General features: G+C 69.8%; 53 protein-coding genes and 2 pseudogenes (1 of these 55 only partly in view). 26 read left to right on the top strand and 29 right to left on the bottom strand.

The window, feature by feature from the left end:
- Together ACFYYR_RS26240 and ACFYYR_RS26235 are read right to left on the bottom strand one after the other, a co-directional pair.
- On the bottom strand, positions 1-829 hold the 5' portion of the coding sequence (locus ACFYYR_RS26240; protein ID WP_388858342.1) for an MFS transporter. 602 nt of this gene lie to the left of the window's left edge; 829 of the gene's 1431 nt are visible here — the first part of the coding sequence; its start codon is at positions 827-829; its stop codon lies off the left edge, out of view.
- Positions 830-1088: 259 nt separating this feature from the next.
- Positions 1089-2123: a GlxA family transcriptional regulator gene (locus ACFYYR_RS26235; RefSeq protein ID WP_388858339.1), complete on the bottom strand. Its 1035-nt coding sequence runs from the start codon at positions 2121-2123 to the stop codon at positions 1089-1091.
- A 169-nt stretch (positions 2124-2292) separates the two neighbouring features.
- Here ACFYYR_RS26235 and ACFYYR_RS26230 point away from each other — a divergent pair, with 169 nt between their 5' ends.
- The 3 genes from ACFYYR_RS26230 to ACFYYR_RS26220 all read left to right on the top strand — a co-directional run bounded on the left by ACFYYR_RS26230 (position 2293) and on the right by ACFYYR_RS26220 (position 6163).
- Positions 2293-3639, top strand: coding sequence for an MFS transporter (locus ACFYYR_RS26230; RefSeq protein WP_388858733.1), 1347 nt, complete (start codon positions 2293-2295; stop codon positions 3637-3639).
- 217 nt (positions 3640-3856) lie between these two features.
- Positions 3857-4459 carry a LysE family translocator gene (locus ACFYYR_RS26225; RefSeq protein ID WP_388858336.1) on the top strand — a complete coding sequence of 201 codons (603 nt, stop codon included), beginning with the start codon at positions 3857-3859 and terminating at the stop codon, positions 4457-4459.
- Between the two features lie 144 nt (positions 4460-4603).
- Positions 4604-6163, top strand: a complete 1560-nt coding sequence (locus ACFYYR_RS26220; RefSeq protein WP_388858730.1) for a PLP-dependent aminotransferase family protein — start codon at positions 4604-4606, stop codon at positions 6161-6163.
- A gap of 88 nt (positions 6164-6251) precedes the next feature.
- On the opposite strand, the gene ACFYYR_RS26215 is transcribed toward ACFYYR_RS26220, so the two are convergent.
- The gene (locus tag ACFYYR_RS26215; protein ID WP_388858333.1) at positions 6252-8969 is read right to left on the bottom strand and encodes a molybdopterin-dependent oxidoreductase; all 2718 of its coding nucleotides are present in this window, start codon (positions 8967-8969) and stop codon (positions 6252-6254) included.
- Positions 8966-9793 (bottom strand): FAD binding domain-containing protein, encoded by an 828-nt coding sequence (locus tag ACFYYR_RS26210; RefSeq protein WP_388858330.1) that lies wholly within the window; start codon positions 9791-9793, stop codon positions 8966-8968. Before ACFYYR_RS26210 ends, ACFYYR_RS26215 begins: the two co-directional genes overlap by 4 nt.
- Positions 9794-10323: 530 nt before the next feature.
- On the opposite strand from ACFYYR_RS26210, the gene ACFYYR_RS26205 reads away from it, so the two are divergent.
- From ACFYYR_RS26205 to ACFYYR_RS26195, 3 genes are all read left to right on the top strand, one after another.
- Positions 10324-11559: a glycosyltransferase gene (locus tag ACFYYR_RS26205; RefSeq protein ID WP_388858327.1), complete on the top strand. Its 1236-nt coding sequence runs from the start codon at positions 10324-10326 to the stop codon at positions 11557-11559.
- A gap of 334 nt (positions 11560-11893) precedes the next feature.
- Positions 11894-12385 carry a luciferase family protein gene (locus ACFYYR_RS26200; protein WP_388858324.1) on the top strand — a complete coding sequence of 164 codons (492 nt, stop codon included), beginning with the start codon at positions 11894-11896 and terminating at the stop codon, positions 12383-12385.
- Between the two features lie 135 nt (positions 12386-12520).
- Positions 12521-13027: a DUF6640 family protein gene (locus tag ACFYYR_RS26195; RefSeq protein WP_388858321.1), complete on the top strand. Its 507-nt coding sequence runs from the start codon at positions 12521-12523 to the stop codon at positions 13025-13027.
- A 134-nt stretch (positions 13028-13161) separates the two neighbouring features.
- On the opposite strand, the gene ACFYYR_RS26190 is transcribed toward ACFYYR_RS26195, so the two are convergent.
- The 5 genes from ACFYYR_RS26190 to ACFYYR_RS26170 form a co-directional block, all read right to left on the bottom strand.
- A complete protein-coding gene (locus tag ACFYYR_RS26190) occupies positions 13162-13578 on the bottom strand; it encodes a winged helix-turn-helix transcriptional regulator (protein ID WP_388858318.1) in 417 nt (138 codons plus the stop codon).
- Between the two features lie 381 nt (positions 13579-13959).
- Entirely contained in the window at positions 13960-15162 is a 1203-nt protein-coding gene (locus tag ACFYYR_RS26185; protein WP_388858315.1) for a cytochrome P450, read from the bottom strand.
- 46 nt (positions 15163-15208) lie between these two features.
- A complete protein-coding gene (locus tag ACFYYR_RS26180; protein WP_388858312.1) occupies positions 15209-16459 on the bottom strand; it encodes an MAB_1171c family putative transporter in 1251 nt (416 codons plus the stop codon).
- 10 nt (positions 16460-16469) lie between these two features.
- Positions 16470-17000 (bottom strand): toxin, encoded by a 531-nt coding sequence (locus tag ACFYYR_RS26175; RefSeq protein ID WP_388858309.1) that lies wholly within the window; start codon positions 16998-17000, stop codon positions 16470-16472.
- Positions 17001-17106: 106 nt separating this feature from the next.
- On the bottom strand, positions 17107-17628 hold the full coding sequence (locus ACFYYR_RS26170) for an XRE family transcriptional regulator (protein ID WP_388858306.1): 522 nt from the start codon (positions 17626-17628) through the stop codon (positions 17107-17109).
- A gap of 814 nt (positions 17629-18442) precedes the next feature.
- Between ACFYYR_RS26170 and ACFYYR_RS26165 the strand changes: the two genes are divergently transcribed.
- Both ACFYYR_RS26165 and ACFYYR_RS26160 read left to right on the top strand, forming a co-directional pair.
- Complete coding sequence (locus tag ACFYYR_RS26165; RefSeq protein ID WP_388858303.1) at positions 18443-19081, top strand: GGDEF domain-containing protein; 639 nt, start codon at positions 18443-18445, stop codon at positions 19079-19081.
- Positions 19082-19280: 199 nt separating this feature from the next.
- On the top strand, positions 19281-19955 hold the full coding sequence (locus ACFYYR_RS26160; RefSeq protein WP_388858300.1) for a hypothetical protein: 675 nt from the start codon (positions 19281-19283) through the stop codon (positions 19953-19955).
- A 272-nt stretch (positions 19956-20227) separates the two neighbouring features.
- On the opposite strand, the gene ACFYYR_RS26155 is transcribed toward ACFYYR_RS26160, so the two are convergent.
- The 3 genes from ACFYYR_RS26155 to katG all read right to left on the bottom strand — a co-directional run bounded on the left by ACFYYR_RS26155 (position 20228) and on the right by katG (position 23942).
- Complete coding sequence (locus tag ACFYYR_RS26155; RefSeq protein WP_388858297.1) at positions 20228-20572, bottom strand: hypothetical protein; 345 nt, start codon at positions 20570-20572, stop codon at positions 20228-20230.
- 128 nt (positions 20573-20700) lie between these two features.
- On the bottom strand, positions 20701-21540 hold the full coding sequence (locus tag ACFYYR_RS26150; RefSeq protein ID WP_388858294.1) for a hypothetical protein: 840 nt from the start codon (positions 21538-21540) through the stop codon (positions 20701-20703).
- 170 nt (positions 21541-21710) lie between these two features.
- The gene (gene katG / locus ACFYYR_RS26145; RefSeq protein WP_388858291.1) at positions 21711-23942 is read right to left on the bottom strand and encodes a catalase/peroxidase HPI; all 2232 of its coding nucleotides are present in this window, start codon (positions 23940-23942) and stop codon (positions 21711-21713) included.
- A gap of 604 nt (positions 23943-24546) precedes the next feature.
- On the opposite strand from katG, the gene ACFYYR_RS26140 reads away from it, so the two are divergent.
- Positions 24547-24957 carry a Fur family transcriptional regulator gene (locus tag ACFYYR_RS26140; RefSeq protein ID WP_388858288.1) on the top strand — a complete coding sequence of 137 codons (411 nt, stop codon included), beginning with the start codon at positions 24547-24549 and terminating at the stop codon, positions 24955-24957.
- Positions 24958-25002: 45 nt separating this feature from the next.
- The gene (locus ACFYYR_RS26135; RefSeq protein ID WP_388858727.1) at positions 25003-25551 is read left to right on the top strand and encodes a nuclear transport factor 2 family protein; all 549 of its coding nucleotides are present in this window, start codon (positions 25003-25005) and stop codon (positions 25549-25551) included.
- Between the two features lie 194 nt (positions 25552-25745).
- On the opposite strand, the gene ACFYYR_RS26130 is transcribed toward ACFYYR_RS26135, so the two are convergent.
- The 3 genes from ACFYYR_RS26130 to ACFYYR_RS26120 all read right to left on the bottom strand — a co-directional run bounded on the left by ACFYYR_RS26130 (position 25746) and on the right by ACFYYR_RS26120 (position 29584).
- Complete coding sequence (locus tag ACFYYR_RS26130; RefSeq protein ID WP_388858285.1) at positions 25746-26537, bottom strand: class I SAM-dependent methyltransferase; 792 nt, start codon at positions 26535-26537, stop codon at positions 25746-25748.
- Positions 26538-26865: 328 nt separating this feature from the next.
- The gene (locus ACFYYR_RS26125; RefSeq protein ID WP_388858282.1) at positions 26866-28413 is read right to left on the bottom strand and encodes an AMP-binding protein; all 1548 of its coding nucleotides are present in this window, start codon (positions 28411-28413) and stop codon (positions 26866-26868) included.
- A 736-nt stretch (positions 28414-29149) separates the two neighbouring features.
- Entirely contained in the window at positions 29150-29584 is a 435-nt protein-coding gene (locus ACFYYR_RS26120; RefSeq protein ID WP_388858279.1) for a MarR family winged helix-turn-helix transcriptional regulator, read from the bottom strand.
- 115 nt (positions 29585-29699) lie between these two features.
- Between ACFYYR_RS26120 and ACFYYR_RS26115 the strand changes: the two genes are divergently transcribed.
- Positions 29700-30827: an NADH:flavin oxidoreductase gene (locus ACFYYR_RS26115; RefSeq protein ID WP_388858276.1), complete on the top strand. Its 1128-nt coding sequence runs from the start codon at positions 29700-29702 to the stop codon at positions 30825-30827.
- Between the two features lie 319 nt (positions 30828-31146).
- On the opposite strand, the gene ACFYYR_RS26110 is transcribed toward ACFYYR_RS26115, so the two are convergent.
- The 3 genes from ACFYYR_RS26110 to ACFYYR_RS26100 form a co-directional block, all read right to left on the bottom strand.
- On the bottom strand, positions 31147-31599 hold the full coding sequence (locus ACFYYR_RS26110) for a VOC family protein (RefSeq protein ID WP_388858273.1): 453 nt from the start codon (positions 31597-31599) through the stop codon (positions 31147-31149).
- Between the two features lie 418 nt (positions 31600-32017).
- Positions 32018-32380: a hypothetical protein gene (locus ACFYYR_RS26105; RefSeq protein WP_388858271.1), complete on the bottom strand. Its 363-nt coding sequence runs from the start codon at positions 32378-32380 to the stop codon at positions 32018-32020.
- 367 nt (positions 32381-32747) lie between these two features.
- Positions 32748-33173: a TetR/AcrR family transcriptional regulator C-terminal domain-containing protein gene (locus ACFYYR_RS26100; protein ID WP_388858268.1), complete on the bottom strand. Its 426-nt coding sequence runs from the start codon at positions 33171-33173 to the stop codon at positions 32748-32750.
- 27 nt (positions 33174-33200) lie between these two features.
- On the opposite strand from ACFYYR_RS26100, the gene ACFYYR_RS26095 reads away from it, so the two are divergent.
- On the top strand, positions 33201-33794 hold the full coding sequence (locus ACFYYR_RS26095) for an NAD(P)-dependent alcohol dehydrogenase (RefSeq protein ID WP_388858265.1): 594 nt from the start codon (positions 33201-33203) through the stop codon (positions 33792-33794).
- Positions 33683-33931 carry a zinc-binding dehydrogenase gene (locus tag ACFYYR_RS26090; RefSeq protein ID WP_388858724.1) on the top strand — a complete coding sequence of 83 codons (249 nt, stop codon included), beginning with the start codon at positions 33683-33685 and terminating at the stop codon, positions 33929-33931. The genes ACFYYR_RS26095 and ACFYYR_RS26090 overlap by 112 nt, the downstream gene beginning before the upstream one ends.
- A gap of 117 nt (positions 33932-34048) precedes the next feature.
- Here ACFYYR_RS26090 and ACFYYR_RS26085 read toward each other — a convergent pair whose 3' ends face one another.
- Positions 34049-34873 carry an SDR family oxidoreductase gene (locus ACFYYR_RS26085; RefSeq protein WP_388858262.1) on the bottom strand — a complete coding sequence of 275 codons (825 nt, stop codon included), beginning with the start codon at positions 34871-34873 and terminating at the stop codon, positions 34049-34051.
- An 80-nt stretch (positions 34874-34953) separates the two neighbouring features.
- Here ACFYYR_RS26085 and ACFYYR_RS26080 point away from each other — a divergent pair, with 80 nt between their 5' ends.
- Complete coding sequence (locus ACFYYR_RS26080) at positions 34954-35925, top strand: helix-turn-helix transcriptional regulator (protein ID WP_388858259.1); 972 nt, start codon at positions 34954-34956, stop codon at positions 35923-35925.
- A gap of 130 nt (positions 35926-36055) precedes the next feature.
- Here ACFYYR_RS26080 and ACFYYR_RS26075 read toward each other — a convergent pair whose 3' ends face one another.
- The gene (locus ACFYYR_RS26075; RefSeq protein ID WP_388858256.1) at positions 36056-36487 is read right to left on the bottom strand and encodes a MarR family winged helix-turn-helix transcriptional regulator; all 432 of its coding nucleotides are present in this window, start codon (positions 36485-36487) and stop codon (positions 36056-36058) included.
- A 106-nt stretch (positions 36488-36593) separates the two neighbouring features.
- Here ACFYYR_RS26075 and ACFYYR_RS26070 point away from each other — a divergent pair, with 106 nt between their 5' ends.
- Entirely contained in the window at positions 36594-37112 is a 519-nt protein-coding gene (locus ACFYYR_RS26070; RefSeq protein WP_388858253.1) for a phenolic acid decarboxylase, read from the top strand.
- Positions 37113-37529: 417 nt separating this feature from the next.
- On the opposite strand, the gene ACFYYR_RS26065 is transcribed toward ACFYYR_RS26070, so the two are convergent.
- Positions 37530-38168 (bottom strand): LysE family translocator, encoded by a 639-nt coding sequence (locus ACFYYR_RS26065; RefSeq protein ID WP_388858250.1) that lies wholly within the window; start codon positions 38166-38168, stop codon positions 37530-37532.
- Between the two features lie 225 nt (positions 38169-38393).
- Here ACFYYR_RS26065 and ACFYYR_RS26060 point away from each other — a divergent pair, with 225 nt between their 5' ends.
- Positions 38394-38918, top strand: coding sequence for a CGNR zinc finger domain-containing protein (locus ACFYYR_RS26060; protein WP_388858247.1), 525 nt, complete (start codon positions 38394-38396; stop codon positions 38916-38918).
- Between the two features lie 288 nt (positions 38919-39206).
- Here the strand turns inward: ACFYYR_RS26060 and ACFYYR_RS26055 are convergent, their stop codons facing one another.
- The gene (locus ACFYYR_RS26055) at positions 39207-40244 is read right to left on the bottom strand and encodes a LysR family transcriptional regulator (protein WP_388858244.1); all 1038 of its coding nucleotides are present in this window, start codon (positions 40242-40244) and stop codon (positions 39207-39209) included.
- A 174-nt stretch (positions 40245-40418) separates the two neighbouring features.
- Here ACFYYR_RS26055 and ACFYYR_RS26050 point away from each other — a divergent pair, with 174 nt between their 5' ends.
- Positions 40419-40967, top strand: coding sequence for a DapH/DapD/GlmU-related protein (locus tag ACFYYR_RS26050; RefSeq protein ID WP_388858241.1), 549 nt, complete (start codon positions 40419-40421; stop codon positions 40965-40967).
- 273 nt (positions 40968-41240) lie between these two features.
- Here ACFYYR_RS26050 and ACFYYR_RS26045 read toward each other — a convergent pair whose 3' ends face one another.
- Both ACFYYR_RS26045 and ACFYYR_RS26040 read right to left on the bottom strand, forming a co-directional pair.
- Complete coding sequence (locus ACFYYR_RS26045) at positions 41241-42188, bottom strand: hypothetical protein (RefSeq protein ID WP_388858238.1); 948 nt, start codon at positions 42186-42188, stop codon at positions 41241-41243.
- A 539-nt stretch (positions 42189-42727) separates the two neighbouring features.
- The gene (locus tag ACFYYR_RS26040; protein ID WP_388858235.1) at positions 42728-43372 is read right to left on the bottom strand and encodes a LysE family translocator; all 645 of its coding nucleotides are present in this window, start codon (positions 43370-43372) and stop codon (positions 42728-42730) included.
- A gap of 210 nt (positions 43373-43582) precedes the next feature.
- Here ACFYYR_RS26040 and ACFYYR_RS26035 point away from each other — a divergent pair, with 210 nt between their 5' ends.
- The 3 genes and pseudogenes from ACFYYR_RS26035 to ACFYYR_RS26025 all read left to right on the top strand — a co-directional run.
- Positions 43583-44116, top strand: a complete 534-nt coding sequence (locus tag ACFYYR_RS26035) for a kinase (protein WP_388858721.1) — start codon at positions 43583-43585, stop codon at positions 44114-44116.
- An 808-nt stretch (positions 44117-44924) separates the two neighbouring features.
- Entirely contained in the window at positions 44925-45392 is a 468-nt protein-coding gene (locus tag ACFYYR_RS26030; protein WP_388858232.1) for a hypothetical protein, read from the top strand.
- A gap of 328 nt (positions 45393-45720) precedes the next feature.
- Positions 45721-45960, top strand: a pseudogene (locus ACFYYR_RS26025) (ATP-binding protein); the annotation flags it as partial.
- Between the two features lie 16 nt (positions 45961-45976).
- Here ACFYYR_RS26025 and ACFYYR_RS26020 read toward each other — a convergent pair.
- Complete coding sequence (locus tag ACFYYR_RS26020; RefSeq protein WP_388858229.1) at positions 45977-46450, bottom strand: hypothetical protein; 474 nt, start codon at positions 46448-46450, stop codon at positions 45977-45979.
- Positions 46451-46555: 105 nt separating this feature from the next.
- A complete protein-coding gene (locus tag ACFYYR_RS26015; protein ID WP_388858226.1) occupies positions 46556-46678 on the bottom strand; it encodes a hypothetical protein in 123 nt (40 codons plus the stop codon).
- 31 nt (positions 46679-46709) lie between these two features.
- Between ACFYYR_RS26015 and ACFYYR_RS26010 the strand changes: the two genes are divergently transcribed.
- The 4 genes from ACFYYR_RS26010 (at position 46710) to ACFYYR_RS25995 (ending at position 50225) form a co-directional block, all read left to right on the top strand.
- Positions 46710-46889: a hypothetical protein gene (locus ACFYYR_RS26010; protein WP_388858223.1), complete on the top strand. Its 180-nt coding sequence runs from the start codon at positions 46710-46712 to the stop codon at positions 46887-46889.
- Between the two features lie 1057 nt (positions 46890-47946).
- Positions 47947-49209 (top strand): group II intron reverse transcriptase/maturase, encoded by a 1263-nt coding sequence (ltrA, locus tag ACFYYR_RS26005; RefSeq protein WP_388858219.1) that lies wholly within the window; start codon positions 47947-47949, stop codon positions 49207-49209.
- Positions 49210-49633: 424 nt separating this feature from the next.
- Entirely contained in the window at positions 49634-49777 is a 144-nt protein-coding gene (locus tag ACFYYR_RS26000; RefSeq protein WP_388858216.1) for a hypothetical protein, read from the top strand.
- A gap of 292 nt (positions 49778-50069) precedes the next feature.
- Entirely contained in the window at positions 50070-50225 is a 156-nt protein-coding gene (locus ACFYYR_RS25995; RefSeq protein WP_388858213.1) for a hypothetical protein, read from the top strand.
- A gap of 429 nt (positions 50226-50654) precedes the next feature.
- Here ACFYYR_RS25995 and ACFYYR_RS25990 read toward each other — a convergent pair whose 3' ends face one another.
- Positions 50655-52310 carry a Helicase associated domain protein gene (locus ACFYYR_RS25990; protein ID WP_388858210.1) on the bottom strand — a complete coding sequence of 552 codons (1656 nt, stop codon included), beginning with the start codon at positions 52308-52310 and terminating at the stop codon, positions 50655-50657.
- Positions 52311-52575: 265 nt separating this feature from the next.
- Here ACFYYR_RS25990 and ACFYYR_RS25985 point away from each other — a divergent pair, with 265 nt between their 5' ends.
- Positions 52576-52962, top strand: a complete 387-nt coding sequence (locus ACFYYR_RS25985) for a hypothetical protein (protein ID WP_388858207.1) — start codon at positions 52576-52578, stop codon at positions 52960-52962.
- Positions 52963-53033: 71 nt separating this feature from the next.
- On the opposite strand, the gene ACFYYR_RS25980 is transcribed toward ACFYYR_RS25985, so the two are convergent.
- Positions 53034-53372, bottom strand: coding sequence for a methyltransferase domain-containing protein (locus ACFYYR_RS25980; protein WP_388858204.1), 339 nt, complete (start codon positions 53370-53372; stop codon positions 53034-53036).
- A gap of 146 nt (positions 53373-53518) precedes the next feature.
- Here ACFYYR_RS25980 and ACFYYR_RS25975 point away from each other — a divergent pair, with 146 nt between their 5' ends.
- Complete coding sequence (locus ACFYYR_RS25975; RefSeq protein WP_388858718.1) at positions 53519-54337, top strand: endonuclease/exonuclease/phosphatase family protein; 819 nt, start codon at positions 53519-53521, stop codon at positions 54335-54337.
- A gap of 546 nt (positions 54338-54883) precedes the next feature.
- On the opposite strand, the pseudogene ACFYYR_RS25970 reads toward ACFYYR_RS25975, so the two are convergent.
- Positions 54884-55354, bottom strand: a pseudogene (locus ACFYYR_RS25970) (protein kinase); the annotation flags it as partial.
- Between the last annotated feature and the right edge of the window lie 437 nt (positions 55355-55791).

The following is a 55791-nucleotide window of genomic DNA, read 5'->3' as shown; positions in this document are numbered from 1 at the left end:
TCAGCAGGGGCCGGTGCGTGAGGACGAGCAGGTCCACGACGGGGTGCGGGACCCGCCGTTCGATCAGGGTGAACACCGTCATCAGAACGGCCGCGGCGACGAACGTGCCGATCGCCGTCGGCGAGGACCAGCCCCATGCGGGCCCCTGGGTGATGCCCAGCAGCAGGGTTGCCGAGCCGGCCGCCAGGACCAGCGTTCCGGGCAGGTCCAGGCGTCCTGCGTCCTGTCCGGATCCGGCAGGCACCCACAGTGCGGCGAGCACGAGGGCGGCGGCCACCAGCAGTGCCCCGATGACGAAGAGCCAGCGCCAGGACGCATGATCGGTCACCAGGCCTCCGACGAGCAGGCCGGCGCCGGCGGTGCCTCCGACCAGGCCGGAGGTCACGGCCAGGGCGGCGGGCACCCGGTCCGGCGGCAGTGCTTCCCGGATGATCGCGAACGACAGGGGGAGCAGCGCCAGGCTGATGCCCTGCACGGCCCGACAGGCGATGAGCACCCCGGCATTCGGCGCGACGGCAGCGCCGAGGGTGCCCAGCAGATAGATCACCAGGCTTCCCAGCAGCACACGCCGCGTGCCGTGCCGGTCGGCCAGTCTGCCCACCAGGGGCGTCACAACAGCGCTGGCCAGCAGCGGCGCCGAGAGCACCGCCCAGGAGGCGCCGGCCGCACTGGTGCCCAGCGCGTGCCGCAGGACGTGCGTCGTGGGCACCAGCATCGTCTGCATCAGCCCGTAGGACAGGACGACGACCGTCAGGGCCGTCATGATCCTGCGCTGCCCGGCGCGTTCGGTCCGGAGTCCGGTCGCGGCGGTGAGTTCGGTCGTGGTCACGGCTGCGCACCTCGTAAACGGACGTGCCGGTCGGACCACGGGCGTGGCGACTCTCGCTGATATGGCAAGAGCATGACAATCACCTTTCCGGGGAGTCGGATGCTTTCGCTGCTGACGGCGCGCCATGTGGTGCACCGTCAAGGTCAGGTAAGCCTAACCTTATTGGGGTGTGGCGGGCGAACCGGCCGGGCCGACCGGCCGGCACGCGCACCGCCGGCCGTCGAGTCCTGCGGCCGCCCCCGGGACCGGAAGCGCGGAGTCACCGCCCGGGGCGGGAACCGGTGTGACCGGGCCCGCCGGAGGTGGCCCGGAAGGTGCGCCGGTACGCGGTGGGGGAGACGCCGAGGGCTGCCTGGAGGTGCTGTCGCAGCGACGCGGCCGTACCGAATCCGCAGTCGCGGGCAATACGGTCGACCGTCAGGTCCGTGTCCTCCAGCAGACTCCGTGCCCGCTCCACCCGCTGCTGCACCAGCCACTGGCCCGGACTGAGCCCGACCTCCTCCCGGAAGCGGCGGGTGAAGGTGCGCAGACTCATGGACTCCCGCTCGGCCAGGTCGCGCAGCGGAATCGGACGCTCCAGTCGCTCCAGGGCCCACGCCCGGGCCGCGGCGGTGGTCGCCATCTGTGGCTCCGCCACCGGGCGCCGGACGAACTGGGCCTGGCCGCCCTCCCGGTGGGGCGGCACCACACTGCGCCGCGCGACATCATGGGCCACGGACACGCCGTGATCACGCCGGACGATGTGCAGGCACAGGTCGATGCCGGACGCGACACCCGCGGAGGTGAGCACGTCCCCGTCGTCGACGAAGAGGACGTCCGGGTCGACGTCGACCTTCGGGAAGAGGCGCTGGAAGTGACCGGTACTGCTCCAGTGCGTGGTGGCCGGCCGCCCGTCGAGGAAGCCGGCGGCGGCCAGCACATAGGAGCCCGTGCAGATGGACACCATGCGCGTGCCGGGCCGTACCCGGGCGAAGGCGGCGGCCAGCGGCTCGGGCAGCCTGCCTTCCTCGAAGACCGGACCCTGCTCGTAGGAGGCCGGAACCACCACCGAGTCGGCCTCGGCCAGCGCCTCCGGCCCGTGCTCGACATGAATCGCGAAGTCGGCATCCGTGCGGACGGGGCCCGGTTCCGGGGAGCAGGTCACCACGTCGTAGAGGGCCCGGCCCTCAGGGGTGCGGGCCTTGCCGAAGATCCGGTAGGGGATGCCGAGTTCGAAGGGGATCACCCCACTGATCGCCAGAACCACGACCCGGTGGGGGCGCGGAGTGCCGTCCGTGTGCTCCGATTCCGGCATCGTGTCCCCTCTTCTCGCCGTGGCCCGATCCTAGCGAACCATGACCTCCGGGCCACTCGCTGCACCTCCCCGTCGGCCGGATGCTGGATCCGTGACACAGACACCCCCACCCCCCACGGCCGATGAACAGCCCCCGCCCGCCGTTGCGACCGAAACGCCCCGGGCCCCCGTGGCCGACGAACAGCAGTGGCATGCCCCCGCCGACCGCCGTTCGCGCATGCACCGTGCCTGGTGGGTCGCCGCTGTGGCGTTCGTCGCGCTGATCGGCGCGGCGGCCTTCAGAGCGGCTCCGAGCGTGCTGATCGATCCGCTGCACGCGGAGTTCGGCTGGCCGCGGAGCACGATTTCGGCGGCGGTCTCGGTCAACCTCGTCCTCTACGGGCTGACGGCTCCGTTCGCCGCGGCCCTCATGGAGCGGTTCGGCATGCGCAGGGTGGTCGCCTCCGCCCTGCTCCTCGTGGCGGCGGGCAGCGGACTGACGGTCGCCATGGACGAGAGCTGGCAGCTCGTCCTGTGCTGGGGCGTCCTGGTCGGACTCGGCACCGGCTCCATGGCGCTGGCGTTCGTCGCCACGGTGGTCAACCGCTGGTTCGTGGCCCGCCGCGGCCTCGTCACCGGGGTGCTCACCGCCGGTGGTGCCGCCGGGCAACTCGTCTTCCTGCCGCTCGTCGCCTGGCTCACCGAGCAGTACGGCTGGCGAACGGCGACCCTGGCCGTCACCTCCGCCGCGCTGTCCGTCGTCCCCCTGGTCGTCTGGCTGTTGCGGGACCACCCCCGGGACGTCGGCACCACCCGCTACGGTGCCGGGCCCGAGGAGCGCGCCGGCCACGCGTCGCCGTCGTCCCCGCCGCCCCCGGAGAGCGGCGGCGCGGCGGGACGCGCCCTGGGCGCGCTGCGCTCGGCCGCCCGGACCCCTGCCTTCTGGCTGCTGGCCGGTACCTTCGCCATCTGCGGGGCCAGCACCAACGGTCTGATCGGGACCCACTTCGTGCCCGCCGCACACGAGCACGGCATGCCCGTGACCACGGCCGCCGGCCTGCTCGCCGTGGTCGGTGTCTTCGACCTCGCCGGCACGATCGCCTCCGGCTGGTTCACCGACCGCTACGACGCCCGGCGGCTGCTCGCCGTGTACTACGGCCTGCGCGGCGTCTCCCTGATGTTCCTGCCCCTGCTGCTGGCCGACACGGTGCGCCCGCCGATGCTGTTCTTCATCGTCTTCTACGGCCTGGACTGGGTGGCCACGGTCCCGCCCACCGTGGCCCTGTGCCGCGAGCACTTCGGCGACGACGGAGCGATCGTCTTCGGCTGGGTGCTGGCCGCCCATCAGCTGGGCGCCGGGCTGGTGGCCTTCCTGACGGGCCTGGTACGCGATGTGACGGGCTCCTACGACACGGCCTGGTACACCGCGGGCGCACTGTGCGGTGCCGCCTGCCTGATGGCGGTGGTCATCCGTCGGCGGCCGGACGGTGCAGACCCGTCGCCGAAGGGAACAACGCTGCGATCCGCTTCGGGCTGAGGCCTCGGCCCGGGACGCGATCCGCCGCGGATCGGGCGACCCCCGGCGGGCCCCCCGCCCCCATGTCCCCGTTCGGTCCGCCCACTGCCTCGCGCCCGCCCCGTTCGCGGTCGCGGTCGCGAGGCCAATGGACCAACCGGCCCGGTGCGTTGTGGCCCTGTCCACCGGACCGAGGGAGAGACAGGGTGAAGGGACGTCGAACCGTGCGGAGGCACCGTTGAGTACTGCGTTCCTGCTGACCACCCTGGTTGTGGTGGTCACCCCCGGCACCGGTGTGATGTACACCCTCGCCACCGGGCTGGCCCACGGCCGCCGAGCGAGCGTCCTGGCGGCCCTCGGCTGCACCCTGGGCATCGTGCCGCATCTGACGGCGACCGTCACCGGGCTCGCTGCGCTGCTGCACACCAGCGTCGTCGCCTTCGAGACGGTGAAGTACCTCGGTGTCGGCTACCTCCTGTTCATGGCGTGGGCGATGCTGCGCGACAAGGAGGCACCGTCGGCCGTCGGAGAGCAGCCGAGGCCGGCAGTGCGCGTGATCGCCTCCGGCGTCCTGAGCAATCTGCTCAATCCGAAGCTCACGATGTTCTTCGTCGCGTTCCTGCCCCAGTTCGTGTCCGTCGGTGCCCCGGGCGCCCTCGGCGTCATGCTCCGGCTCAGCGCGGTCTTCATGGCGCTGACCTTCGTCGTCTTCGCCGCGTACGGATGCTGCGCCGCTGCCGTGCGCGACCGGGTGCTGGCCCGGCCGGGCGTGATGACCGGCATCCGAAGGGTGTTCGCCGTCTGCTTCGTCGGCCTGAGCGCGCGGCTGGCGCTGGCCTGAGCGGGTACTCCCGGCACGCGGACGCCACCCGGTTCCGGCCACCCGGGACACACCGCCGGTGCGGGCCGGGCCACCGGCGGTGTGGCGCAGCCGACACGGTTCGCGGGGCCCTGTACGGAGTTGAGGACGCAGGTGCATGTCACGATGGCCCCGGTGAACGAGGGCGTACCGAAAGCGGGCGGCAGGGCCGCCGCACCCACAACAACGGCAGTCACGTCGGCAGCCGGCCCGTCGCCGGCCTGCGGCTCCGACTTCCTCCAACTCGACGTCGCCGAGGCGCCCGCGGGCGGCAAGGCGGACTGGCTGACCCGGCGGCTGCGGCAGGCCATAGCGGACGGCCGGCTGACGGTGGGCAGCAGGCTGCCGGCCACCCGGGTGCTCGCGGCCGAACTGCGTGTCTCCCGCGGGGTGGTCACCGAGGCGTACCGGCGGCTGACCGAGGACGGCCAGGTCGAGGGACGCCGGCGCAGTGGGACCGTGGTGGTCGCGGCCCCCGCCGGCCCCGCCGCCGCTGCCGGGAGCGTGCCGTCCGAGAGCCCGGTCACACGCCAACGGGCGGCGCCGGGCGCGCTGTTCGCCGGTGAACCCGGTACGGATGTCTTCGACGCGCTGCGGACCGCGCCCGCCCGCGTCGACTTCACCCCCGGACAGCCCGACCTCGCGGCGTTCCCCCGCGCGGCGTGGCTGCGTGCCGAACGGTCCGTGCTCGCCGAGCTGTCCCACGAACACCTCGGCTACGGCGATCCCCAAGGCGCCATGCCGCTGCGCCGCGCCGTCGCTCGTTGGCTCGCGCACAGCCGCGGCATCCGGGTGCAGCCGGCGGAGGTGCTGATCGTCGCCGGCACCGCTCAGGCGCTCACCCTGCTGCCTCCCGTGCTGCGGGCGGACGGCATCGACAGCGTTGCCGTGGAGGACCCCGGCTCGCTCGGCACGCGCTGGCATCTGCACAACGGAGCCCTGGCCACCCCACCGGTCCCGGTGGACGAGGCCGGCGTGCGCGTGGACGCACTGCGGGCCACCGGTGCCCGGGCGGCACTGCTCACCCCGGCCCACCAGTTCCCCACCGGCGTGGTGACGCGTGGTGAGCGCCGTCGTGAGCTGCTGCGCTGGACGGAGGACGGGGGACTGATCCTGGAGGACGACTACGACGCGGAGCACCGCTACGACCGGCCGCCGACGCCCGCACTGCGCGCGCTGGCCGCCGACCGGATCTGCTACCTGGGCAGTGTGTCCAAGCTGCTCGCCCCCGCCCTGCGGATCGGCTGGATGGTGCCGCCGTCCCACTACCGGGAAGCGCTGATCGACGCGAAACGCTTCACCGACCTGGGCAATGCCGTGCTGCCCCAACTGGTCCTCGCCCGGCTGATGGAATCCGGTGAACTGGAGCGGCACCTCCGGGTGGTGCGCGGACGCCACCGACGGCGCCGCGACGCGATGCTGGGCGCCGTCGCCGGGCACCTGCCGGGTGCGGTCGTGCACGGGGCGGCTGCCGGGCTGCACCTGACGGTCACGTATGCCGCGGACGTACCCGACACGGAGCTCGCCGCAGCCGCGCTCGACCGGGGCGTGAAGTGCCAGCCGCTGTCCTGGCATCGCCTGCGGCCCGGCCGCCCCGGTCTCGTCCTCGGCTATGCGGCCACCCCGCCCGGTGTCATCGCCGACGGGCTGAGGACGATCGGTGAGGCACTCCGCGAGCTGGCCTGACCGCGGATCCCGCGAAGCGGGGCAGGGGCGCCCCGAGGGCGTCCGGTGGGGAGGGGTGCCCCGAGGGCGTCCGGTTTCGGGCCCGCGCTCAGGCCGTCGACACCGGCCGGCTCTCGTCGAGCCGGCTGTGGATCCGCTCCGGAGACAGCGGAAGCGTGCGGTAGCGGATGCCCGTGGCGTCGTGGAGCGCGTTCGCCAGCGCGGGGGCCACCGGGTTGATGCAGCATTCCGCCATCCCCTTCGACCGCAGGGGCCCGACGGAGTCCGAGGAGTCGACCAGGAGCAGTTCGGTGCGGGGAACATCGGCGAAGGTGGGGATGCGGTAGTTGCGGAGGTTGGGATTGACCATCACGCCGTCCGCGTCGACCTGGTAGTTCTCGGTCAGGGCGAAGCCGAGTCCCTGGGCGACACCGCCCTCCACCTGCCCCCGGACCTGAGCGGGGTTGATGACGGCGCCCGCGTCGGCCGCCTGGACGCTGTGGAGGATGCGGATCTCACCCGTCACTGGATGGACGGCGATCCGGAAACCGTGCGCATTGAAGGTGACGCTCCGGGGCGAGCCGTAGGCCTTGCGGGCGGCGGTGAACCGGATTCCGCGGGCCCGGGCCAGCGCCACGAGCTCGGCCAACGACATGCGCTGGTCGCCGCAGACGACACCATCGTCGTCCATCGAGCACATCACCACATGGACACCCGTGTGCGCGGCGGCGAATTCCAGGATGCGGTCGCGTACGGCATTGGCCGCCCGCAGTACCGCGTTGCCCGATACGAACAGCCCCGCGCTCGCGAAGGCACCCGTGTCGAATCCCGTGCGGTCGGTGTCGGACTGCACCAGGCGTATGCGCGACGGCGTCGTGCCCAGCTGATGTGCGGCGATCTGGACATGCGCGGTCGACGTCCCCTCGCCGAATTCGACGGTTCCGACGGCCACTTCGTAGATGAGGTCGTCGCCCAGCGTGACCCAGGCCTCGGAGAGGTGGTCGGTCGGGGGTGCGGTCTCGTGCAAGGAACTCGCCACGCCGGTCCCCACCAGCCACCCCGGTCCGGGTGGCGGCTCGTCCGCCGAACGCGTCAGGGCGCCCTCCACCAGATCGATGCACTGCGCGAGCCCGTTCTCGGTGAACGTCACGTCGTCGGGGCCGTCGTGCAGGGCGACGAGCGGATCGCCCGGTCGCACGAGATTGCGGCGTCGCAGCGCGAGCGGATCGAGATGCAGGGCGAGCGCCAGTTCGTTCATGGCCGATTCCACGGCGAACGCCGGCTGCGTCATCCCGTACCCGCGCAGCGCCCCGCTCGGAACGGTGTTCGTATAGACGGAGAACGCGTCGTACTTCTTGTTGGGGCAGCGGTAGATCATGACGGCGGGGCCGCCCGCATACAGGGTTTCGCCGCCATGATTGCCGTAGGCGCCGGTGTTCGACACATTGCGGACCTGGAACGCCGTGAGCGTCCCGTCCGCCTTCGCGCCCAGCCTGACCGTCAAAGTCATCGGATGCCGCGGTGAAGCGGTGGTGAACTCCTCCTCGCGGGTGAACTCGAAACAGACCGGCCGCCCGGTGTCCAGGGCGGCGAGCGCGACCAGGTCCTCCGAGATGACTTCCTGCTTGCCGCCGAAGCCGCCACCGACACGCTTGCAGAAGACCCGCAGTTGGTCCGGGCGCAGGGCGAAGAGACGGGCCAGCTTGCCCTTCGCGATCGACGGGGACTGCGAACTGGTGCGGACGTTCAGCCGGCCGTTCTCCATCCAGGCGATCGAGCCGTGGGTTTCGAGATGCGCGTGCTGCACGCGCGGTGAGGTGTAGGTCCCTTCGTGGATCACGTCGGCTTCGGCGAACCCGGCGTCCACATCGCCGATGTGCCCATGGATCTCGAGCAGGACGTTGTGGGCGGGGTCGCGGACGAAGGGGTCGTCCGAGCCGTGCAGTTGCGGGGCCCCCTCGGCCATGGCCGCGTCGGGGGTGAACACGGCCGGCAGTTCCTCGTACTCCACGACGACCTTGCGGCAGCCCTCCTCGGCGGCCCCGACCGAGTCGGCCACCACCGCGACGACGCGCTGGCCGACGAAGCGGACCGTGTCGTCGAGGACGCGGGTGTCGTCCGGATCGACGAGATGGTCGGTGTGGATGGCCGTGGTGTAGCGCTTCCGAGGCACGTCCTCCCAGGTGTAGACCCGGTGCACGCCCGGGACCGCCAGAGCGGCCCTCTTGTCGATCGAGACGATCCGGGCGTGCGCATGCGGTGAGTGCAGCACCTTGAGGTGCAGCATGCCGTCGAGGTGGGTGTCCATCGTGAATTCGGCACGCCCGGTCACCACGTCATGGGCCGCCGGCGCGCTCACACTCGTCCCGACGGCCCTGCCCGGCGCCGCCGTCTCCACACCGGCGGTGCCCCGCACGGCGTCCTCGATCGCCCGATAGCCGGTGCAACGGCAGAGGTTGCCCTTCAAAGCGCGGGGCAGGTCCTCATTCTGCGCCTCGGTGAACGTCGCCGACGTCATGATCATCCCTGCGGTGCAGAAGCCGCACTGGAACCCCGGGGCGTCCCGGAACCGTCGCTGTACGGGATGCAGGTCGCCCGGTGACCCGATGCCTTCGATCGTCGTCACCTCACGGCCGTCCGCGCGGAACGCGGGGGTGATGCAGCTGTGCACCGGATCCCCGTCCAGCCAGACCGTGCACGCGCCGCAGTCTCCCGCGTCGCATCCCTTCTTGACGCCGTAGTGGCCGAGCGAGCGGAGGAAGGTGCGCAGACACTGGCCGGGGTCCGGCTCCTCGGCGAAGCGCCTGCCGTTCACGGTATAGGTCACGCCATCCCCCCATCGCTGAGTTCCTGACGTATCTCTTCGGCGAAGTGCTCTGTCAGACGGCGCCGGTGGCCGGGGGTCCCGTTGGGATCGGCGAACCAGACGTCGGCGGGAACGGCGTCGATGCTCTCCCGCAGTGTCCGGGCATCGGGCATGCTGCCGAACGCCATGCGCACGGGCCGTGTGGTGCCGGCGGTGACGGTGAGCAACAGGTCGTCCGTCCCCGGCGTTTGCGTTCCGATGAGGAACACCGTGGAACGGCCGAGGCGGGTCAGCGTGAACCGGCGGTGCGCGGTGCGCTTCCGCAGCGCGTGCGCCGGAATGTCGATGCGCCGCAGGATTTCCCCGGGAGCGAGCACGTTCCGATGGTTGCCGGTCACGAAGCCGAGGGCATCGACGGTGCGCACGGACCCGTCGGGAGCCCACACCTCGTACGTCGCTTCGAGTGCGACCGTGAGCGTGATCATCGGGCCGGCGGGCAGGGACATGCAGATATTGCCGCCGACGGTCGCCGAGTTCCAGACCTTGAAGGAGGACAGGAACGCCTCGCAACTCCTGGCGAATAGGGGCCCCGCGACCCAGTCGTCCCGCGGCACCCAGGCATACAGATCCCGGACGGTGCACGTCGCGCCGATGCCGAGACCCCCGTCGCCCGGGACGAGGGGCTCCCAGCGCAACGCGGACAGGTCGATCAGACGGCGCAGCTCCGGCTGCTCCTCGGAGAACAGCCACGTTCCCCCGGCGAGCCAGGCATCGCCCTCACACCAGTCCGCCCCCGGCTGCTCCGACGGTCGCCGGACGACTTCGGTGATGGTGTTGAGGTCCATGGGAACCGATCTCCCTCACGACGACCATCGCGTAGGACCGTTCACCGGACTCGTTCCACCGGTGCGTGGCGCTGCTCGCGCTCTGTCTTCGGCTGCGGCCGTCCGGCTCATCGGACGCGTCGCATCGGTCCATGCGCCGCATACGGACAGGGCGCGGTCCGAGCCGAGAGCGACGCACGACGACCGCGTCGACATATACGCCGCTGCCGCATCGCATACGGCCGCTGCGGTCGAACTCGTCGAGGAACGACCTGCGGACCCAGAGATCCTTCTCCAGCGTATCGCAGCATTCGGTCCGGTTCTCGTCGGCGCAGACCGAGCCAGGGGCGAGCCGGGGGCGGCGTCCTCGCCGCAACAGAGTGGAAACTCGCCACAACGGAGTGGAAGAAGGAAAGGAGGGTTCCCCGCTCCTTTCCATGGTCAACGTATAGCGCACCGGGGGGCTTGCGACAAGACCCCCGTCGTGCCGCAGAATCTCCGGCCGAAGCCCGGGAATTGACGCGGGAAGCCACAGAAATGGGGGGCGCGACATGCGCGTGTTGTTGTCGACGTACGGATCGCGGGGGGACGTCGAACCACTGGTGGCGCTGGCGATGAGCCTGCGGGGGCTCGGCGCGGAGGTGCGGGTCTGCGCGCCGCCGGACGAGGACTTCGCGCAGCGGCTGACCGGTGCCGGCGTGCCGCTGGTGCCGGTCGGCCGGTCGGCGCGAGCTCTGACAGAGGCGGCCCCGCCGCCGTCGTCCCTGCCACGGTACGCGGCCGAGTTGATCGCCGGGCAGTTCGCCGCGGTCACCGCGGCGGCCGAGGGATGTGACGTGCTGGTGGCGACCGGCATGCTGCCGGCCGCGGCCGGCGCGCTGTCGGTCGCCGAGAAACTCGGCATCCGCTCCGTGTCCGTGACCTTCCAGCAGCTGACCCTGCCGTCGCCGCACCGCCGGCCACTGGCCTGGCCGGGCCGGCCGCTCCCACCGGACGTGACCGACAACCGGGTGCTGTGGGAGCTGGACGCCGAGAGCGTCGACGCGCTGTTCGGCGCGGCGCTCAACACGAACCGGGCGTCGTTCGGCCTGCCACCGGTGGACCACGTCCGCGACTACGTCATCGGTGACCGGCCGTGGCTCGCGACCGACCCCACCCTGGATCCGTTGCAGGCGACACCGGACTTCGACGTCGTCCGGACCGGCGCGTGGGTCCTGTCCGACGGGCGTCCGCTCCCGGCTGCGTTGACCGCGTTCCTCGACGCCGGAACCCCGCCGGTGTACGTGGGCTTCGGCAGCATGCCCATGCACGCCTCGACGGACGTCGCCCAGGTGGCCGTCGAGGCGGTCCGGAAGCAGGGCCGCCGCGCACTCGTCGCGAGTGGCTGGGCCGGACTGGCCCCGATCGGCAGCCGGGACGACTGCTTCGTCGTCGGCGAGGTCAACCAGCAGGAACTGTTCCGTCGGGTGGCCGCCGTCGTGCACCACGGCGGCGCGGGCACCACGACGACGGCCGCCCGGGCCGGCGCGCCGCAGGTGGTGGTACCCCAGGCGGCGGACCAGCCGTACTGGGCCGGCCGGGTGGCCGGCCTGGGCATCGGCGCGGCACACGACGGTCCGGCTCCGACCGTCGAGTCCCTGACGGCCGCACTCACGACCGCCCTCACCCCCGGGACCCGCGCACGAGCGACTGCCGTGGCCGCCACGATCCGCACCGACGGGGCGGACGTGGCCGCGAACCTGCTGCTCGACATGGCCGGCCGGGAAGGGCCTCGGACCCCCGCATAACCCCCCGGCTCGATGATCCCCTGCACCCCACGCGGGCCCCCGAGCCGGGGACACCCGATGACGAAGCCGCCGCAGGCCGTGCTTCCGCACCGGAATGCTGCACGGAGCGTGCAGCATTCCGGTGCGCGCTCCGCCGGGCCACGCCCGGCCCCGGGCGACTGCCCGACGGCAGCGAGGGGTGGGGCACTATCACAGGGGAAACCACTATCGCCAGGAAACTAACGTGGTGGGTGTGCCGAGAACAGCGGCGCCCCGGGCTGTCCGGGACGCCGCTGCAACCGGGCCGCGCCCCGCCTCCGCGCGTCGCGGCCCCTGATGTGAAGGAGGCGTCGCCATGACGTTCCCAGCTCTCCGCGAGCGCGCCGGAGACCGGCCCGAGACCGGGCCCGAGGTGCCCCACCTGCAGTTCACCCAGACCAGCCCGCCCGAGATCCGGGAGGAGCTGCGCCGATGGATGGCGGCCGCGCTGCCCGGTGTCGCCACGGGCCGCAGCGAGATCTCCGCTCCCGGCAGCTGGGCGGTCTTCCTCGCCGATGCCGCACATGCCGAGGGCGCCCGGCTGATGCCGCCCCGCTGGGACGCCGAATTCGCCCATCTCCACGCCGACGGCAGTCTGCACTTGGCGCTGGACCCGGCCGATCACGCCGCGTTCCTTTCCTCCGGCTGGGGCGAGAAGCACCCCCTCTACGACCGCGGCATCAACGTCGTGATGCTCTACGCACCCCGCACCGCGGCCGAAGTGGAGGTGGCCAAGAAGGTCCTCGCCGCTTCCTACGCCTACGCGACGGGTCATGTGCCGGTCACCGCAGGTGCGACCGCGGCCTGAACCTGATCCAGGCCCTGCGCCTGCCCTCTCACCTGCATGTCCCGGTCGCGTTCCGGGCCCGGACGCCCGTCCTCGGTCGTCCGGATGAGAACCACCGGATCAGCACGACCCGATGAAAACGAAAGGCCATTTCTGATGCGTACTACCCTGCCCTCCGCGCCGATCCCGGATGGGGCGTCCGACCGGCCGACGGCCGGGCCCCGAGCGGTGACCGGCAAGGCGCTGCTGTCGCTGGTGGCTCTCTTCACCGCGGTGTCGCCGTATGTCGCGGACTGGAACGACACGCATGTGCTGAATCCGGAGTGGACCGCGCACGCCAGGTTCCACAACGGCCAGACCATGGCCATGGGCACCCTGCTGGGCCTGGCGACGCTGTACTTCGTCTGGCGCCGGCGGGGTGACGCCGGTTCCAACCTGCGGGCCGCGATCGGCTTCGCCGGCCTGTACTGGGTCAGCCAGGCGGTGGCGATCCTCTACCCGGGCGCCGCCTACTTCGACCCGCAGTTCGACACCCCGGACATGTACATCGCCGGCATCCCGGTGCAGGGGGTCATCGAGATCGTCGTCCTCGGACTGATCGCGGGCGCCGCCCTGCTCAGCCGCCCGGCGCCGGCTCCCGGCCCCTCCGGGACCGCCCATTGATCAAGCCCGGCCGGGGCGCGGCCGACCCACCGGCGGTGGGGGTGCCGCGGGGCACTACCGGCGAGGGCGCACCGCCCGGGTGCGGCGGGCCGACCACGCCGTAGCCGTCCGCACCCGGGCGCCGGCTGTCCCGCTCAGCCCTGTGCCCAGGCTTCTTCTTCCTCGCGCGCGGTGTCGTAGGCCCGACGTGCGGCCTCGACCTGGGGCAGGTGAGCGGTGGACCATCCCGCGAGCGTGTCGAAGACCGGGACCAGGGTGCGGCCGAGGTCGCTGACCTCGTACTCCACCCGCGGCGGGATCTCCGCGTGGTAGGTGCGCACCACCAGGCCGTCGCGTTCGAGCCGGCGCAGCCGCTGCGTGAGGACCTTGGGAGTGATGGCGGGCACCAGCCGCTGCAACTCGTTGAAGCGGAGCCGTCCGTGATGCTCCAGTGCCCACAGGATCGGAGTGGTCCACCGGCTGAACACCAGGTCGACCACCGGATTGATGGGGCATACCTGGTCGGGTGACTCGGTCACGGTCCGTCCTCGTTCATCTCCGCAGCCGCGCATCGGCGGCTTGCTCCTGGATCACCACTATGCCAAAGAGGGCGGGACGGTCTCCCCCGGCGCCCGCCCGAGGCGCCCGCAGGCGGCCGGGGCGGGGGAGGGGCGACGGAGGACCGACGGACCAGAGGCGTGATGGTCCGGGTACCGAGTGTGAACGTGCGGGTCGGTTCGTGTCCCGGAACGTGGTGCACGATCCGAACGGGCAGCGGCCCCCGCGTTCCGGCGGGAGCCGCTGGGGCGTCGGACGCGTGTCCGGCGCCGGTTCACCGGCCGGGCTTCACCGCCACCCGCCAGCCGCGTCCCCGACCTCACCGGGCAGTACCACCAGGTACGCGCAGGCCGCCCGCGGCCGATCTCGCCTCGGGCCCCGCCCCACGCTCGGCGTCACCACGCAACAGGAAGTCCGGCGAGCCCCCGGTTGCGGAACGAACGCCGCCACCTCAGCTCCTCTGGTGCCACGGCGAGACGGAGGGCGGGGAACCGCCGCAGCAGCGCGGTGATGGCGACCTCGCCCTCCAGCTGGGCGAGCGGGGCGCCCAGGCAGTAGTGGATGCCGTGTCCGAAGTCCAGGTGCGCCCCGGCCCGCGCGGGGTCGAAGGAGTCGGGGTCCTCGAACCGCGCCTCATCACGGTTGGCCGAGGCCAGCGAAAGCCAGATCCGTTCGCCGGCCCGGATGGTGACACCGCCGATCGTGATGTCCTCCAGCGGGAACCGGCGCGACGCGAGCAGGGAGGGGGGCTCCCAGCGAAGGGTCTCCCTCAGCACGTCCTGCACGGATACCCGTCCCTGGAGCAGCCGCTCCCGCTGTTCCTCGTGGGTGAGCAGGGCGAGGGCGGTGTTGCCGATCAGGTTGACCGCGTTGTCGTAGCCGGCGAACAGGATGAGGAAGGTGAGGGCCAGGAGTTCGGGCTCGGTGAGCCTGTCGTGGTCGTCGCGGGCGCCGATCATCGCGGACACCAGGTCGTCCCCGGGGCGTCCACGCTTCTCGGCGATCAGTCCGGTCAGGTACCGGTGCATCCGCCCCATCGCCTCACGTGAGTCGAGGGCGGAGTCCGGCTCGGGGGAGCGCAGTGTGTTGGTCCACGTCCGGAAGTCCGGGCGGGCCTCCTCGGGGATGCCGAGGAGCTCACAGATGACGGCCATGGGGAGGGGGAGGGCCAGGCCGGCCATGAGGTCGGCGCCCGTACCGCCGAAGCCGTCGAGAAGTTCCTCGGTGATCGCCCGCACCCGGGACCGCAGACCCTCGACACGGCGCGGTGTGAAGGCCCGGGAGACCAGGCGCCGCAGGCGTGTGTGGTCCGGCGGGTCCAGGTTCAGCAGGTGGGCGTCGAGCTCCGGCGGCATGGACGGGCCGTGGGAGCCGACGGTGCGCGCGTTGGCCTTGTTCAGCGACAGACGAGGGTCGACGAGCGCCGCCTGCACGTCGTCGAATCGCGTCACCAGCCACACATCGGCGCCGTCCGGCGTCGTGGTCCGGTGGACCGGACCGGCGGCCCGCAGGCGCGCGTATCCCGCGTGCGGGTCGGCGAGCAGGGCCTCGTCGAAGAGCGAGGGACCGTCTGCGGTCGGAGGGGAGGGGCGGGTCATGGGGCGTTCACCGTGGGGGGTTCGAGTCGGGATGGCTGTCCACCGGTCATGCCGTTACGGCCCCGCTTTTCGGGGGCTCCTGGCCCGTGGCGGACGCCGTGCTGTCGAGGTCGTCGTAGCGGCGGAAGGCTTCGGCCACCCGGATCAGCCAGTCCCGTTCGCCGCCCATGTCACCGGCCGCCGGGTCGTGCGGGACGGTCGCGGCGTACTGCCCGCTCCGTCCGTGCTCCATGGCCCGGAGTGCGGACTTGATCTGGGCCGCTTCGGCGATCGCCTCGGTGTGATCGGCGGACAGCCCGCGCGCGGCGCCGAAGGAGCGCGCCGTGCGCGAGACCTCGGGGTCGACGTAGGGACGGAGGGCCAGCTGGGCGTCGCGGATCTCGATGACCTGACGGCTCACCAGGAACGCGAGGTCGTCGTCGCGCAGGGCCTGCCGGGGGTTCTCCGGATAGAGGTCGGGGAAGAGGACCACTTCCGGAAAGGCCCGCGTCAGAGCGGACCACAGCGGGTGCAGCCGACGGTAGGCACGGTACTGGCGCACCCGCTCGCGCGCCCGGTCCAGGCCCACCCCCCAGGCGGGCATGGTGAATCCGGCCGCGAACAGCCAGGCGGAGACGCTGGCGCTCATGGGGGCGACCACATTGTTCACCTCGTCCAGGGGAGAGGTTCCCACGAGGTCCCAGACCAGGGTGACGATCTTGATCGGGCCGTATCCCAGGCCGGCGACGGCCCCGGCGGCGATGGTCTTCAGCCCGCGCCGCAGCCACACCCGGTCCACCACGGCCGCGTACCGCCGGCACATCCGGGCCAGGCCGACCATGCCGACCGTGTACAGCAGTTGGTGAGCGAGGAGGAATTCCGTGATGTACGGCGCCTCGGCGTAGTACGTGTCGAAGTCCACATGGTGCTCGCCGTCGCTGACGTCACCGAGGAAGAACAGGGTGATCATCGCGGCCACGGTGATCACCGCGTACGACACGATCAGGCGGTGCCACATCGTGACCCGGTCCTGCGCCGACGACCAGCTCACCAGCAGGGACAGAAAGGAGACGATGCTGACGGCGACGGAACAGTAGACGATCAGCGTGGCGATGTTGGGTATGCCCAGCAGCCGGTCGACCCGTACGTAGACCCACGGCGAGGCGACGACGAACGGTGTGGCGAACGAGGCGATCGCTAAACACACGAGCCGGAGCTCGCCGTTCCGCCAGTCGCGGACCAGATGACGCACCTTGTAGAAGAAGGCGCTCCAGGAGATCAGGGCCAGAGCCCCGTAGACGAGGTTGAAAAGCAGCATTGAGTCAGTCTCACCCACCGGTACCGCGCTCGAGCGAGCGCTCCAGGTGTTTTATGAGACTGGCCACGCCCTGCGAGACAGCAGGTGCGGCCCGCCGCTCCGCCGTGGTGGCCTGCATCGGGAGCAGCGACGCGACCAGCTCCGCCGCACGCTCCTCCTCGCTCGAGTACTGGGTGCGCCCGAGCACACTGCGCACCAGGTCCGGTGAGAGCGTCGGCATGAGGAGCTGCGCCACTTCGTTCGGCATCACGGGAGCGGCCTCGTGCTCGCACACCATGTGTCCGAGCTCGTGCGAGATGATGTGCTGCTGGTGGGCCTGGGTCGTGTACTGCTGATAGCAGATGTAGTCGGCGTCGTCGGCCGCCACCCAGAGGCCGCACGGCTTTCCGGGACCGGTGGGCATCGGAACCTCGATGAGGGAGATGGGCCGCCCTCGGCGTTCCTCCAACCGGTCGCACAGCGCGTTGACGTCGGTCCGCTCGGGGATGTCCAGTGACGTCACGACGTCGACGCAGTACTGACGGAGTTCTGTGTTGTTCATCCGCTCACCGTGTGCATGGCTGCTGGGCCATCTCCATGTAGCGACAATCATTGAGGCCGTTGCCCGCCCCTCGTGGGGTCCCCCGCCGAAGCGCCGATTCCCGGCGTCATGAGGCGGGTGGCGTGTCCGTCGGCGCCCCGGGGGCCCGGCCGGTGCGTGGTCTCATGCGCCCGCGCGTTCCGTGCGCGTTGCCGAGGTGCTTGAGCACCGGGACGAGCGCGTCCAGAGCGTCCTCGTCCAGGGAGGCCACCGTGCGCAGGGCCACCTGGCGGGCCCCGACCCCTTTGAGGGCGTGCAGCAGGGCGAGGTCCTCCCGGACGCGTTCCCCGTCGCCGTCGTCGAAGAAGTACCTGGCCGGCACACCGAAGAACTCGGCGAGGGATTCGAGATGACGCTTCGTGGGGTTGTCGCGCTTCCCCTTGCGCAGGTAGCCGATGTAGGTCTCGGAGATCTCGCCGCTCTTGTCGCCCTTCTCGCGCGCCTTCTCGTTGATGATCCGCGCCACCTCGGCGTTGGTGTACGGCCCCCGGTCCGCGGGGTGGCACGTCTCGAACAGGCGGTTGAGTCTGTGTGCCAGGGTCTCAACGGCGTTCGGCACTTCAGCAGGAGAGGGATCAACCTCTCTCATGCTGCCCTCCCTCGTTCAAGTCTCGACTGGCAGTGGAGGCGGGGGCACATGTACCCCCGTGGTACATGTGCCCCCGGTCGCGCTGACTCTGCGCGACGTTCCGCATCCCCGGGCTCAACTCTTGTGGATCGTCTGGCTTTTGACAACCCCACATCAGTTGACTCGGATCGTTACTGACAGGCACAGTGGGTTCACCCCGAGCGTTCACTCGGTCTCGACATGCGGCAGACATGACGCGTGGCATCCCGAAGCAGCAGAGGAGCCGTTACCCGTGCCGTTACTCCACACCGGACACGACACCGCACAGCGCCGGTCGAGAGCGCCCTCGGTGCTCCTGCCCCGTGTCCGTCGGTGTTGACGTGACTCCCCGCCGGGGAGTGGAGAGCTGCGACGACGGTCCGCGCTGAACGCCGACGCACGAGCGACGGCCCCCGGGCCGAGGGGGAGCTGCCTCCCGGTGCCGCGACGGTGCCCTCCGCCGATGGTGCGACCCGGCACGGCCGGGGTGCAGAGGCTCTGGTGCATGCGTGGCCCCGACGTGGGGTGCGGCCGCGGAGCGGGTGCGGCAGGCAGGGACACGGGGCGGGGCCGCGTGCCCGTATGCGGAGCGTGGGCGGACGTCCTCAGCCGTGGCCGTCGAGTCCGTTGAGGCGACCGCACGGCCGTGAGATCTCCGGCCTGCACTCCGGGCTCCCTGGCCTGCGGCGTGGACGGCCCGCCACAGCACTCTTCCCGCAGCACTGTCCGTTCCAGTCCACCAGCCCGTGCAGGACGAGAGGGTTCCGCCGATATGGCCTGCAACATCCGCGCACAAGTGACCTCGGGGCAACGCGCACTGCTTCTGACCACCCTGATGGTCCCGCTGGCCGGCTGGACCCTCCACGCAGCCGCCCTCCACCGGCGGCTGGCCGCCGCACAGCGGGACCCGCTCACCGGTGCGCACCGACGCAACGCCTTCCAGCGGCATGCGCAGCGTCTGGTCACCCGTCACCAGCGAGGCTCCGTCCTCTGCCTGGTCGACCTCGACCACTTCAAGGCTCTCAACGACAGGTACGGCCATGTGGCCGGCGACATCGTGCTGGCCGCCACCAGCGAACGGCTGTCCCGGTGGGCCGGAGCCCATGGCGTCGTCGGCCGCCTGGGGGGCGACGAATTCGCCGTCGCGGCGCGCAGGCACCCCGACACGGTGCAGGAACTGGTCCGTACCCTGCGCGAGCCCGTGCTGACGGACGCCGGAGCGATCGCTGTCGCGGCATCCGTCGGCGTCGCGGCCCCGGAACACCTCTGTACCCAGGCCCTGCCCACGCTGCTCCGGTATGCGGATGTGGCCATGTACCGGGCCAAGCACTCCGGATCCGCAGGCGTGGCCCGGCCCGAGGACGTGGCACCGGCGCCTCTGAACGGGCGCCGAGCGGGCTGTCCCGGCAGCCGGGTCAAGGGGAGCGCGGCGTGACCGCGGAAGCCCTGCCAACCGGCCGCAAGCTCGGCCTCCCCGGCGGGCCGACACCCCCGAGGCGAGGGGCGTTTCACCGGGTCCGGCCACCGCTCCGGGCAGCTCGTCGCCTGAGGCCGCGCCAAGAGGAATACGGGGGCGAACACCGGGGCGTTCTCCATGCGTTGGTGGTGTCCTGGCCGTGTGCGAGTGTGTCGGAATGACAGAACATGTGATCGCAGTGCTGGGCAGCAGCCCCGGTGTGGGGAAATCGACCTTGTGCCGGGCATTGGCAGGCTGGATCAGCGGCAAGGGATGCGCGGTCGATCACTTCAAGGAGGAGGACATCCTCACTCGCCCCGTATTCCGCCCGGTGGCCGAGGAGTTCAACGGAGGATCCGGCCGGGTACGTCCCCGCACACTGGTGAACTCCACCCGCTCCTACCTGGAACAGGCGCGGGCCGAAGGGGTGGACGTGCTGGTGACGGACGCGCTGCTCCCGTTCATCCCGTCCCTGGTGGCCTGGGGACATGACGAAGCGGCGATTGCTCAGGTCGTGGACGAGGTGGGCAGAGCGGTGGAGCCGTCGCGGGTCAGCGTCGTGTACCTGCGGGACGATCCGGAAGCGGCCTTGCGACGAGCGGTCGAACGCGAAGGTCCTCGGTGGGCGGACTGGTATGTCGACAGGCTCCGGCAGTCGCCGGGCACCCGCTCGGTCACCGACTTGGCCGCTGCCGCCGACCACCTGTGCTGGGAAAGCGAACTGACCCTGCGCCTGCTGGCCGCGACGCGATGGAACGTGATGGTCGTGGATGTCGGCGACCGCGACGCGGCAGAGACCGAGCGAGATGTCCGGCAGCGGCTGGAGGGGATTCTGGGCTTCGGGGTGCGGTGAGACCGGACGACGCTCAGATGTGAACTCCAGCCGCTCCCCAGTCCGTTGAGAGATCACGTCCACGGACGGCCGAGAGTGTCGACTCGGCTGTTGCGCCCCAGCCGAGGCCGACCGTGTGAGGGGGGCGCGTGTCGGGGACTACGCGCGGAGGGAGGTTCTGCCCCGTCCACCCGCCCCGCAACACCGTGCATGGCCACCGGGCCCTGTGGTCGTTCCTCAGGTGAGGGACCCGGTGGTCACCTGTCCAGTGACCCGTTGAAGTCGCCGGATACTCAAGGCAGCCGTCGTCCCATCTTCGCCGATTGCCGGTTGCCGCCCTTGGTGTCCCACCACTCCTCGATGTGGGCGCGGACGATGTGCACCAGCATCGCGAGCCGTTCCGGATCGGGAGCGGGAGACGTGAACACATCCGCGAAGGACTTGTCGTCCCACAGCAGCGTGAATTCCCAGCGCTCCTCCGGATGCCCCATCCGCCGCACAGCCAGGTGATACGTCAAGGTCACGCTGCGGTTGAGGTGATGTTCGGCCAACATATCGAGGACATCGAATGCATCCCGACCGTCACCGGTGATGTAGGAGCGGGCGAGAGCCCGCTCCGCCGGCGTCCGCGCCACCATGTACCTCGTCTCCCTTCACTGCGGTCTCCGGGTGGGACCCTCACGGGCCGCGGCATGTGGTGCCTGATCAGGTCCGGTTGCCGCACACCACACCTGCCCTGGCGGCCCCGGATGATCCGCCAGCCGCTCTACCGCGCCCCCAACGACCAGAAGACACCCACCTCGTCCCCGTTCACCGCGATCAGGCCCAGGTCCTCGCACAGGTCGAGGCCATGGAGGTACTCGACGGTGATGAAAGGGTGGGAACGCGTGCCGTGGAGGCCGGCGCCGACGAAGTCCGGGGCCGGATCGGAGGCGGCGGCCGTCGCGTTGGTCCAGTACCGCGCGGTGGGCCCGTACCGGTCGAGCAGGGTCCGGGCATCGTCCAGCAGGGCGTCCCGGTCCGGACGGGAGCGGACCGGGGCCGGTTCGCCGTCCCACTCCTCGGCCATGACGGCCAGCGCCCCGACCGCCGCCTCCGCCTCCAGCGGGTACAGGCGGTCCGGGAACTCCGCGGCGCTCGGCGGGGCGAAGGGATACGCGGGCACGGAGCAGCGGGCGTCGTTGGTGCGGTCCTCGTCCAGTCGGACCCAGCCCCGGGGGTCGGGGACCGAGCGGTGCAGCACGGCCAGCACGTCGTGCGCCCAGTCCTCGTGGCGACGGGGACCGGTCGCCACGAACGTATAGGTGTCGTCGAGCAGCCGCAGTGCCGCCGCGTTCCAGGGACAGCGCCGGCTGCGGAACTCCACCAGCAGATCGCCGACTTCGCGGTCGAACACGTCCTCCGGCTCACGGGGGAGGCTCCGGAGCCGCCCCAGCGCCCAGCGCACGAGCTCGCCAGCACTGTCCACGGCAACACTGTCCACGGCAACACCGTCGACGGCGACACCGTCCGGGATTCGTGAGGGTGGGGGACCGGTCCGGTCCCGGAGCGCTTCCAGGTGGGCGTCGAGCACATCCAGGGCGGACCGGTCCGCAGACAGAGGCATCGCGCCACCCTACGCCGCCCCGTCCCCACGGCCCCGCCGGACCGTGTCGGCTCAACGGCCCGGGGCCATGGGCCGACGACACGGCCGAACGCCCCCTTCCGGGGGTACCCCACCTCGTGCGCGGAGGCGGGACGTCCGGGCCGGCCGGCGAGCCGGCCCGGACACCGTGATCAGACGAGGTCGAACCGGTCCAGGTCCATCACCTTGTTCCACGCCGCGACGAAGTCGTTGACGAACTTCTCCTTCGCGTCGTCGCTCGCGTAGACCTCCGCGAGCGCGCGCAGCTCGGAGTTCGACCCGAAGACGAGGTCGGCCCGGCTGCCGGTCCACTTCACCTCGCCCGTGACGGCGTCACGGCCCTCGAAGGTGTGCGCGTCCTCGGAGGTCGCCTTCCACGTCGTCCCCAGGTCGAGCAGGTTGACGAAGAAGTCGTTGGTCAGCGAGCCCGGAGTCGCGGTGAGGACACCGAGCCCGGACTGCTGGTGGTTCGCGCCCAGGACGCGCAGACCACCGACGAGCACCGTCAGCTCGGGGGCGCTCAGGGTCAGCAGGTTCGCCCGGTCGAGCAGCAGGTACTCGGCCGGGAGCCGGTTGCCCTTGCCGAGGTAGTTGCGGAACCCGTCGGCGGCCGGCTCGAGCGCGGCGAAGGACTCCACATCGGTCTGCTCCTGCGACGCGTCCGCGCGGCCCGGCGTGAACGGCACCTCGACGTCGAATCCGGCGTCCTTGGCGGCCCGCTCGACGGCAGCACCACCGGCGAGCACGATCACATCGGCGAGCGAGACCTGCTTGCCGCCGCCCTGGGCGGCGTTGAAGGTCTCCTGGATTCCCTCCAGGGTGCGCAGCACCTGCGCCAGCTCATCGGGGTCGTTCACCTCCCAGCCGCTCTGCGGCTCGAGACGGATGCGCGCACCGTTGGCGCCGCCGCGCTTGTCGCTGCCGCGGAAGGACGAGGCCGACGCCCACGCGGTCGACACCAGCTGGGACACCGACAGCCCCGAGTCGAGGATCGTGGCCTTGAGAGCGGCCACGTCCGCGGCGTCGATCAGCTCGTGCGTCACCGGCGGCAGGGGGTCCTGCCACACCAGCGTCTCGCTCGGGACCTCCGGGCCGAGGTAGCGCGCGACCGGACCCATGTCACGGTGGGTCAGCTTGTACCAGGCGCGGGCGAACGCGTCCGCGAACTCGTCCGGGTTCTCCATGAAGCGCCGCGAGATCTGCTCGTATGCCGGGTCGATGCGGAGCGCCAGGTCGGTCGTCAGCATCGTCGGGGCGTGGCTCTTCGAGGAGTCGTGGGCGTCGGGGACGGTCCCCGCCCCGGCGCCGTCCTTCGGCCGCCACTGGTGGGCGCCGGCGGGGCTCTTGAACAGCTCCCACTCGTAGCCGTAGAGGATCTCCAGGAAGCTGTTGTCCCAGGTGATCGGAGTGTTCGTCCAAATGCCCTCGAGACCACTGGTGATGGCGTCGCCACCCTTGCCGGTGCCGTGGCTGTTCCGCCAGCCGAAGCCCTGCTGCTCCATCGGGGCGGCCTCGGGGTCGGGGCCGACGGCGTCCGCCGGACCCGCGCCGTGGGTCTTGCCGAAGGTGTGACCGCCCGCGATCAGGGCGACCGTCTCCTCGTCGTTCATCGCCATCCGGCGGAACGTCTCCCGGATGTCACGGGCCGCGGCGAGCGGGTCCGGGGTGCCGTTCGGGCCTTCCGGATTGACGTAGATGAGGCCCATCTGGACGGCGCCGAGAGGGTTCTCCAGCTCGCGGTCGCCGGTGTAGCGCTCGTCGCCGAGCCAGGTGGTCTCGGGGCCCCAGTAGACGTCCTCGTCGGGCTCCCACACGTCCTCGCGGCCACCGGCGAAGCCGAAGGTCTGGAAGCCCATCGACTCCAGGGCGACATTGCCGGCGAGAATCATGAGGTCGGCCCACGACAGGCTCTGGCCGTACTTCTTCTTGACCGGCCACAGCAGGCGGCGGGCCTTGTCCAGGTTCCCGTTGTCCGGCCAGCTGTTGAGCGGGGCGAAACGCTGCTGACCGGCCCCGGCGCCGCCGCGGCCGTCGCTGATCCGGTAGGTGCCGGCGCTGTGCCACGCCATCCGGATGATGAACGGGCCGTAGTGGCCGAAGTCGGCGGGCCACCAGTCCTGCGAGGTCGTCAGCACCTCCGCGATGTCCTGCTTCACCGCGGGGAGATCGAGGGCCTTGAACGCCTCCGCGTAGTCGAAGTCCTCGCCGAGGGGGTTGGACACCGCGGGGTTCTTGGCGAGGATCTTCAGATTGAGCCGATCCGGCCACCACTGGCGGTTTCCGCCGCCCTGCGTCGGGTGCGGGGCGCGCCCGTGCGCGACCGGGCAGCCACCTGCGCCGTCCGAGTTCGCGTCTGCGACGATTGCATCATGATTCTCATACATGGGAATCCTTCCGGACCAGGCGGATCACGGTGCTCATGAGTTGCGGCAGTGAACAGTCGGGACACAGGTCCCGGTAGGTGACCGCGGCCCCATGGATCGCGGGGTCGTGGCCGTCGGACGTGATCATGCAGGGGCAGGGCGAAACACAGTCGACGCCGGAGACAACACCGCTCGACCGGCACGCGATGGGGCAGTGGGCCCCGGCGCGTCCCTCGAACGGCCGGTACGCCACGCGGATGCCTGTGGCGTACGAAGCCGGCCGCAGGTGCCGAAGCGCCGGGACCGAAGGGCGATACGGCCCTGGCGGCCGCCCCCTCGGAAGCGATCGCCCGACACCGGGCCCATCGCCGTCCCCGACGGTCCTGAGCAGCGCCACGCGGCCGGTCGTCACCGCGCGGAGCGGCACCGCACAACTCCTCGGCGGTGTCCCGTCACGTCTGTGTCTCCTGCCGTACTGGAGTGTTCCTGCCCCTTGGCTATCGCCGGAAGCGATCCTACGATGGACAAGGTCTAAGTCAAGAAGTCCGTCAAACCCTGTGGAAAGGAAGCCGGACGTCCACGGGCACACGTCCTGTAGGCCACCGAACGTGAATGGGTGCACGGCATGAGTGACCTGCTGCGGCGATTGCGCGGGCGTGGCTGGCGGATGACCTCCCAGCGTCGTGTCGTCGCGGAAGTCCTCGACGGCGACCACGTACACCTCACCGCGGACGAGGTGCACGCCCGCGCGGCCCGGCGCCTGCCCGAGATCTCCCGGGCGACCGTCTACAACGCCCTGGGGGAGTTGGTGTCCCTCGGCGAGGTCGCAGAGGTGTCCACCGACGGCCGCGCCAAGCGCTACGACCCCAACGCGCACCACCCGCACCAGCACCTCGTCTGCTCCGGCTGCGGCACCATCCGCGATGTCCACCCGACCGGCAATCCACTGGCCGAACTCCCGGAGCAGGAACGGTTCGGCTTCACGGTCTCCGATGTCGACATCGTCTACCGCGGGCTGTGCCCGTCCTGCGCCTAGCCACGAGGCCCCTGCGCCCGGCCGACGCTTCGTGCGGGAGCCGGCCTGCCAACACCGTCCCGACGCCGTACTGCCAGGTGGCGAGAGCACCAGGCTTCCGACGCGTGCCGCTGGGGCGAGCCGCATGGGTTCGGTACCGCCGAACTGATCAACCCGGCGGCCGTCGGTGACGAGCGGGAGACCCATGTCCACGCCCCCCACGTCCACGAACGGCACGGCCCCGCCGTTGCCGAGCGGTTCCTCGCCGCATTTCAGGCGCGCGACTGGGAGATGCTGCGCGGTCTGCTGGCGGACGACATCACCTGGACCATGCCCGGCACCGGCACCATCTCCGGAAACGCTCATGGAGCGGACGCGGTCGTGAACCGTGCCCGGCACATCGCGAGCCAGGGGCTGCACACCGAGTTGCTGCACATGCTCGTCGGCGCTCACGGCGCCGCACTCTCCCTGCGCAACACAGCGACCGCCGCCGACGGTCGCACGCTCGACGAGCACCTTGCGACCGTGCTGACCGTCCACAGCGGACGCATCGTCACCATCGACAGCTACCTCTCCGACATCGACGGCATGAGCGCCTTCTTCGCCGCACCCTGAGTGCACCGCCCGGCGGGCCGAACCCCTCTCCCGGGCCATCGAAGACAACGTGCGGCAAGCCGAACTCCGGGAGCCCTCGCACACCGGCCCCGGATCCGACCACCGGCGAGACCCCGTCCCGGAGGGGAACCGGTCACCCCGCTCCTGCCGCGGCCCCGTGCCGGGCCGATGATGCGTCCGGTCGGTCATCCGGTTCAGAGGGCGGCACGTCCCCACGCGGAGATCGTGACCTGCGGAATGTCGATGAACTCCGGATCCTGGAGCAGTCGGAAGAAGCCGTCCAGGTCCGTCTGCGTGATGAGGCCGTCCGCGACCAACGAAGGACCGGCCTGCCCGATGAGAGGTGCCCAACGGTCCTTGTCCAGCCCTCCCATGCACCCGAGGTTCCCCGAGAAGGAGACGTCGCTCAGTCCGGCCCGGGAGAGCAGCGCCGGCACCCGGCGCGCCCAGGTCATGTCCGCACCCCGCTCGCGGTACTTCTGCTGATACGCGGCGAGGACCCGTTGGGCGAGCGGAGACGGAGAGTTCTCTGCGGGCAGATGGTACGGCTCCTCGACGACCAGCCAGCCGCCCGGAGCGAGCCACTGAGCAGCCCGGGCGATGAGCCCGTCCCGCTCGGGAAGGTGGCAGAAGAGATAGCGCGCGTGGATCAGATCGAAGCGGCCCGGCTGGTAGTCGTCGCGGGTGACATCTGCTTCCTGGATCCGAAGGTTCCCCGCACGTTCTGCCTCCAGGTACCGCGTGTCGATATCGGCGGCGACCACGTGCCCATCGGGGCAGCGCCGGGCGAGCCAGTAGGCGATGGAACCGGCACCCGCCCCCAGTTCGAGACAGTTCCAGGATTCCGCGATGGGGAGCCCTTCGATGACCTGAACGGTGAAGTCGTCCACACTGCGCTGGATGGACTCCAGGCGCTCGTTCTCGCCGACGGAATCCGCGCTCAGCGCGCCGACGCGGCAGGAGCCGGCAGCTGCGGGGCGTTCCATGCTCATCGTTCCTCTCGTCCCTTCCACGGACCTGGACACGACCTGGGGGGTGTCGACCACACCGAATGAGGGTCGGTCCTTCCGGCGTTGCAGAGGTGGCAGGCCTCCTGGTGGACCGCTCCTCCGGCATCAGCGATGTATGGCTGTGCTTCGAGCAGGCATGGCAGTCCAAGTGTGTCTCAGCCATCCGGCGGAGACACGCGGGGGGTCAACCCGCGGTCCCTGACCGGTGCCGAGCAACGGCTCCGCTGGGCCCGTCCGCCGGCGCCGGCCTCCGGTAGGTCGGTCGGGCCACAGTGTTCAGCTGTGGCGGCCCGAATGTGTACTGTCACCCGGCCGGACAGCCGTGCCGTTCGGCCTGCCGACGCAGCTCCTTCTTGTCGGGCTTCCCCACGTCGGTGAGTGGCAGCGCTTCGATGAATGCGACCTGATCCGGTTCGTACATCGTGCCGCGCTCCGCGCGCACCATCGTGCGCAGCTGTTGCGCGTCGACGTCGCTGCCGGGTGCCCGTACCACTGCCGCGTGCACACGCTCCGTCCGGTCGGCGTCACGGACGCCGAACACCGCGCTCTGCAACACCTGCGGGTGCGAGTTGAGCAGGTCCTCCAACTCGGTGGTGTACACATGGCCGCCGACCACGACGATCATGTCCTTCAGCCGGTCGACGATGGTCAGGTATCCCTCGTCGTCGAGGTATCCGACGTCCCCCGTGTGCAGCCAGCCGTCCTGCAGTACCTCGGCCGTCAGGTCGGGCTGCTTCCAGTACCCCTTCATGATCATGGAGGAGCGCACACAGACCTCGCCGTGCTCGCCGGCCGGCAGGTCGCGGCCCGTCTCGTCGCGGATCGCCACCTCGACTTCGGACAGTACCTTCCCGGCCGAACGCAGCCGGCCGGGGCGCAGTGGGTCGTGGTCCTCCTGGGTGAGCACGCTGATGCCCCCGGCTTCGTTCTGCCCGTAGCCCTGCATGAGGACGGGGCCGAACATCCGTATCGCGTCGGCTATCCGGGCCGGGGACGCCTGGCAGCCGCCGTAGGTCAGCATCCGCAGGCTGGACGTGTCGGTGTGCGGAGCATCCGGATGGTCCATCAGCTGGTAGAGCAGCGGCGGCAGGAGGAACATCTCGGTGATGCGCTCGCGTGCGAGCGTGGCGAGCACGGTGCCGGGGTCGAAGTCGTCGAGCAGTACGACCGTGCCGCCCCTGTGCAGCGTACTGTCGGCCATCGCGCCCGCGGCGTGCGCCAAGGTGGTGCAGACCAACTGTCGGCGCTCGTAAGCGAGTTCCTGCTGCAGCACTCCGTGGAACCAGCGCGTCTGCCCGAAGGTGGTGCAGATGCCCTTCGGGTGGCCGGTGGTGCCGCCGGTGTGGCGGATGGTGCATACGTCCTCGGCCCGGGCCCGGCTCGCGAACGGCTCGTCGGACTGGCCGGCCGCCAGCTTCAGCAGATCCGCGCCCAGCTTCGTGGGGCCGAGGACGAGAACATCCCGGACCGGCGCCGACTCGATGATCTCGGCGGCCCGTTCGGCGTGGCGTGGGTCGACGATCAGGGCCCGGGTTTCGACATCGCGGACGATCTCGGCCTGGGACTCGGCGGACAGCTTGCTGTACAGGTGGTTGACCCGGGCGCCGACCAGATGGGCGGCGTAGCGGGCGGCGACGGTCTCCGGGAGGTTGCCGCTGAGCAGGGTGACGGTCGCTCCGCGGTCGACACCCCGGGCCCGCAGGGCGCGTGCCAAGCGGTGGACCAGTGAGCGGAATTCGCCTGCGGTGACCCTACGACCCTGGTGAACCAGGGCTTCGCGCGCCGGGTCTGCGCTCAGCGCATCGAGGTTCTCCTCCACGTAGGTGCGGAATATCCGGGCGGCGGTGGACATGAGTCGGGTGTCCTCCTGACGTTGGCGAGTGCGGGGAAGCGAGCCGGTGCAGCTTTAGTTGCCAGAGGCAACTAAAGCTAGAGTAGTAGGTGGCGATCAACATCTCCAAGTCCCGCTGCAGGGGCCGTTCGTCGCTGGAATCGTTGGGGGCGGGACGACCGTCATGAGCAACCAGCCGCTCGCAGCGCGTCGCGCGGGTTCCGTTCCCCGGTGTCGCACCTCGGCAGTCGCACTTCACGGGCGGAGGTAGCGCGAATGGCTACTGTGCGGCCGATGGCCTCGTCGTCTGTCTTCTCCCCACCGGCATACGGACATTGACCACGATGGCCAGGGGGGCCGTGCGAGCGCGGGACCGGTCCCGGTGCGGCGAGAGCGATGGCCTGTGCGGGCCGCGCGACGCCAGGGGGAGGAGGCTGCCGCCCGCGCGGCGGTCGAACCGCAGAAGGCCAAGAGCCGCGGCGGGCTCGGCATCGGGCGCCGCCGGTGGTCCGACGGCAAGCCCGGGGGCCGGGTGAGCTGCCCCGGACGCGGCTCGTTCACCGGCCCGGTGTGCGCTGGGGTGTTGGGCGGCCTGGCATGGGGAGCCGGCCTGGCCGGCGCTGTGCCTGCCGCACCGTACTTCGACGGCGGAGGGTGTTGCGCCCACGGGCGGCTGAACCGCCTGCTGGACGGTTGTGCCCGGCGGCGGGCCGGAGGTGTGACCGGCGGGGCCCGGTGCGTGGGAGGGCCGGTCGCTTCAGGCGTCCGGCGGCGAAAGGAAGACTCGTTCCAGCAGGGTGTGCAGGGACTCCCGCTCCTGGTCGCTGAGTCTGTCCAGGCCCTCCTGCGTGGCGCGCATCTTCGCGCGCATCGCGTCGGTGACGCGCTCGCCCTCGACGGTGAGGACGACGTTCTTGATGCGCCGGTCGGTGGGGCTGGGCTCGCGGCGTACCAGGCCGCGCTCCTCCAGCCGGTCGACGATCCCGGTCATGTTGGAGGCGTCGCAGGTCATGGTGTGAGCCAGGACGCGCATCGCTGCGGGGCCACGGCGCAGGACGGTCAGACACTTGCCCTGACTCGCGGTGAGGTTCTCGCTCGCTGCCGCGACCGTGAAGTCGCCGTAGTAGACACCGAGGGACACCGAGAGCAGCTCCATGAGCCCGGCCGTGTCGGCGCGGGCATTTCCTGTCATGGGCGTCACGCTACTCAGGAAGCTTGACAATCTCAAGTATCTCTCTCTACCGTCTCCCTCATTGCTTGAAGTTCTCAACCATCAATGCCATCAAGCACCTGTGAGGAGCACCTCCGTGACCGTCACTGCGTCTTCGGCCCCCCGCGCGGCCGAGATCCTGTCCCGGCCCGTCACGCTGAACGGCCTGACCGTCCCGAACCGCATCGCGATGGCGCCGATGACGCGGAAGTTCTCCCCGGGCGGCATCCCCGGTGAGGACGTGCGGTCGTACTACGCCCGTCGCGCCGCCGCGGGTGTGGGCCTGATCGTCACCGAGGGGACCTATGTCGGCCACGAGTCGGCCGGGGAGAGCGACCGTGTGCCGCGGTTCCACGGTGAGGAGCAGCTGGCGGGATGGGCGAAGGTCGCCGAGGCCGTTCACGCGGCGGGCGGCACGATCGTCCCGCAGCTGTGGCACATCGGCATGGTGCGCAAGCAGGGCGATGCGCCCTACGCCGACGCCCCCGCCGTCGGCCCTTCCGGCATCCGCCTCGACGGCACCGAGGGCACGGGCAAGGCGATGACCCGGCACGACCTGGACGACGTCATCGGTGCTTTCGTCGAGGCTGCCGCGGCCGCCGAGCGCATCGGCTTCGACGGCGTCGAACTGCACGGTGCCCACGGCTACCTCCTCGACCAGTTCCTGTGGGCGGGGACCAACCGCCGCACCGATGGCTACGGCGGCGACCCCGTGGCCCGTACGAAGTTCGCGGCTGAGATCGTGGCCGCGGTCCGCGAGACCGTCTCGTCCGACTTCCCGGTGATCTTCCGCTACTCGCAGTGGAAGCAGGAAGCCTACGACGCGAGGCTCGCCCGGACCCCGGACGAGCTGGAGGCCATCCTGACCCCGCTTGCCGCGGCCGGCGTCGACGCCTTCCACGCCTCCACCCGCCGCTACTGGCTCCCGGAGTTCGAGGGCTCGGACCTGAACCTGGCGGGCTGGACCAAGAAGCTCACCGGCCGGCCCACCATCACCGTCGGCTCGATCGGCCTCGACGGCGACTTCCTCCGCGCGTTCGCGGGCGAGGGCGCCGCGGTCGGCAGCATCGACAATCTGCTCGACCGCCTGGAGCGCGACGAGTTCGACCTGGTCGCCGTCGGCCGTGCCCTGCTCCACGACCCGGAGTGGGCGGCGAAGGTCCTGGCGGGCAGGCTCGAGGAGCTGAAGCCGTACGACGCGGCGGCGCTGACGACCCTGAGCTGAGGGTTCTCGCGCAATCCCTGGCGGGCGGGGTGCCGTACAGCGCCATCACGCGGCGAATCCTGGCGATGAATTCCGGGTCGGTGGACGCCTTCGCTGTGGTGGGGCGGCCTTCCAGGAGCTCCTGCCGACGCTCAGGATCCGGCGCCGGGTCTCCCCGCTGATGGCCGGGGCCGCCGCACGCTGGATCGCAGCCTCCGGCCCTCATGCATCGTGACCGGCCGGACGGCATACACCGTCGGTGTCCCACGACACCCCACGAGAGTGTCTTGGGTGCGGTCTGCCGGCCGCCGAGCAGCAGGTCGATCCACCCGGCCAAGGTCTAACGCGTACCGGCGGGCGGGTCGGCGTAGACACCGTTCAGCATGCCGGTGGCCTGCCCGACCTCGATGAGATAGCCGTCCGGGTCGCGCAAGTAGCACCGCAGCTCGGCCTTGCGATCGATGGGGGGCGTGAGGAATTCGGCGCCCTTCGCACTCCACTCCCGGTGACATGCCTCGATGTCGGCGACGCGGAGATTGAGGAAGCTGCTGACCGTGCCCGGGTCGGTGGGCGGGCGCAGGGTGACGTCCGGCTTGTCCGGGGTGGGGCCGCCGCCCGGGTTCATGATGATCCATCCGTTGGCGAGCTTGATGGTGCAGGGGTTCTCCTCGAGCACCACCTCACCGCCGAGAACGTCGGCGTAGAAGGCGCGCGATCGGGCTACGTCGGCCACCGTCAGAAAGTGAGTGAGGAGAAGCCCGGAATCCGGGGCGGGAAAACCGTCACGGTGCATGCATGACCTCCAGGCAAAGCGGATGTTTCCTTCCATAGTGGTGGATAGGTGCGTGGGCACGCATGAACGCGGCCGGGAGAGGAGCCGTACGTGCCGGCCGCCGGGTGTCCGTTGCCCTCGAGCCCGTGCCGGCGGCCCGGGCGGGGGCACGCCGGCACGGGTCAGCGCACGATTCCGATGGTGGTGTGCGCTAACCGGTCCACTGCCCAGGGCTTTTCAGCGAACCGGCGGCTTCCACCATGGGCCAGGGCGTTCCTGCCCACTGAAGGGACCGCCGGCGGTCCGCTCGTAGATGATCGACCGTGAGGTCATCGAACGGCGGATGTCAGTGGTCCTTGAACTGTCGCGGTTCTGCCGATGCCAGGGGAGCGAACGACGGTTGTGAGCGGCTGCCGATCGGCCCGGGCCCGGCGACGGCTCAGGACGTACGGCGCAGCGTCCAGGTGTTGGGGTTGAAGCTCGGGACGGCGGAGTAGCGGCAGCCGCTGCTGTAGTAGGAGCTGGTGATCGACCACCCGGCGGGCGGCCAGGTGGAGGCGCACGCGTTGACCTGCGTACCGACCGGATAGCCGGTGAGGTCCTTGATTTGCTTGGTGTTGGGGCTGAAGCCGGGCCCGCAGCCGCCGCTGTTCCACCACTGGGTGTCGACCCAGCCGGAGGGGGTGAGCGAGCTGTGGCAGATGGTGGCCGTGTCGCCGGGGGCGGCGGTGGCCGAGGCCATGCCGACGGTGGTGACCATGGTGGTGAGGAGTGCGAGAGAGGCGATGCGTCTGCGTATCACGTCGGGTCTCCTTTGCCCGCGCGCTGGTGTCCGCGCCGACGGTGTCGGCATTCGGCCAGGCGCTGGACCATTACTATCCGGCGGCATTCCACGACGGCCAGCCTTCTTTCGGCCGTGCGGCCAGTGGTCCGGCCGGGTTCTCCCGAGGCCACCGGTCGGGCAGGCCGGCATCGGGACGTTCGTCCGCTGAGGGCAACGCGGCCGCCTGGCAGGCATGTGTCTCCGCCGACGGTCCCACCGTGCCGGAAAGCGCGCCGGGCTTGCTGGCGTGCTGCGCGGTGGCTGGCTCCGGGGGAGTCGTCGGGCGTGGTCGGCTGCGTGCACGTGCCGTTCGCCCGGACTCCCGCCCGGCACGCCGTCGAACCGGTCACCGACGAGCGTGTCGGTCCGCCGCTTGCTGGAGGCCGTTGAGGATGAGGTCCAGGCCGGTCTCGAACCCGTCGCCGTAGGTGTATCCGGGACGCATGACGTGAGCGGTCGCGATCTCGGTCAGGTACGGGTACTCGCCGTCGCCGAAACCGCTCATGATGGATTCCGCCAGTTCGGCGGTCTCCTCCGGGGCGCCGAAGGGCAAGGTCTTCTCCAGCAGGGCGAACCCGTAGATGTAGCTGTCGAGGACCGAGACGGCGTGGGCGGTCAGGGCGAGGGAGAACCCGCCCTGACGCAGGCAGCCGAGAACGGCGTCGTGGTGACGCAGGGTGGCGGGGCCCGGTGTGGAGCGTGACTCCATCAGCCCGATGGCCCAGTCGTGGCGGGAGAGCGCATGGCGCAGGGAGAAGGCCCTCTGCCGCATCGCCTGTCTCCAGCGATCGGCTCCGACGTGACCGGTTTCGCGCCCGGTGACGAGGTCTACGGCACGGCCGCGGCGGCATTCGCCGACTGCGCCGCCGCCCGTCCCGACCGAATCGCCCCCAAGCCGGCCGGACTCACCTTCGAGGAGGCGGCGACGGTCCCCGTCAGTGCGCTCACCTCGCTGCAGGCGGTCCGCGACAAGGGCAGAGTCCGGGAGGGCCAGGACGTCCTGATCACGGGTGCGGCCGGCGGCGTGGGCACCTTCGCCGTCCAGCTCGCCCACGCCTTCGGCGCCCGGGTGACGGCTGTTGCGAGCACACCCAAGGTCGACGCCGTACGGACGTTGGGCGCCGACCACGTGATCGACTACACCCGCCAGGACTTCCTCGCCGCCCCGCGACGCTACGACGTCATCATCGACATCGCGGGCAACCACGGCCTGCGGGAACTGCGCCGCGCCCTCACACCCCGCGGCAGGCTGGTCATCACCGGCGGCGAGACGAACGGCGTCTGGCTCGGCGGCACCGACCGGCAGCTCCGCGCGCACTGCTGTCCCCGTTCACCGGCCGGCACCTGGGCGCCTTCATATCCTCCGAGCACGCCGACGGGCTGCGTGACCTGACGTCCCTCATCGACGCGGGCATGCTCAGCCCGGTCGTGGACCGCGTCTACCCGCTCACCGAGACCGCCGCGGCCGTCCGGCGCCTCCTCGACGGCCGTGTCACGGGCAAGCTGGCGCTCACGGTGCCCGCCGGGTGACGACGCGGACCGATGTCAACAGCACGCCCACGTGCGCCACTTGCACGACCACCGCCGGGACCGCGATGGCACCGGGGGAGCGGGGAAGGCCGGCCGGGGTGGTGCGCCGACGCGCTGTCAGCCACCGAAGGCCGCGGCGTTCTCCCGTACCCACTGGGCGAAGGTGCGCGGTGGCTTGCCGGTGACGTTCTGCACCGTGGGAAGCGGTGTACGGCCCGCCTCCGGTGGGTTGGTGCGCATGGTGATGAAGAACTCGACGTCCTCCTCCGAGTAGCCGCTTTCGCGCCATTGGGCGACGATCTCGTCCCGGGGCAGCTCGATGTACCGCACTGCGCGGCCCAGTTCCTCGGAGATCACCCGGACTTTCTCCGGCGGGGTCAGAGCTTCGGGGCCGGTGAGCCAGTACTCCTGGCCGGCATGCCCGTCGGAGGTCAGTGCGACCGCGGCGACCGCAGCGATGTCGGCATCGTGGATCATCGCGCTCCTGGTCTCGGGGAAGGCCTCGCGGACGGCGCCCTCGGTCCTCACGGACTCCGACCATTCCAGGGTGTTGGACATGAACTCCACTGGCGACAGGTGCGTCCAGTCCACCCCACTGGCCTCCACGGCCCGTTCCAGCGGGCTCTTGTCCAGGTCCCCTTTGAGTACGGTCACCCTGCGGACCCCGGCCATCTCGGCCAGGTCCATGAGCTCTTCGCCGTTGGTCAGGGGCGAGAAATCCGCCCCGTCGTAAGTGATCAGGTGAGCGGCCGTGACGCCGGAGAGGGCCGCGGCCAGGCCGGCGGTGTCCGTCAGATTGCCGGCGACGACCTCCGCAGCGGCGGGGAGGTCCGCCTTCGCCGGGTCACGGGTGAGGGCGCGGACCTGGTGGCCGGCCTCCAACAGCTGTTCCACCAGCGGGCGTCCCACGTTTCCGGTGGCGCCGGCGACAAGAATGGTCATGGAATCTCCTTCCGTCATGACAACGACGGTAGGAACAATCGCGGTCATGTCCTGTCCGCGATCACGGGCACACTGCTTCCATGCTGGAAACCTCGGCCCGACTGCTCCGCCTGCTGGCGTTGCTGCAGGCCCGTCGTGCATGGCCGGGCAAGGACCTCGCCGACCGCCTCGGTGTGAGCCCGAGGACGGTACGGCGGGACATCGACAAGCTCAGACTGCTGGGCTACCCGGTCCACGCGGTCGGCGGTGTCGGCGGCGGCTACGAGCTCGCTGCCGGTGCCTCTCTGCCCCCGCTGCTCCTCGACGACGAAGAGGCGGTCGCGGTGGCGGTCGGGCTGCGGACGGCGGCGGGCGGCGCCGTCACCGGAATGGCCGAGACGTCTGTACGCGCCCTGGCCAAGCTCGACGGGGTGTTGCCCTCGCGACTGCGCCACCAGGTGAACACTCTCAGCTCCGCACTGATTACCGTGCCGATGCCCGGCCCGACCGTCGCCCCCTGCACGCTCACCGCGATCGCTGCCACGGTCCGCGACAAGGAACGGCTGCGCTTTGACTACGTCTCCTACGGCGGCACCGAGAGCGTCCGGGACACCGAACCGTACCGGCTGGTCCACAACGGCCGCCGCTGGTACCTCTTCGCGTGGGACACCCGGAAGGAGGACTGGCGACGGTTCCGCGTCGACCGGATGACCCTGCGCATCCCCACCGGGCCGCGGTTCACCCCGAGGCCGCTGCCCGCTGAGGACTTGACGGACTACTTCGCCAAGGGCCTCGCCACGGACCCGTACCGTTATCGGGCGGTGCTCACCATGCACGGCTCGGCCGCGGAGGTGGCCGGCGAGGTGCCGCCCACGCTCGGCGTCGTGGAACCCGTCGATGACGACACCTGCCTGCTGCGTATCGGATCGGACAGTCTCGACCACCTCGCGGTGTGGGTGGCGGCCTTCGGCTTCGAGTTCGAGGTGCACGAGCCGGTCGAACTGATCGACCATCTGCGGACGCTGACGGGCCGGCTCCGGCGGGCGGCCTGGCCGGAAGAGGCTTTGCGGTGACGACCGCCGACGCATCCGGCCGTCCGCAGGTCCAGCAGTGCGACCGAGGGGACCGCGGCTGTTCACCCGCGCGGCGCCGACCGGTAGCCCACCCCGATTCCGCCCCCGCGCGAGCACGCGGGTTGTGTGCTCATCCGCCCAGGGCGTTCGCCAGGCGTGTGAGGGCGGGCATGGCTGCGGTGAGTGTGTCGCGGTCGCCGGGGGGAAGCGTGTCCATGGCCTGTTCCAGTGTCTCCCGGCTGGCCCGGTCGTAGCGTTCGAGCAGTTCCAGCGCGTGCGGGGTCACGGACAGGTCCACTGCCCGGAGGTCCGTCGTGGAGGAGTGACGTTCCACGAGTCCTGCCGCTGCCATCGTCCGCACCAGATTGCTGACCGTCGAGGGGGAGATGCGAAGCCTCTCGGCCACGGCCCGGGTGCCCAGCGGGCCGTCGGCGGACAGGACCCGCAGCATCTCGATCTGGGCGTCGGGGAGGTCGGGGAGGCCTTCGGCGGCGCGGGTCGAGCGCAGTACGGCTCGGCGCAGGGGGCCGAGGAGGCGGCTGAGGTCGGCTGCAGTGTCCACGGCGCCATTGTGACAGCAGAGTAATTTTGCTTCAAAGTAGTTTTGTTGCAAACTGAAGTGGCCGGGCGCTGTGAGACGCCATACACCGCACAAGGAGAGCCAGGCCATGACGACCGTCGCGAACCCCGTCCCCGAGCAGGACCTCTCGGGCCTCACCGGGAAGCACTTCATTTACACCTATGCCAACGGCTGGCAGTACGAGATGTACGTGAAGAACGCCCGGACGATCGACTACCGGATCCACACCGGCATGGTCGGCGGCCGGTGGGTGAAAGACCAGGCCGTTGACCTCGTCCGCCTCGACTCGGACGATTACAAGATCTCCTGGACCGAGCCCACCGGCACCTCGGTCAGCGTCAACGTGCTTCCCGCCAGGCGCCGGATCCACGGCGTGATCTTCTTCCCTCACTGGGTGCACCAGCACCCCGAGCGCACCGTCTGCTTCCAGAACGACCACCTGGACCGGATGGCCGAGTACCGCGACCAGGGCCCGTCATACCCGATCCGCGTCGTCCCCGAGTTCGCAGAAATCACCTTCCTCGAGGACTGCGGCGAGAACGACGAAGGCGTCATCGCCACGGCCCCGGCCGGCCTGCCGCAGGGCTACGCCGACCGCGTCAACTGACCGGCCCCGCGCTCCCGCTCACCGCTCTCGTCCGCAGAGCGACCGTTGTCCGATGCGGCACCGGCTCGTGCTGCGAGACGGTGTCTGCCGGGTGTGTCCCGGCGCTGATGAATCGCGTCCCTGTGGGCCTCCGGGCGCCTTGAGGAGGTGTCTCACAGGTGGTGGACCTGGGTGGATCCATCCACCCAGGTCCAGTTCACTGGGTTGTACTGCTTCTTCAGTGCGGTACGCCCCTTCCTGTAGCCGTTTTCCTGTAGCCGTTCAGGGCGTTCTCCACGGCGGCCGCCAGGCCGGCGAGGGTCTTCCAGTACCGGTACCCGGAGCAGGTGTGGGTGGTTCTTGGGCTGGTGGGTGGCTGGCTGGTGTGGCCTGCCCCTGTGGGTGTGGGGTCCCTGGGGGTTGGTTGGGTTGGCTTTTTCAGGGTGGGGTGATGGTGAGTTGGATGCCGAGGGCGATGAGTGTGGTGCCGGTGATCCGGTCGAGTGTTGCCGGGTGTGGGCGGTGTCGGAGTCTGCGGCTTGCCCGGATGATCAGGTGGCTGACGGTGGGGTACCAGGTCATGAGTACGAGGGTGTGGGTGGTGAGTAGTACGGCGGCCGCCGGGACGGCCGGGTCGTGGGGTCCGATGAACTGAGGGAAGACGGTGGTGTAGAAGATCCCTACTTTCGGGTTGAGGAGGTCGCCGGCCAGGCCGCGGCGGAATCCGCTGGATACGGAGAGTCCGTTCGTGTCGGGGGTGGTCCCGTTGGCCGTGGCATGGCGGCGAGCCGGGAGGAGGGCCTGTACGCCGAGCCAGATCAGGTAGGCCGCACCGGCCAGCCGGAGTGCGTTGTAGGCCGTGGGTGAGGTTGCCAGCAGTGTGGCGAGGCCCAGTACTGAGCCTGCGGCCCAGCAGACTTTGCCGAGCGTGAGCCCGGCTGCGGCGGCGACAGCGGCGCGCTGGCCGCCCTGGCGTGCGCAGCGGAGCACGACTGTGAGGTTGGCGCCCGGAGTAGCCGCGAGGATCAGGCACAGCACGGTGAAGGATCCCAGCTCTGCCCAGCTGATCCCTAGCACGGCGGTTCACCGTCACCGGCCGTCCGTGTGTCCGCTGCCACGGTCCCGCCGGGTGAGGTCCCGGCCGGCGGCGCCGGGCGGCGCTCGAGTGCCTCGCAGGCCGACAGCGCGCGGATGCTGTGGCCGTCGCGGTGCTGGTGGCCTGCGAGGCCCGGCGGCGACGGCTGCCCGAACAGGGTGGGGGCGAGGTGTGGAGTCATGCCGCGAGCGTGATGCAATGAGTTTATGCATTTCAACGCTTACGGCGGCAATGCGGCTCTGCTGGCGGCGGCCCTGGCCAATCTCGATGACTCATGTGACGCCCGCACGGTCGAGATCTTGCTGGCCGAGCATCGGGTGGCGCGCGCCGCCCTGACCGAGGCGCAGCTCGAGGAGCTGCGGGCATGGTGTCTGCCTCTGTGGGAGGCGTTCGCGGCCCCCACCACGCGGGAGCAGGTCATTGCCGTCAATCGGCTGCTGGCCGACGCGGCGGCCGGCCCGTACGTCTCCACGCATGACGGCCAGGCGCCGCATCTGCACTACGCCGACGAGGACGCCGATGTCGTCACGCGGGTCCGGGCGGCCACCGCCGCCGGCCTTGCCCTGGTGCTCACCGAGACCGATCCCTGTCGCCTCGGCCGGTGTGGGGCACCGGGCTGCCGCATCGTCTTTGTCGATGTGTCCCGTAACGGCCGCCGCGCATACTGCTCACGCCAGTGCGCCACCCGGGTGCACGTGTCCGCGCACCGTGACCGGAAGCGGCAGCGGTGAGACCGTCCGAGCCACCGAGTCCGGCGAACGGTCCGGCCGCCGCAGGCGGATGATCGAGCACGCCATGCCGTGGCCATCCGGCTACCGCGGCCCCCCGCTACAAGCGTCATCCGGCGGCGGTCAGCAGGGCCTCGTGCGAGGCGTCGGCATCGGCGGCGACCGCCGCACACACCTGGCCTCTCCCGGGCCTGCCGCGGCTGTCCGATACAACGAGGTGCTTCGTCCGCCACACTGCGCAGCACCCACCCCCGGACAGCCAGTCCGATACCGACGCCGTATCGATCCCGTTCACGGTCTTGCGGGACGTTGCTGCGCACTCCCCGGGGCGCTGCTGCCGTCATCAACAGCGGCCGGGCGTGGAGAGAGCCGCGGTCCACGACAAGATGCGGGCGGCACGGGCCGGGTCCATTCCGGTGCCCAGACGCCGCTGTCGGGACGGCCGGGATACGCGGCGGTGAGATGACGACGCAGGGCGGCCAGGGAGGGGTGGGGGTTGTCGGTGCGCCAGATCAGCGAGTGGGGGTAGAGCGGGGTCGGGTTCTTGAGGGGGATGCGGCGCAGGCTGTGCCCGGCGGGCCACACCAGGGGAGTCTGTTCGCTGACGAAGGTGGCCAGTGTCGTGGAGCTGGCGATGGTGTCGAGCAGGGGCTCGATGCCGAAGTCCGGGCCGACTGAGTCGATGATGATGCCGAAGGTGGCGGCGAGTTCGTCGTAGTAGGCGGTCCACTCGGCGCCGGGCAGGTTGCCGGGCATCCAGATCCGTCGTCCGGCGAGCTGGGCGGGAGTGAGCGCGGAGGCCTTCGCGAACTCGTGCCGCGGTCCGGTGAACAGGTGCAGTGCTTCGTCGAAGACGGGAGCGGCCTCCACACCGCGGGGGAGTTGCCGGCCCGGCAGGGTCACGGCACGGAACGTCGCGTCGATCGTCCCGTCCCGGACCGCGGCGATGGCCGTGTCGGAGTCGAACAGCGTCAGGACGTCCAGCTCGATCTCGGGGTGGGCGCGGTGGAAGCCGCGCAGCAGTCCTGCCAGGGAGAGCTGGCGGCCGATCACGTCGACGCGCAGTGCCCGATGGCCTGGCCGCACGGACGCGACGGCGCGCTCAGCGGAGTGGAGGAAGGTTCGGGCGTGGGGCAGGAATGCCTGCCCGTCGATGGTGAGCCGCGCTCCGCGGGCGTCACGGGTGAAGAGCTGGACACCGAGCTCCTTCTCCAGCGCGGCAACACGCTTGGACACGGCCTGCGGCGTGATCGACAGACTGGCGGCGGCCTCCTGGAACTGCTCCACATCCACGACGGCGACGAAGGTGCGCACGGCAATGACGTCCATGCAGCTCATCCTATGCAGACAACCAAAGGTTGATCCTGGCCATCAGGATCGTTGCTTGATTCCCGCGCACTCCAATCGCTTTGATGACTTCGTTCAACCACTGGTTGATCAACTGTCGTATCCGGCAGGTGCCATCCCGATTACGGCCCGAGCGCCCCATCGTGAGGAATCGTCATGCCTGATCAAGACCGTCTCTACGTCCGCACGCCCGAGTTCGCGCGGGTAGCCGAGCGAATCGAGTACGTGAACACGCTGACGTCGCGGCTCAACGTCCTGCCCTTCGACGACAAGGCCGCGCGCGCGGCCTTGTTGGCCGAGATCGTCGGCAAGCCGGTCCCCAGCTCAGTAACTGTCTATCCGCCGTTCTACACCCACCACGGGCTCGGCATCGAGTTCGGCGAGCACGTCTTCGTCAACCAGGGCTGCACTTTCATGGACCAGGGCGGCATCCGCCTGGGCGACGGTGTCCTGATCGGTCCGAAGACCAACCTCATCTCCGCCGACCATCCCCTCCCGGCTTCCGAGCGGAGCGAGTTCATCACGATGGCGCCCATCACGATCGAAGCCAACGCCTGGCTCGGCGCCGCGGTCACGGTGCTCCCCGGCGTCACCATCGGACGCGGTGCCGTGGTCGGCGCCGGAGCCGTCGTCACGAGGGATGTTCCTCCCGACACCCTGGTGACCGGACCGGCCGCGTTCGAACGCAAGCGGTGGAACGACTGAGCCTCAAGGCCGGCAGCCCTGGTGAGCTCCGGCGCGCTTCACGAGCCTGTGACGGACCGGATGGAGTGCTGGTTCAATGCCGGCAGCAGGGGACGCCGTATTCCCCGGACGTCGCGCCGCCTACGCAGGCACTGTGATGGTCGTTCGGGGAGCTCATGCTGGTCGTGGGCGGCAGCCTGCGAAGTGGATCGTCCGTCAGCCCGCACTTTCGGAACTGACGGATGACCGGAGGCTCCAGCGCGGGTGCTGGCAGGGGCTGGAGGTCTGGGTACTTCAGCTGCGTCGGTATCTGACTGCCATGGTGTGGAATACCTTCTTCGGTTCCCAGCGCCTCTCGTCGAGCATCCGGACGACGCCGTAGGAGCCAAGGTCCTGCTCCCCGGGCCTGCTGTAACTGGCGAACGTGTACCAGAGCGCGGTATCCACGCCTTCCTCCTCGAAGACGTCCAGCAATTCAGTGAGGTAGCAGGCCTGTTCGTCCTCGTCCGGGACAGCGCCGTGCGGCACCTGCCAGGCCATGCCGCCACGCTCTCCCGCGCCCTGGTACGCGCAGGTTCCGTACTCGGTCACCGCGACGGGCTTGCCGTGGGGGAGGTGCCCGCGCAGTTCGTCCCGGAAACTGTCGGCGTTGTGGGAGGCCCGGTAGGCATCGATGCCGACAAGGTCGAAGACACCCCAGTCGATGAACTCCCAAGGGGCCGAGGCGTAGGTGACCTGCCCGCCGAAGTGCGTACGGACGGTCGCGGCGATCTGGGAGAGGAAGCCGTTGAGGCGTTCTTGCACCGGTCCGAGGGAGGACCACCACTCCATGTCGGCGCCGGCCATGGCACGCAGGCGGTCCCCGTAGGTGTCGCCTGGGAGGAAACCGCTGCAGAACGCGCTGATCTCGCAGCCGGCGACGAACACCACATCGGCGCTGGCCTTCCGTATGGCTTCGGCGCGCTGGGCGCAGTCGGCGAAGAGCGGGAGTAACCGGTCGCGGGGAAGGTCCACGGGAACGGGGGCGAACCAGACCTCAAGGCCCACGTCCGCAGCATGCCGGGCAGCGATGCTCAGCCGTTCAGGCTCTCGTCCGGAGATACGAACGGCGTCGCAGTGGAGATCCCCGGAGATCACTTCCATGTCGTGCCGGACCGTCTCAGGGGTGAAGCTCTTGCGGGAGAGTTCTTCTCCCGGGAGAAATCCGGTGTCGTAGTTGATGCCCCGTGCGCGCACGTCCATGTCCCTTCACCCGACCGTTGCCGTGTTCCAACAAGTCAAAGACGCGCTCGGGGTTCTTGGCCAGAGCGAGGAATGGCTGCCGAGGGTGGCGCTGCATCCGGAAGAACCCAGGGGCGGGCCGGGAAGACGCCGCCGTCACCTCCACCGCCGCCATGCTCACCGGGACCGGGTATGGCACCCCGCTGTCCCCAAGCGCCGAGTCGGACTCGGTTCCTGCGGCCGTCCCTACGGCACCCCCTGCCTCCATGGGAGGACCTCCTCGCACGTCATGAACGGGCCACCGTGGCGGACTGGCGGGGTGAGATCGAAGGCATCGACCTCACCCTCGGCTTCCTGCGGAGCAAGCGACATCGGACCCAACGCTTCCAGCACTACGGGCCTGTGTCACTGCGGCTGCCGGCGGCTCCTCCTCAGCGGAAGCAGGCCAAAGGGCCGTGATCAGCACTGCAGAGGCCGGAAGCGCTGTCCGGTGCAGGGCTTGCCCAGTTGACTGCACCAACGTGTAGGGCAGTTCGTCCTATCGGGCGCGCGGGCCGGGGTCAGGCGGAGACGGGGGTCCGGGACAGGGCGGTGCGCAGCGCGAAGGCGCCGAGCAGGCCGCCTGCCGTGAACCGCTGGGTGGCCATGAGGCGGGGCCGGGCAGCCAGAAACCCCGAGACCTGTGCCGCGCCCAGCATGATCAGCGCGTTCACGGTGACCGCTATGACGATCTGCACACCACCGAGCTGGAGCAGCTGTGCCCAGGCCGGGCCTGCCTGCGGGTCCAGGAACTGGGGCAGCAGCGCGGCGTACATCAGGGCGATTTTGGGGTTGAGCAGGTTGGTCAGCAGCCCCATCGAGAACAGGCGGGCGTCAGAGAGCGGGGGCAGGTCCTGGTCCGGAGCGAAAGGCGAGCGGCCGCCAGGCTTGAGCATGCCCCAGGCGAGGTAGGCCAGATAGGCGGCCCCGGCGAACTTGACCACCGTGAACGCGACCGGCACGGCGGCGAACAACGCGGACAGGCCTGCAGCCGCGGCCAGCAGGTAGCACAGGAACCCGACGGTGGTCCCGCTGAGGCTGACCAAGCCCGCCCTGCGACCTTGGGTGATCGCTCGGGAGGCGAGGTGAACCATGTTCGGTCCCGGAGTCAGGACCATGCCCAATTCGACCAGGGCCACCCCTCCCACCGCGGACAGAGTGATCAACGGTCAACCTCCTGGTCGTTCCTGGGGTACCTGACACCTCGGAGTGGGGAGCCGCCCGAGGCTGTTTACGGACGGCTACGACGCATCAGCAGTATCTGACTCGCCTGCTGCAGGCTACGCTCCTGCCGTTCGGGACCTGCATGCACCCCGTGACGACCGTTCCGAATGCGCCAGGTGCCGGGCGCGACCGTCGGTAGCGTGACCGCTGTGATGGTGGGAACCGAAGAGACCCGGCTGGTCGTGCTGCGCGGCAACAGTGCATCGGGGAAGTCGTCCGTCGCGGCCGGGCTGCGTGAGCGCTTCGGCCGCGGCCTGGCCGTAGTCGGCCAGGACAATCTCCGCCGCATCGTGCTCCGAGAGCACGACCGGCCCGGTGCCGCGAACATCGGCCTGATCGACCTGACAGCCCGCTACGCGCTGGACGCCGGATTCCACGTCGTGGTCGAAGGCATCCTCTACGCCGACCGATACGGCGACATGCTCACGGAGCTGCGCGCCGATCACCGAGGCTCCACCCACGGCTACTACCTGGACGTCCCGTTCGGCGAAACACTCACCCGGCACGCCACCAAGCCGATCGCCGACGACGTCAGCGAGAGGCAGCTGCGCGACTGGTACCGGGCACGCGATCTCCTGCCCGGCGGCACCGAGACCGTCATCAACGCCGACAGTGCCCTGCACGAGACCGTCGACCGCATCATGCACGACACCGGCCTGGCCCACCTGCCCGCCGTGGACCGCTGACCGGAGCACCGTTGCGGCGCGCCGGCCCCGCCCCGACCATGAGGCCGCCCACGGGTACGGCCATGCCGTGTCCAGCCCCGACTCTGACCGACAAGCGCGAACCTCCCATACTCCGCAGGTGCACTGCCCGGCCCGTACGCGCGCAACATCTCCTCCTGGCACCCACGGTGCTCCCCGGCAATCTCGTCCAGTTGCCGCACATCCTGGTCAACGCGTCCACCGGCGGCGGCAAGTCGGTGACGCATCGCCTGCCGGATGCTCCACCACGGCTCGCTCGGACACGGTGCACACGCCGGAGAGGAGCGATCACCGTCTTCCGCAGACTCGCCGACCCGCGCGCACGCTCAGCCGACGGCACCGTCGCCCGCTGTTGGCACTCCTCCATCGCCCCGTCTCCGGGGGGATCACTGGTTCATTCAGCGCCAAGAAGTTGTGGACTCTGTGCTATCGACCAGATGCCCCGCCGACACCAGGCTGGATAGCGCACCACAGTTGAGCGGGGAGCAGGATGCCGGTCAGGGCAACTGTCACAGGGGACACGGCCCCGCACGATCGCAGATGGCTGAGTTGCGGGAGTTGGCGGGTTCTGCGGGATGTGCCGGTTGGCGTGGCGCTTCGCGCACGGGTCGTGTTTGTGGTCGGCCGAGGGGCGGCGGCGAAAGGACATCGCCGAGCTCACCGGTGGAGCACCACTGACGGTGGACAGCCGCAATCCCCACTATGTCGAGCGAGGCCTTTCCGGGTAACAACTCGAAGTAACACAAACAGAATCAAAAGACACTGGTCTTCTGAGGATGGGGAGTGTTTCATGAAGTACAAGCTCGGCGCGGGAGTCGCCGCTGGAATGGCCCTGGGCCTTCTGAGCGCAGGCACGGCGGCAGCGGCCCCGGCCGGATATCCAGGTGGCCATGGGGCCGTCTTCATCCCGGCGTCCCCGGCATCGGCGACGTCGACGGCACACTCCAGGCCGGAGGTGGAACCCGACCAGGAGCACGCGTGGAGGACAGTCAGGGTCTCTGTGCGGGGCGCAGACGTTGCCGTCCGCGCGTACGAGTCGGCGAACAACTGCCGGAACTACCCGTCCAGCAGATGCCGTCTCCTGGGTCGAGTGACGAACGTGGAAGCCCGGGCCACCTGCCGGAAGAAGGGGCAAAAGGTGACCGCTGGGGGAGCTACCAGCGCCTGGTGGACCTTCCTCGACCCCAAGGGGCCAGTGCATGGCGGCTGGGTCAGCAACGTCTACGTTCGCGGCGGCGGTGTACCGAAGTGCGCCTGATGGACGGGGACGGGCCATTTTGCCGACACGCGTTCGAAGTTACGCACTGACTTTTCTCAGCTGATCATATGCAGATTCCGTTGAGGGCGAGGGCTTTGCTTGGGCGATGTCGCCGATCCGGCTGGACTGAGAGTGACGCGTCGCCGGACGCGCCGTCGTTGCTTGAGTTCGGCGGCGGCGCGTTCGCCGAGGGCGCGGCTTCTGAGCAGGCCACCGTTGGTGGTTCGCGTGTCCGTGTGCAGGGCCTGCTCGAATCGGCTTTTCGGGCGCTGGATCGTGACGAGGAGGCTGATCCGGGCGCCGATGTAGCCCTTGTCGGCCGAGTGGGCAGGCCGACCGCCGCGGCGCCGAACTCCTCTCCCAGGTCCTGACCGAGCGCGAGGAGAAAAACAGCGTCGCCATCGCCTCCAACGAGTCCTTCTCGGGCTGGGCCAAGACCTTCACAGACTCCCGCCTCTGCGCAGCCATCGTCGACCGCCTCACCTTCGGCGGCAACATCATCGAAACCGGCACCGACTCCTACCGCCTCGCCGCCACCCGCGCCCGAGCGGAACGAGCAGCCGTCTGAGCGCAGTCCGCCTGCTCTATCGAACTGGCCCGCACTCATCGACGATCAAGGTCGGCTCCGACAGGAAGACATCCCGGTCGACAGGGCCGTAAGCAATGTTGAACGTGTCGAGCCAGTACGACCAACCGCGGATTCCCAGGGCGCTGGTGAACCGGTAGTTCAACTGCCAGCGGACCCACTGCCCGGGAAGCAGTCGAACCGCCGGCGGCCTGCGCGGCCGAGGCGGCAGCCCGAAGAGCGGCTCCACACGAGCGAGCACTCGGAGCCGATCACCCTCGTCCCGCAGGCTGACACCGACCTCGCGAAGGTCTTTCCGGCTCCAACGTGGCTCGAAGACGTCACGCTCGGACACCTGGACGAAGTGAGCAAACCCAGAGGGCACCTGAGGCAACGAGAAGCCGACCGGCGTCGCGTTCCTGCGGGCAGCTGCCTCCCCGCCCCGGGACTGCTTCGTCCAGGACGTCTTGATCCACTGCACGGTGATGTCCACTGCACCTGCCTTTCGCCGAGAGCCTACGGTCAACATTTGCTTGACGTCACTCAGGTTCCGACGCAACTGCCTGCTGCCCGGACATCATGGTCAGTGCCACCTTGGTCATGTACCGGATGAGGCCTTCCCCCTGTGAGGCAGTCCGGCCAGCATCTCCAGGGCCGCCGCGTACTTGGTCCGGGCCTGGTTGGCGAGGATGACGTGGGCGGGTGGCGGCACTGCGGTCATAGCACCACCCCGGAGAATCCGGTCGGCTGCCGTGGCAGGCGGTACAGCCGAACTGGTGCAGGATCCGTCGTCCGGCGGCTGGGCCTGGGCGGGCGAAGGTGCGGACGGAACGCGCGGCGCGGCCGAAGACGGCACTTGGTGCGCGACGAAGGAAGAGGCCGCCGCTCGTGCCGGAGCCTTCCTGCGGGAGCATGCCGCCACCCTCTCGTAGTGCTCCAGTGCGGTTTCGCCCGGCTCGTGACCGGGCCCGGGGAATGAAAACAGGCACTCATGGCGGTCGGATATGCGGCGCTCGGCCGCCCACATGGCAGTGCGGTCGTGTGGGTGGCCGAGCTCAGGGTTCCCCGGCGTGGGTGGTCTGGTCCGGGGTGTCGGGGTGGGCGGACGAGGTGAGGATGCCGCTGCTCACCGGGCGGCTGGGGCCGTTATCCTTCGGTATGGATGCGGCTGGCATCAGTCCGTCCGATTCGTCCTGGTCCGCCATTCACTGCTCATCAGGGGGCTGAGCGGTCTCCTTGGCGCGGTGCCGCAGTAACGCCGCTGCTTCTCGCAATATCCCGGCCATACCTCCACCGCCCTCCTCCATCAGCTGCGCCGCGCTCCGGAAATCTGGAGTTGCGGTCCCGCGTTCACCCGGACGGGCTAGGCTTCCGTGCAGGCCGCGCCAGAATGGAGTGTGCGGAGTGTTGCGCCCTGAACAGGAAAGGGAGTTGGTCGTAGGTCAGCTTCTGGACATGGTGCTGTGCGAGAGATGAAGGAAGGCCCTTCGGAGCCGCCCTGCGGGGGGAGGCTTCAAACCGCCTCATGCTGCGTTGGCTGAAGACCGTCGTGGTGAGCGATGAGGAAAAGGCGTCGTGAGAGGCGTCAGGTGGGGACCGGGAAGACGAGCGTGAGCGAATCGCTGCTGACGTGTCGAAACACACAAAGACGACATCAAAACCGGGGCTTTACTCCGGTCCTGGGATGAGTCCGGCGGATACCCGTTTACTGGCCGGGCGGTGTCCGGCATGCAGGTGACGTGAGCCCGGTCTGCTGCTCTCGCATGGAACAGGGGAAGACGCGCACCGATACACCCCGTGCATGACCGGCGGGGGATAGGGAGACGCCCAAGCGGCTTAAACCGCGAGGGCCTGAGTACCGATGCGGGGCGCGTCGGCGGACCGGCTCGTAGTAGTGCCGAAACGCTTGTAATGGGCGTGGAGCGAAGGGGCCGGGCCGCTCGTGACTGTGTTGATCGCATCAACCGGACGATGTCCGGGAGGAATCCGATGGGCCAGTTGAAGTCACAGGCCAAGCCGTTCGATATCTCAAAGCGGGAAGTGATGGAGGCATGGAAGGACGTCAGAGCGAATAGAGGCGCCCCAGGAGTGGACGGACAGAGTATCGCCGAATTCGAGAAAGACCTGCAGAGCAACCTCTACAAGGTCTGGAACCGGATGTCATCGGGCTCTTACTTTCCTCCTCCGGTGCGCATGGTGGAGATTCCCAAGCCGAAGGGCGGCGGTACGAGAATCCTAGGGATTCCGTCCGTGGGTGATCGTGTGGCGCAAACCGTCGTGGCCCGTCATCTGATGCGGAGGGTGGATCCTGAATTCCACCAGGACTCCTACGGATACAGGCCCGGACGGTCGGCGCTGGACGCGGTCGCGCGGTGCAGGGAACGCTGCTGGAAGAAGGAATGGGCCATCGATCTCGATGTCCAGAAATTCTTCGACAGCGTGCCCTGGGACCTGCTCGTCAAGGCTGTGGAAGCTCACACGGATGCCGTATGGGTGATTCTGTATGTCAAGCGGTGGCTCGAAGCTCCGCTTGAGCACCCCGACGGCAGCCTTCTGACCAGGGAGAGCGGAACGCCCCAGGGCGCTCCGGTTTCTCCCGTCTTGGCGAATCTGTTCATGCACTACGCGTTCGACCTGTGGCTGGACCGGGAGTTCCCCGGAGTCGAGTTTGAGCGCTATGCGGATGACGCGGTGATCCACTGCGTGACCGAGCGGCAGGCCCAACAAGTGCTGGCTGCTCTTGTGAACAGGATGGAAGAGGTAGGGCTGCGTCTGCACCCGGCCAAGACCCGGATCGTGTACTGCAAAGATCGCAAGCGTTGGCGTGACTATGAGCACACGGCGTTTACGTTCCTCGGCTACACCTTCCGCGCCCGCAAGAACCGGGACACGTATGGCAGGGACTTCTTGTCCTTCGACCCGGCGGTCAGCAAGGACGCCCTGAAACAGATGAGCGCGCAGGTCCGATCCTGGCGCCTGCACACGCGCTCGGATCTGTCCTTCGTAGAGCTTGCCCGACGGATCAACCCGGTCGTGGCTGGCTGGATCAACTACTACGGGCGTTTCCGCCCGCGGGAGCTCGGTCCCCTCCTCGCTCGCATCAACTCCTACCTGGTGCGATGGATCCGCCAGAAGTGCAAACGGCTTGCGGCGAAGCGGAAGGCGTGCGCGAAACTACAGGAGATCGCGAAGCGGTACCCACGTATGTTCGCGCACTGGCGCTACACCGTGAACGTCTCGTCGGCCTGGTGATCAGAGCGGCAAGAGCCGTGTAATGGGAGACTGTTACGCACGGATCTGTGAGAGCCGAGGGGTGAGATTCCCCTCGGCTACTCGGCGGGCCTCGGTCCCCACGCGGGGCGCAGTACGGCCAGGGCCGCACCTCCAGCGCTGCTGCACCGTCGCCCAGTCGAGTCCGAGTTGGGCCTGCGGAGCGCGTCCGCAGGGAGCTTGCCGCGGCCGGCTCCGGGTGTTCGACAGAAACACCCCGAGTTTCACCGCGTGCTCCTGGCCGTCGACCACAACGGTCTCGACGTGGGCCCTTGCGACCTTCACGTGCCCTTCCCGGGCCTTGTACTGGGTCAAGGGCGACGACACCCCGCTCGAACGCTGCGGAGACCCCCTTGCGGGTCTTCGTCGGCGCCACGATCTGAGCACCACCGCGGACACATACCTCTTGGAAGACGAGGCACAGGTGATCCGTCGTGTCGCCGAGCACCTGGCCGAGCGTGAACTCCGGGCTCAGCAGGCCCCGCCACCGGTCGCTGTCGGCTACGAGGCCGACGACCTGGCGGTGTTGTTCGGAGGACTTCCGCGATGACTCTACGTTTTCACCCACCTGCACTTGAATGCCGCTTGGCCGGTACTCGACTACGGGGAAAGTAGATTTGCACGTCAAGCTAACCCTCGGACACCGATGTGCGGACTGATCGCGTCGTCGATGAGCTCCGCAGGAGGGGGATAGAAACGTGAAGGGCACTCTCAAAGCGTTGTGCATCACCACGGCCTTGGCTGCCGCCATACTGGGCGCGCCCGCCACAGCGAACGCGACCGCCACATCGTCATGCACCGCCATCTCAAGCACAGCCATGCGGTTCAAGGAGGGCACTCCCATGCATGTGTTGCCCGCGGGAAGCTCCAGGGTCTCGGGCTACCTCGACGACTACTACCGCTCTGTCGACCAGTCGTGCGTCAGCAACGCCGGCAAGCAGTGGTGGCATCTTCAGCTCGAGGGCGGCTACGTCTATGACGGCTACCGGATCGGCTGACCACTGCCGCATGCCGCCACAAGTAGGGTGGCGTTCACTCACCCACACGCGGCACATGGCGGGTAGCCCCGGACCTCGGCCTCGATCGCCTCGCACACGATGGAACCTTCGTGGCCAGCCCGCAGCGGGACCGTCCGAAGGTACGATTGTGCGGCTCGCCGGCCGGGGCCCAGACCGTAACGGCCTCGCGGAATAACTCCGCTCGTGCGGAGCACAGCTACGACGACAAACTGAGCAATGAGTTCTGATCGGTATGCGGGGGCTCCAGGCCGGATCCGGCCTGGAGCCCCCGCATACCGATCCTGTCTCCCTGGCGTGCCGAGGTGGCCTGGAAGCTCGGCCGGGGTGCTGGGAGGAGACGCAGCCGGCCTCCGTGTGTGGTTCGGAGATCAACTGGCGAATCAGCCGGGGCCGCACCCCGCACTCCAGCTACACCGCCCACTCCAGCCCGAGTCCGGCCAGCTGCCGGAGCGCGTCCGCAGGGAGCTTGCCGCGCCGGCTCCGGGTGTTCGACAGGAACACCCCGAGTTTCACCGCGTGCTCCTGGTCCTCGACCACCACGGTCTCGGTGTGGGCCCGGGGGACCTTCACGTGTCCCTCGCGGGTCTTGTACTGCGCGAGGGCCGCGATGCCCCGTTCGAAGGCGGCCGAGGCTCCCTTGCGGGTCTTCGCCTCCTTCACCGGCGGTTCTTCGGCGGCGGGCAGTGGCGTGGTGCCGAGTTCGGCCAGGCGCTCGCGCTGCCCGTCGCTCAGCTGCTCCCACCCCGTGCGTTGCGCGTGCAGCCAGGCCCCGATGTCCTGGCCGCCGACGGTGACGCCGGGCAGGATCTCCTCCAGCGTGCCCCCGTCGTCCAGCACCGCGGCGAGCGCGGCGTACCGCTGCTGCCACTCGAAGGACCAGCTCGGGTTCCAGTCCCGGTCGATCCGCTCCAGCGCATCCCGGCGCTCCGTTGCGCGCTCGGCGTCCTTGCCCAGTCCGCCGGTCTTGCGGAGGTTGGCCAGCCATTGGCCAACCGCTACCCCGTCCATGACCGCATCCTTCGGCGCGGCCAGGGTCCGGTGCATCGCGAAGTAGGCGCGGGCGGCGGAGAGGTTCTTGTAGAAGCGGGCGTCGGCGACGGACCAGACCATGCCCAGCTCGTCCAGGAGCTCGGCCCGCCAGGCCTTCAGCGTCCCGGCCCGGAACGCGCGGCGCTGCTCGCTGACCCACGCTCCCAGCGCGTAGGTGCCGCCGTTGCCGTCGCCGCCGTTGTTCTCGGTCGCCTGGATCGGCACGACCACGTCCATCGGCACCTGGGCGTGTCCTTCGGCCTCGACCCATTTGCGCAGGGCGTTGTACCCCGACAGCCACACCTCGGAGTCCGGCCGCAGTACCCGGGTGCGCAGGAAGTCGGCGATGACGTGGGGGTTGCGGGGCAGGGAGAACCGCAGCAGCGGCACCGCAGCAGCACCCCGTTCGCCCTCGTCCTCCTGGCCCCGGTCCTCGCCACGTTCGCCGTCCTCGGCGCGGGCTTCCTGCGCCCCTGCGGCCTTGCTGCCCGCCGCGGCCTCTTCACCCTCCTCGCCGTCGCCGCCGGCCTGCGCGGCTTCCCCCTCGGCTCCGGCGCCGGCCTCCGCTGCCTCGGCTTCCTCGGCTTCCTCGGCGTCAGCGCCTTCGTCTTCGTCCTTCTCTCGTGCGGGGTCGAGGGCGACCACGGAGGTGGCCTTCCCGCGGGAGCTGGCCGTGTGCAGCTGCATCTTCTCCAGGGCACGGGCATCATGAGCACGCAGCCCCTGGAGCACGGCGACCAGGGGCCGGTAGCTGGGGGAGGCCATCATGTCCTCGGGGTCCTCACCGGGCAGCAGGAAGACGGGCACGATCAGCCGCGCGACCTTCCCCTCACCCGGCTCCTGACGCAGGCCCCGGCCGGTGATCTGCACGATGTCCACCGGTGAGGAGCGGGTGTCGGCGAACACCACCCCGTCGACTCCGCGCTTGCCGCGGATGTCGACCCCCTCGCCCAGCACCCGACAGCTGGCCAGGATCCCCAGGTCGGTCACCCACCCCTCGGCGTCCAAGCCGTCGGCGAACCGGTCCAGCACCACCCGCCGGTGGGCTGCCGGGTGCTCCCCCGCACAGCCACTCCGCCCCCCGCCCGCCGCGGGTAGGTCACCGGGTCCGTCTCGTACAGCTCCGCGGCCGTCTCCGGCAGCAGCGGCGGCGGACTGGCGCGGGACCCACCTGGGACGCCATCACCGTCCCGTGGCTCATTTGCACGGCATGCGCATGACTCGATAACGTACCGACCAACTTAATGCTCTAGTTCACGCATTAAGTCTGACCACGATCGCGATGGGGAATGAACGACCCATGAAGATACGCACGTTGGCAGCGGCAGGCATGACCGGCGCCGCCCTCCTCGCCACGCTGACCGTCGGCACGGCCACGGCCGACACCGTCGCCACGCCTACCAAGACCGTCACCACCCGGGCAGGAGGCGACCCCGCAGACTGCGGGTATCAGAAGGGCACGGCGAAGGAGAGCGTAAGGATCCGCTCGAAGGCGTCGCTCGACTCGAAGGCCTACGGCCTGCTCCCCAAGGGCAAGACGGGCGGCACCTGCGACTCGAGCGGAGCCACCAAGAAGGGCCAGACCTACAACCTCTGCGGCAAGAAGAGTAACGTGTGGGTCGAACTGGCCTACGCAGGCAACCGGGGATGGGTGCCCACGGCCTGCCTCAAGGGATGGTACGCCTGATTCCAGGCCTCCCCGAGGCCTGACCACGGTGCGCCGCGAGCGGAATGCCAGCTCGTGGCGCACCGACGCGTTCAGCACCGCGCGGCGGCAACGCCCTCACCACACCGGGTCTGTCGACGAGGCTCCCGGAGACGGCCGACATCGGCGAAGGCGAGTTCGAAGGGGCGTTCATCCGGTCGGGGGATGAAGTCTTCGAGGGCGGCCTGCCGGACGCGGAGCCGCCCTGCTGCGATCTCCTGGGCATCAGCGGTTTCCGCCTGGGTGACCGCGGTGGCTGAGCGGTCGATGGCCAGGATGCTGCCGGATGTCAGCCGTGCTGCGATGGCCCGGGCCGCGGCGCCCGGCCCGCACCCGATCTCCAGCACCTTCATATGCGGTTCGAGCGGCAGCGCGTCGACAACCGCGGCCAAGCGGCGTGTGAGAGGGGGTGACATGAGCCGACCCTCCCACAGCAGAGAACTGGCATCGCCGCCTGCACAACCTGGCGCTCACCGGATAGCCACCGCCTGCATGATTCACAATGCTGTCGCGAGGGTGGAACGAATGGGCGGTGGAGATGCGCGTACTGACGTGGAACCTCTGGTGGCGCTTCGGCCCGTGGGAGGAACGGCGAAAGGCCATCCTCGCGGTGCTGAGCGACCTCCAACCCGATGTCGTCGGCCTGCAGGAAGTGTGGGCCTGCGGCGGAGAGAACCTCGCGGAATGGCTCGCGTCCCGCCTCGGCATGCACTGGACTTGGGCACCGTCCCGCGCGCCACAACGATGGCAAAAGCGGCTTGGAGACTCGACGGTCGACATCGGCAACGCCGTCCTGAGCGGCTGGCCCATCTCAGAGCACGAGGTAGCGCAACTGCCCGCCCGTGCAAACGACGATGACGGCCGTCTGGCCCTGTATACACGCATCGACGCTCCCACACACCAGGTGCCGTTCTTCACCACCCATCTCACATCAGCCGTCGATGCCTCGGCGATTCGTTGCCAACAGGTCAGATCGCTGGCCGAGTTCGTCGCCGCTCACAGCCGCGGAACCGACTTCCCGCCCGTCGTCACGGGCGACTTCAACGCATGGCCGGACTCCGATGAGGTGCGGCAGTTCGGCGGCTACAAGACGGCACCCGCCGTCACCGGCCAGGTCTTCCTTGACGCGTGGGAGTACGCAGACCCAGCGCAACCGTCAGCGACCTGGGACGCGGCCAACCCGTATGTTGCGGCCGGATGCGAACCCAGCGTCCGCGTCGACTACATCCACATAGGCCCACCCGGCCCTGAAGGTCTCGGCTCCGTCACCTCTGTCCGCCGCGTCGGCGACGAGCCCGTAGACGGCGTCTGGCCCTCCGACCACGCCGCTGTCTTCGCCCACCTGCGGAGACCTTGAGAGCGGCACGCACTGCCCTGACCAGCTGTTATGAGACAGCCTTCAGGCTCCTTGGGAGCGACTGTTTGTGATGGGGGTGGGCGTTGGGTGTAGCCCGGTCCTGGCCCGGCGCCGGTCGCGTCGCCGGACTGGGGCCCGGTCTCCCGGGCGGTGAGGACGTGCTGCGTCTGGCCGTGTAGCTGGTCTCCCGCCCCACCGGCCCGGCCCGGGCCGCCGGCGGCACGCGGGCGTGTTGGGGGAGTTGTGGGAGGTGCTGGTCGGCGCCGGCGACGTCGGTGCCGTGGGATTCGACCCGGGCTCGTTCATCGGGGCCCGGGGCAGCGGCCGGGCCGTTTGTTCGGCGGGGCCGGGAATCACCGAAGGCCGCTACCGAGGCGGTGTCGGCCGGTGTCGGTCGGTGTCGGCAGGCGTGGGCCAACGCGCTTGCCGGTGTTCTGAAGGTTGGGGCTTGCGGCCAACTCGCCGTCAGGGGGACACCACTTGCCGTCGGTGTCGCTGTGGCAGCGTCTTGCTGACGGGCTGTGGCCGCAAGGCGGAGTGTCCTCGACCGGCTGCTCGGTCATGCGCGGTGTCCGGGGCCGGAGGACCTCGACCAGTCTGCGGCGGCGGGCTGGGCGTGCCGACGAATTCCTGGGTGCGGGTCAGTCCGGGCGGGTCCGCCAGCCGGGCGATGCCGAGGTCGGTCAGCATGGGGTGCAGTTCGCTGTCGGCGTCCATGTGCAGGACGTTGGCGGGCTTGAGGTCCCGGTGCACGACGCCGTCGCTGTGGCTGGCCGCGAGCGCGTCGGCGATCTGCGCGGTGAGCAGCGCGGCCGCCACCGGCGGGAACGGGCCGTTCTCCCGCAGATAGCGGTGCAGGTCGGGGCCGTCGATCAGGTCCATGACCAGGGCCGGCAGATCGCCCTTGACGGCCAGGTCCGGGGTCCGCACGATGTTGCGGTGGGTGAGCCGCAGCAGCACGGACCGCTCGCGCAGGAAGCGCATGGCTTTGCTCACGAGTTTCGACAGCCGTTGTTCACCGTGTCCTTCGACAGCCAAGTTGGCCGAGTACAGCGCGCTGGTCTGCGTCGACTGAGTTGGGTGTCAACACGACGTTCGATGGACCGGTTCATCGTGTCACAAGGGGGCGCGATTGCCGTGGGAGGTGTAGGGCTTGTCGTCGGCGACCGCCTCGGGGTGAGAACGTGGGCGTCCGATCGGGTCGCGGTCCCGGTGGGCCAGCCCCTTGAACCTCCGTCCAGGTGCAGGTGCAGGTGCAGGTCCTGGTGCAGGTCCCGTCCGGTACCCTCAGGGCTGGCCGTTTCACGGCCTGGGACATCAAACAGGTGTCTGCGAACCTTGGTTCTTGCTGGGGGTGAGCGTGAAGGATGCCTCGTCGCGGTCCGTGCCGTCGGTGATCCACCACCTGTCCCCGCCGAAGAGTGCCAGTTCTGCGCGGCCGTCGCCGTCCCAGT

This window comes from Streptomyces sp. NPDC001922 (assembly GCF_042891165.1).
GTDB lineage: Bacteria > Actinomycetota > Actinomycetes > Streptomycetales > Streptomycetaceae > Streptomyces.
This window is presented reverse-complemented; position numbering and strand designations above follow the sequence as displayed.

Coding starts and splice junctions, on each gene's coding strand:
- ACFYYR_RS26035 (WP_388858721.1), top strand. CDS start 43,583: ATGGTGGGAACCGAAGAGACCCGGCTGGTCGTGCTGCGCGGCAACAGT.
- ACFYYR_RS26100 (WP_388858268.1), bottom strand. CDS start 33,173: ATGCGGCAGAGGGCCTTCTCCCTGCGCCATGCGCTCTCCCGCCACGAC.
- ACFYYR_RS26130 (WP_388858285.1), bottom strand. CDS start 26,537: ATGGAACGCCCCGCAGCTGCCGGCTCCTGCCGCGTCGGCGCGCTGAGC.
- ACFYYR_RS26205 (WP_388858327.1), top strand. CDS start 10,324: ATGCGCGTGTTGTTGTCGACGTACGGATCGCGGGGGGACGTCGAACCA.
- ACFYYR_RS26060 (WP_388858247.1), top strand. CDS start 38,394: ATGCATTTCAACGCTTACGGCGGCAATGCGGCTCTGCTGGCGGCGGCC.
- ACFYYR_RS26080 (WP_388858259.1), top strand. CDS start 34,954: ATGCTGGAAACCTCGGCCCGACTGCTCCGCCTGCTGGCGTTGCTGCAG.
- ACFYYR_RS25975 (WP_388858718.1), top strand. CDS start 53,519: ATGCGCGTACTGACGTGGAACCTCTGGTGGCGCTTCGGCCCGTGGGAG.
- ACFYYR_RS26030 (WP_388858232.1), top strand. CDS start 44,925: ATGAAGTACAAGCTCGGCGCGGGAGTCGCCGCTGGAATGGCCCTGGGC.
- ACFYYR_RS26155 (WP_388858297.1), bottom strand. CDS start 20,572: ATGGTGGCGCGGACGCCGGCGGAGCGGGCTCTCGCCCGCTCCTACATC.
- ACFYYR_RS26235 (WP_388858339.1), bottom strand. CDS start 2,123: ATGCCGGAATCGGAGCACACGGACGGCACTCCGCGCCCCCACCGGGTC.
- katG (WP_388858291.1), bottom strand. CDS start 23,942: ATGTATGAGAATCATGATGCAATCGTCGCAGACGCGAACTCGGACGGC.
- ACFYYR_RS26120 (WP_388858279.1), bottom strand. CDS start 29,584: ATGACAGGAAATGCCCGCGCCGACACGGCCGGGCTCATGGAGCTGCTC.
- ACFYYR_RS26220 (WP_388858730.1), top strand. CDS start 4,604: ATGGCCCCGGTGAACGAGGGCGTACCGAAAGCGGGCGGCAGGGCCGCC.
- ACFYYR_RS26210 (WP_388858330.1), bottom strand. CDS start 9,793: ATGGACCTCAACACCATCACCGAAGTCGTCCGGCGACCGTCGGAGCAG.
- ACFYYR_RS25995 (WP_388858213.1), top strand. CDS start 50,070: ATGCATGTGTTGCCCGCGGGAAGCTCCAGGGTCTCGGGCTACCTCGAC.
- ACFYYR_RS26125 (WP_388858282.1), bottom strand. CDS start 28,413: ATGTCCACCGCCGCCCGGATATTCCGCACCTACGTGGAGGAGAACCTC.
- ACFYYR_RS26185 (WP_388858315.1), bottom strand. CDS start 15,162: ATGACCCGCCCCTCCCCTCCGACCGCAGACGGTCCCTCGCTCTTCGAC.
- ACFYYR_RS26110 (WP_388858273.1), bottom strand. CDS start 31,599: ATGCACCGTGACGGTTTTCCCGCCCCGGATTCCGGGCTTCTCCTCACT.
- ACFYYR_RS26190 (WP_388858318.1), bottom strand. CDS start 13,578: ATGCGCGGCTGCGGAGATGAACGAGGACGGACCGTGACCGAGTCACCC.
- ACFYYR_RS26045 (WP_388858238.1), bottom strand. CDS start 42,188: ATGGACGTGCGCGCACGGGGCATCAACTACGACACCGGATTTCTCCCG.
- ACFYYR_RS25985 (WP_388858207.1), top strand. CDS start 52,576: ATGAAGATACGCACGTTGGCAGCGGCAGGCATGACCGGCGCCGCCCTC.
- ACFYYR_RS26050 (WP_388858241.1), top strand. CDS start 40,419: ATGCCTGATCAAGACCGTCTCTACGTCCGCACGCCCGAGTTCGCGCGG.
- ACFYYR_RS26200 (WP_388858324.1), top strand. CDS start 11,894: ATGACGTTCCCAGCTCTCCGCGAGCGCGCCGGAGACCGGCCCGAGACC.
- ACFYYR_RS26160 (WP_388858300.1), top strand. CDS start 19,281: ATGACAGAACATGTGATCGCAGTGCTGGGCAGCAGCCCCGGTGTGGGG.
- ACFYYR_RS26140 (WP_388858288.1), top strand. CDS start 24,547: ATGAGTGACCTGCTGCGGCGATTGCGCGGGCGTGGCTGGCGGATGACC.
- ACFYYR_RS26180 (WP_388858312.1), bottom strand. CDS start 16,459: ATGCTGCTTTTCAACCTCGTCTACGGGGCTCTGGCCCTGATCTCCTGG.
- ACFYYR_RS26085 (WP_388858262.1), bottom strand. CDS start 34,873: ATGACCATTCTTGTCGCCGGCGCCACCGGAAACGTGGGACGCCCGCTG.
- ACFYYR_RS26070 (WP_388858253.1), top strand. CDS start 36,594: ATGACGACCGTCGCGAACCCCGTCCCCGAGCAGGACCTCTCGGGCCTC.
- ACFYYR_RS26195 (WP_388858321.1), top strand. CDS start 12,521: ATGCGTACTACCCTGCCCTCCGCGCCGATCCCGGATGGGGCGTCCGAC.
- ACFYYR_RS26150 (WP_388858294.1), bottom strand. CDS start 21,540: ATGCCTCTGTCTGCGGACCGGTCCGCCCTGGATGTGCTCGACGCCCAC.
- ACFYYR_RS26175 (WP_388858309.1), bottom strand. CDS start 17,000: ATGAACAACACAGAACTCCGTCAGTACTGCGTCGACGTCGTGACGTCA.
- ACFYYR_RS26055 (WP_388858244.1), bottom strand. CDS start 40,244: ATGGACGTCATTGCCGTGCGCACCTTCGTCGCCGTCGTGGATGTGGAG.
- ACFYYR_RS26015 (WP_388858226.1), bottom strand. CDS start 46,678: ATGACCGCAGTGCCGCCACCCGCCCACGTCATCCTCGCCAACCAGGCC.
- ltrA (WP_388858219.1), top strand. CDS start 47,947: ATGGGCCAGTTGAAGTCACAGGCCAAGCCGTTCGATATCTCAAAGCGG.
- ACFYYR_RS26170 (WP_388858306.1), bottom strand. CDS start 17,628: ATGAGAGAGGTTGATCCCTCTCCTGCTGAAGTGCCGAACGCCGTTGAG.